Annotated in this window: 52 protein-coding genes and 1 riboswitch (2 of these 53 cut by a window edge); of the genes, 8 read left to right on the top strand and 44 right to left on the bottom strand. The window is 32.4% G+C overall.

Going from position 1 to position 57,671, the window contains the following annotated elements; all coding sequences use genetic code 11:
• The 3 genes in view from EDC18_RS03330 to EDC18_RS03320 are tightly spaced (at most 1 nt apart) and all read right to left on the bottom strand, a layout consistent with a single transcriptional unit that may run on beyond the window.
• A protein-coding gene (locus EDC18_RS03330; protein ID WP_165878461.1) for an ABC transporter permease crosses the window boundary here: on the bottom strand, window positions 1–575 show its 5' portion. Its footprint begins 115 nt before the window's first position; only the first 575 of its 690 coding nucleotides appear in the window; the start codon lies at window positions 573–575; its stop codon lies off the left edge, out of view.
• Complete coding sequence (locus EDC18_RS03325; protein ID WP_165878460.1) at window positions 572–1,336, bottom strand: ABC transporter permease; 765 nt, start codon at window positions 1,334–1,336, stop codon at window positions 572–574. The genes EDC18_RS03330 and EDC18_RS03325 overlap by 4 nt, the downstream gene beginning before the upstream one ends.
• Window position 1,337: 1 nt before the next feature.
• Window positions 1,338–2,279, bottom strand: coding sequence for an ABC transporter ATP-binding protein (locus EDC18_RS03320; protein WP_132250277.1), 942 nt, complete (start codon window positions 2,277–2,279; stop codon window positions 1,338–1,340).
• Window positions 2,280–2,532: 253 nt separating this feature from the next.
• On the opposite strand from EDC18_RS03320, the gene nhaC reads away from it, so the two are divergent.
• Window positions 2,533–3,927, top strand: coding sequence for a Na+/H+ antiporter NhaC (gene nhaC, locus EDC18_RS03315; protein WP_132250275.1), 1,395 nt, complete (start codon window positions 2,533–2,535; stop codon window positions 3,925–3,927).
• A gap of 37 nt (window positions 3,928–3,964) precedes the next feature.
• Here the strand turns inward: nhaC and EDC18_RS03310 are convergent, their stop codons facing one another.
• From EDC18_RS03310 to EDC18_RS03300, 3 genes are all read right to left on the bottom strand, one after another.
• Window positions 3,965–7,012 (bottom strand): EAL domain-containing protein, encoded by a 3,048-nt coding sequence (locus tag EDC18_RS03310; protein WP_132250273.1) that lies wholly within the window; start codon window positions 7,010–7,012, stop codon window positions 3,965–3,967.
• A 267-nt stretch (window positions 7,013–7,279) separates the two neighbouring features.
• Window positions 7,280–8,005 (bottom strand): PP2C family protein-serine/threonine phosphatase, encoded by a 726-nt coding sequence (locus tag EDC18_RS03305; protein ID WP_132250271.1) that lies wholly within the window; start codon window positions 8,003–8,005, stop codon window positions 7,280–7,282.
• Between the two features lie 12 nt (window positions 8,006–8,017).
• Window positions 8,018–8,866: a PP2C family protein-serine/threonine phosphatase gene (locus EDC18_RS03300; RefSeq protein ID WP_165878459.1), complete on the bottom strand. Its 849-nt coding sequence runs from the start codon at window positions 8,864–8,866 to the stop codon at window positions 8,018–8,020.
• A gap of 242 nt (window positions 8,867–9,108) precedes the next feature.
• On the opposite strand from EDC18_RS03300, the gene EDC18_RS14840 reads away from it, so the two are divergent.
• Complete coding sequence (locus EDC18_RS14840; protein WP_279230895.1) at window positions 9,109–9,243, top strand: hypothetical protein; 135 nt, start codon at window positions 9,109–9,111, stop codon at window positions 9,241–9,243.
• 86 nt (window positions 9,244–9,329) lie between these two features.
• Here EDC18_RS14840 and EDC18_RS03295 read toward each other — a convergent pair whose 3' ends face one another.
• The 12 genes from EDC18_RS03295 to ilvB all read right to left on the bottom strand — a co-directional run bounded on the left by EDC18_RS03295 (window position 9,330) and on the right by ilvB (window position 21,419).
• A complete protein-coding gene (locus EDC18_RS03295; protein ID WP_132250267.1) occupies window positions 9,330–10,250 on the bottom strand; it encodes a DMT family transporter in 921 nt (306 codons plus the stop codon).
• Between the two features lie 255 nt (window positions 10,251–10,505).
• Window positions 10,506–11,837, bottom strand: a complete 1,332-nt coding sequence (locus tag EDC18_RS03290; RefSeq protein ID WP_132250265.1) for a glycoside hydrolase family 28 protein — start codon at window positions 11,835–11,837, stop codon at window positions 10,506–10,508.
• A 15-nt stretch (window positions 11,838–11,852) separates the two neighbouring features.
• Window positions 11,853–12,341 (bottom strand): GNAT family N-acetyltransferase, encoded by a 489-nt coding sequence (locus EDC18_RS03285; protein WP_132250263.1) that lies wholly within the window; start codon window positions 12,339–12,341, stop codon window positions 11,853–11,855.
• A 290-nt stretch (window positions 12,342–12,631) separates the two neighbouring features.
• Window positions 12,632–13,270, bottom strand: a complete 639-nt coding sequence (locus EDC18_RS03280) for an RpiB/LacA/LacB family sugar-phosphate isomerase (RefSeq protein ID WP_132250262.1) — start codon at window positions 13,268–13,270, stop codon at window positions 12,632–12,634.
• Window positions 13,271–13,499: 229 nt separating this feature from the next.
• The gene (locus tag EDC18_RS03275; RefSeq protein WP_132250260.1) at window positions 13,500–14,402 is read right to left on the bottom strand and encodes a tetratricopeptide repeat protein; all 903 of its coding nucleotides are present in this window, start codon (window positions 14,400–14,402) and stop codon (window positions 13,500–13,502) included.
• Window positions 14,403–14,625: 223 nt separating this feature from the next.
• A complete protein-coding gene (locus EDC18_RS03270; protein WP_132250258.1) occupies window positions 14,626–16,164 on the bottom strand; it encodes a glycosyl hydrolase family 18 protein in 1,539 nt (512 codons plus the stop codon).
• Window positions 16,165–16,339: 175 nt separating this feature from the next.
• Window positions 16,340–16,753: a DUF2752 domain-containing protein gene (locus EDC18_RS03265; protein ID WP_207669153.1), complete on the bottom strand. Its 414-nt coding sequence runs from the start codon at window positions 16,751–16,753 to the stop codon at window positions 16,340–16,342.
• Window positions 16,750–17,085, bottom strand: coding sequence for a DUF4234 domain-containing protein (locus EDC18_RS03260; protein WP_132250256.1), 336 nt, complete (start codon window positions 17,083–17,085; stop codon window positions 16,750–16,752). Before EDC18_RS03260 ends, EDC18_RS03265 begins: the two co-directional genes overlap by 4 nt.
• 111 nt (window positions 17,086–17,196) lie before the next feature.
• Entirely contained in the window at window positions 17,197–18,807 is a 1,611-nt protein-coding gene (ppcA, locus tag EDC18_RS03255) for a phosphoenolpyruvate carboxylase (protein WP_132250254.1), read from the bottom strand.
• A 192-nt stretch (window positions 18,808–18,999) separates the two neighbouring features.
• Window positions 19,000–19,356, bottom strand: coding sequence for a Na-translocating system protein MpsC family protein (locus EDC18_RS03250; RefSeq protein ID WP_132250252.1), 357 nt, complete (start codon window positions 19,354–19,356; stop codon window positions 19,000–19,002).
• Between the two features lie 106 nt (window positions 19,357–19,462).
• Window positions 19,463–19,747: an acetolactate synthase small subunit gene (gene ilvN, locus EDC18_RS03245; RefSeq protein WP_132250250.1), complete on the bottom strand. Its 285-nt coding sequence runs from the start codon at window positions 19,745–19,747 to the stop codon at window positions 19,463–19,465.
• Window positions 19,740–21,419: a biosynthetic-type acetolactate synthase large subunit gene (gene ilvB, locus EDC18_RS03240; RefSeq protein ID WP_132250248.1), complete on the bottom strand. Its 1,680-nt coding sequence runs from the start codon at window positions 21,417–21,419 to the stop codon at window positions 19,740–19,742. The genes ilvN and ilvB overlap by 8 nt, the downstream gene beginning before the upstream one ends.
• Before the next feature lie 314 nt (window positions 21,420–21,733).
• Between ilvB and leuC the strand changes: the two genes are divergently transcribed.
• The 3 genes from leuC (at window position 21,734) to ilvD (ending at window position 25,898) form a co-directional block, all read left to right on the top strand.
• Window positions 21,734–23,152 carry a 3-isopropylmalate dehydratase large subunit gene (gene leuC, locus EDC18_RS03235; protein WP_132250246.1) on the top strand — a complete coding sequence of 473 codons (1,419 nt, stop codon included), beginning with the start codon at window positions 21,734–21,736 and terminating at the stop codon, window positions 23,150–23,152.
• Between the two features lie 14 nt (window positions 23,153–23,166).
• On the top strand, window positions 23,167–23,760 hold the full coding sequence (gene leuD, locus EDC18_RS03230; RefSeq protein WP_132250244.1) for a 3-isopropylmalate dehydratase small subunit: 594 nt from the start codon (window positions 23,167–23,169) through the stop codon (window positions 23,758–23,760).
• Window positions 23,761–24,212: 452 nt separating this feature from the next.
• Window positions 24,213–25,898 (top strand): dihydroxy-acid dehydratase, encoded by a 1,686-nt coding sequence (ilvD, locus tag EDC18_RS03225; RefSeq protein ID WP_132250242.1) that lies wholly within the window; start codon window positions 24,213–24,215, stop codon window positions 25,896–25,898.
• A 51-nt stretch (window positions 25,899–25,949) separates the two neighbouring features.
• On the opposite strand, the gene EDC18_RS03220 is transcribed toward ilvD, so the two are convergent.
• The 3 genes from EDC18_RS03220 to EDC18_RS03210 are packed head-to-tail and all read right to left on the bottom strand — an operon-like array spanning window position 25,950 to window position 28,609.
• On the bottom strand, window positions 25,950–26,147 hold the full coding sequence (locus EDC18_RS03220) for a YwbE family protein (protein ID WP_132250240.1): 198 nt from the start codon (window positions 26,145–26,147) through the stop codon (window positions 25,950–25,952).
• Window positions 26,148–26,188: 41 nt separating this feature from the next.
• Window positions 26,189–27,148, bottom strand: a complete 960-nt coding sequence (locus EDC18_RS03215) for a D-isomer specific 2-hydroxyacid dehydrogenase family protein (protein WP_132250238.1) — start codon at window positions 27,146–27,148, stop codon at window positions 26,189–26,191.
• Window positions 27,149–27,160: 12 nt separating this feature from the next.
• Window positions 27,161–28,609: a DEAD/DEAH box helicase gene (locus tag EDC18_RS03210; protein WP_132250236.1), complete on the bottom strand. Its 1,449-nt coding sequence runs from the start codon at window positions 28,607–28,609 to the stop codon at window positions 27,161–27,163.
• A gap of 250 nt (window positions 28,610–28,859) precedes the next feature.
• Window positions 28,860–28,961, top strand: a riboswitch (purine riboswitch).
• A gap of 108 nt (window positions 28,962–29,069) precedes the next feature.
• On the opposite strand from EDC18_RS03210, the gene EDC18_RS03205 reads away from it, so the two are divergent.
• Together EDC18_RS03205 and EDC18_RS03200 are read left to right on the top strand one after the other, a co-directional pair.
• Complete coding sequence (locus tag EDC18_RS03205) at window positions 29,070–29,642, top strand: xanthine phosphoribosyltransferase (protein WP_132250234.1); 573 nt, start codon at window positions 29,070–29,072, stop codon at window positions 29,640–29,642.
• 28 nt (window positions 29,643–29,670) lie between these two features.
• Window positions 29,671–31,170, top strand: coding sequence for an NCS2 family permease (locus EDC18_RS03200; protein WP_132250232.1), 1,500 nt, complete (start codon window positions 29,671–29,673; stop codon window positions 31,168–31,170).
• A 62-nt stretch (window positions 31,171–31,232) separates the two neighbouring features.
• On the opposite strand, the gene EDC18_RS03195 is transcribed toward EDC18_RS03200, so the two are convergent.
• The 8 genes from EDC18_RS03195 to EDC18_RS03160 all read right to left on the bottom strand — a co-directional run bounded on the left by EDC18_RS03195 (window position 31,233) and on the right by EDC18_RS03160 (window position 38,099).
• Window positions 31,233–31,739 (bottom strand): 4Fe-4S ferredoxin, encoded by a 507-nt coding sequence (locus EDC18_RS03195; protein WP_132250230.1) that lies wholly within the window; start codon window positions 31,737–31,739, stop codon window positions 31,233–31,235.
• Window positions 31,732–32,841 (bottom strand): NAD(P)/FAD-dependent oxidoreductase, encoded by a 1,110-nt coding sequence (locus tag EDC18_RS03190; RefSeq protein WP_132250228.1) that lies wholly within the window; start codon window positions 32,839–32,841, stop codon window positions 31,732–31,734. Before EDC18_RS03190 ends, EDC18_RS03195 begins: the two co-directional genes overlap by 8 nt.
• Window positions 32,838–33,197, bottom strand: coding sequence for a (2Fe-2S)-binding protein (locus EDC18_RS03185; RefSeq protein ID WP_132250226.1), 360 nt, complete (start codon window positions 33,195–33,197; stop codon window positions 32,838–32,840). The genes EDC18_RS03190 and EDC18_RS03185 overlap by 4 nt, the downstream gene beginning before the upstream one ends.
• Window positions 33,184–33,456 (bottom strand): (2Fe-2S)-binding protein, encoded by a 273-nt coding sequence (locus EDC18_RS03180; RefSeq protein ID WP_132250224.1) that lies wholly within the window; start codon window positions 33,454–33,456, stop codon window positions 33,184–33,186. Before EDC18_RS03180 ends, EDC18_RS03185 begins: the two co-directional genes overlap by 14 nt.
• Window positions 33,457–33,549: 93 nt before the next feature.
• Window positions 33,550–35,019: a sodium:solute symporter family protein gene (locus EDC18_RS03175; RefSeq protein ID WP_132250222.1), complete on the bottom strand. Its 1,470-nt coding sequence runs from the start codon at window positions 35,017–35,019 to the stop codon at window positions 33,550–33,552.
• 18 nt (window positions 35,020–35,037) lie between these two features.
• On the bottom strand, window positions 35,038–36,201 hold the full coding sequence (locus tag EDC18_RS03170; RefSeq protein ID WP_165878458.1) for an NAD(P)/FAD-dependent oxidoreductase: 1,164 nt from the start codon (window positions 36,199–36,201) through the stop codon (window positions 35,038–35,040).
• A 239-nt stretch (window positions 36,202–36,440) separates the two neighbouring features.
• Window positions 36,441–36,758, bottom strand: coding sequence for a pyrimidine/purine nucleoside phosphorylase (gene ppnP, locus EDC18_RS03165; RefSeq protein WP_132250218.1), 318 nt, complete (start codon window positions 36,756–36,758; stop codon window positions 36,441–36,443).
• A 21-nt stretch (window positions 36,759–36,779) separates the two neighbouring features.
• Window positions 36,780–38,099: a Na+/H+ antiporter family protein gene (locus EDC18_RS03160; protein ID WP_132250216.1), complete on the bottom strand. Its 1,320-nt coding sequence runs from the start codon at window positions 38,097–38,099 to the stop codon at window positions 36,780–36,782.
• Between the two features lie 378 nt (window positions 38,100–38,477).
• Here EDC18_RS03160 and EDC18_RS03155 point away from each other — a divergent pair, with 378 nt between their 5' ends.
• Window positions 38,478–39,836, top strand: a complete 1,359-nt coding sequence (locus EDC18_RS03155; RefSeq protein WP_243115049.1) for an MATE family efflux transporter — start codon at window positions 38,478–38,480, stop codon at window positions 39,834–39,836.
• A 56-nt stretch (window positions 39,837–39,892) separates the two neighbouring features.
• Here the strand turns inward: EDC18_RS03155 and EDC18_RS03150 are convergent, their stop codons facing one another.
• From EDC18_RS03150 to EDC18_RS03080, 15 genes are all read right to left on the bottom strand, one after another.
• Window positions 39,893–41,587: a BCCT family transporter gene (locus tag EDC18_RS03150; protein ID WP_132250214.1), complete on the bottom strand. Its 1,695-nt coding sequence runs from the start codon at window positions 41,585–41,587 to the stop codon at window positions 39,893–39,895.
• 99 nt (window positions 41,588–41,686) lie between these two features.
• Window positions 41,687–42,979, bottom strand: a complete 1,293-nt coding sequence (locus tag EDC18_RS03145) for an aminotransferase class V-fold PLP-dependent enzyme (RefSeq protein ID WP_132250212.1) — start codon at window positions 42,977–42,979, stop codon at window positions 41,687–41,689.
• On the bottom strand, window positions 42,913–44,304 hold the full coding sequence (locus tag EDC18_RS03140; protein ID WP_243115048.1) for a pyridoxal-phosphate dependent enzyme: 1,392 nt from the start codon (window positions 44,302–44,304) through the stop codon (window positions 42,913–42,915). Before EDC18_RS03140 ends, EDC18_RS03145 begins: the two co-directional genes overlap by 67 nt.
• Window positions 44,270–45,724 (bottom strand): Y4yA family PLP-dependent enzyme, encoded by a 1,455-nt coding sequence (locus EDC18_RS03135; RefSeq protein ID WP_132250210.1) that lies wholly within the window; start codon window positions 45,722–45,724, stop codon window positions 44,270–44,272. The genes EDC18_RS03140 and EDC18_RS03135 overlap by 35 nt, the downstream gene beginning before the upstream one ends.
• On the bottom strand, window positions 45,721–46,668 hold the full coding sequence (locus tag EDC18_RS03130; RefSeq protein ID WP_132250208.1) for a nucleotide-binding protein: 948 nt from the start codon (window positions 46,666–46,668) through the stop codon (window positions 45,721–45,723). Before EDC18_RS03130 ends, EDC18_RS03135 begins: the two co-directional genes overlap by 4 nt.
• A gap of 195 nt (window positions 46,669–46,863) precedes the next feature.
• Window positions 46,864–47,586: an ABC transporter permease gene (locus tag EDC18_RS03125; protein ID WP_132250206.1), complete on the bottom strand. Its 723-nt coding sequence runs from the start codon at window positions 47,584–47,586 to the stop codon at window positions 46,864–46,866.
• On the bottom strand, window positions 47,586–48,431 hold the full coding sequence (locus tag EDC18_RS03120) for an ABC transporter ATP-binding protein (protein WP_132250204.1): 846 nt from the start codon (window positions 48,429–48,431) through the stop codon (window positions 47,586–47,588). Before EDC18_RS03120 ends, EDC18_RS03125 begins: the two co-directional genes overlap by 1 nt.
• Before the next feature lie 172 nt (window positions 48,432–48,603).
• Window positions 48,604–49,647 carry a LytTR family transcriptional regulator DNA-binding domain-containing protein gene (locus EDC18_RS03115; RefSeq protein ID WP_132250202.1) on the bottom strand — a complete coding sequence of 348 codons (1,044 nt, stop codon included), beginning with the start codon at window positions 49,645–49,647 and terminating at the stop codon, window positions 48,604–48,606.
• Between the two features lie 272 nt (window positions 49,648–49,919).
• Window positions 49,920–50,852 (bottom strand): Gmad2 immunoglobulin-like domain-containing protein, encoded by a 933-nt coding sequence (locus EDC18_RS03110; protein WP_132250200.1) that lies wholly within the window; start codon window positions 50,850–50,852, stop codon window positions 49,920–49,922.
• 116 nt (window positions 50,853–50,968) lie between these two features.
• Window positions 50,969–52,339, bottom strand: a complete 1,371-nt coding sequence (locus EDC18_RS03105) for a sensor histidine kinase (RefSeq protein ID WP_132250198.1) — start codon at window positions 52,337–52,339, stop codon at window positions 50,969–50,971.
• Window positions 52,339–53,025: a response regulator transcription factor gene (locus tag EDC18_RS03100; protein ID WP_132250196.1), complete on the bottom strand. Its 687-nt coding sequence runs from the start codon at window positions 53,023–53,025 to the stop codon at window positions 52,339–52,341. The genes EDC18_RS03105 and EDC18_RS03100 overlap by 1 nt, the downstream gene beginning before the upstream one ends.
• Window positions 53,026–53,077: 52 nt before the next feature.
• Entirely contained in the window at window positions 53,078–53,335 is a 258-nt protein-coding gene (locus tag EDC18_RS03095) for a YkgJ family cysteine cluster protein (protein ID WP_132250194.1), read from the bottom strand.
• Window positions 53,336–54,166: 831 nt separating this feature from the next.
• The gene (locus tag EDC18_RS03090) at window positions 54,167–55,222 is read right to left on the bottom strand and encodes a calcium/sodium antiporter (RefSeq protein ID WP_132250192.1); all 1,056 of its coding nucleotides are present in this window, start codon (window positions 55,220–55,222) and stop codon (window positions 54,167–54,169) included.
• A gap of 258 nt (window positions 55,223–55,480) precedes the next feature.
• The gene (locus EDC18_RS03085; protein ID WP_132250190.1) at window positions 55,481–57,184 is read right to left on the bottom strand and encodes a GMC family oxidoreductase N-terminal domain-containing protein; all 1,704 of its coding nucleotides are present in this window, start codon (window positions 57,182–57,184) and stop codon (window positions 55,481–55,483) included.
• A 10-nt stretch (window positions 57,185–57,194) separates the two neighbouring features.
• Window positions 57,195–57,671 carry the 3' portion of a hypothetical protein gene (locus EDC18_RS03080; protein ID WP_132250188.1) on the bottom strand. It continues 144 nt past the right edge of the window, so only the last 477 of its 621 coding nucleotides appear in the window; its start codon lies off the right edge, out of view; the stop codon is at window positions 57,195–57,197.

The following is a 57,671-nucleotide window of genomic DNA, read 5'->3' as shown; positions in this document are numbered from 1 at the left end:
ATTGATACCCAATACGTTGGAAAAACCATCCCAATCTTAGCTAAAACATCAGGCAACGCCTCAATAGGAACAAAAATCCCACCTAACAATGCCATCATTGTGACTATTATACTAAATACTGCATCAGAGGATTCTTTATTTTTAAATAAAGAATTCCAAGCCAAAGTAAGCCCAATAGAAGCTGATCCAAAAATAGTATAACATAAAAAATACTGTACTGACAAAATTGTATTCCACTGATATAAAAATGAACCTATAAGAATCACTATAGCTATTTGAGCTGTCAATATAAGTTGATAGGCAAGTAAATTCTCCACTAAATAATTATACTCCTTTATAGGGGCTGCATATATCCGTCTTATGGTCCCTGAAACTCTATCTGTCATAACCCCTTGCACCAATAGAAAGGCTGTTGACATGATAACCAATGATAAAAATCCAAATCCAAACCCGGCAGGATTTTCCCCAACCCATAAAGGACGTATTAAGATTAATCCAATAGGAAGTAATGAAACAGATAACACCGTTCTTTTACTTCGATAAGCCCTAAGAAGGGCAAACTTGAAAACTGTCAAGCCAATTTCCTCCTTCCTAATAAAGCAACTAATAGGCCAAATAATACCACAATTAAAAATAATCCTATCAAGCCGATCCACACATTTGTATAAGAAGGTTCTATAAAGCCTGATGACATAATAGCCTTATGGCCTAGTGCATAAGGGGTGCCATACTCTCTCATAAATGTGAAAAAAGCATTATTAGGCAAGTCAAACATAAGTCCACCGAACACGCCCATTCCCCACGCAATCCCCCAAGCAAATGTTTCTGCTATTCGTAAATTCTTTACATAGAAAAATAATATAATATTAAGAAACATAGAAAAAATTGACATCAATATAACAACAGATAAAGTAACACCAATGTTTCCCCAATAAGCATCAAGAAAAAAAGTGGTAATACCAACAACTAATACGCCTTGTATAATCATAAAAACTGTACAAGCTACAGTAGCTGCAAAAACTAAAATATGGGTTGAGCATGGTAAGGATCTAAGACGCCATTTCATATTTTTATTGAAATCAAAATCCAAATAGTTAAGCAAATAAATACCACTCATTGAAAGAAACATCAATAACATCCCAGTACCAATATAAGTATTCGCCATATTATATCCATTGTGATAAATTTCCTCTGTTGCATTTTGAGTATAGACCATGCCTAATATTACAACAAGAAGGACTGGTAAACCAGTAAAAATTGCCAGACCAAAAGGGTCTCTTGTTAATCTTGTAAAATACTGTTTAAATGCTACTAAAAACAAACTAGAACTATTCATATTACTTTTCCCCCTCATCTCTAAGATTTTTACCTGTTAGAGTTAAGAACACATCTTCAAGGGTTGGTTTATCAGCAGAAATATTGGAAACCCCACCTTTTTCTTGGGCCACAGAAAGGACTCTATTTAAATTCCCATACCCTGCTCCTGAGATAATAATATAATCCGATCCATCTCTAATGACATTTTTAACACCTTGGATGCTTTTGAATTTTTCTGTTAGACCTTCAGATGGATTTTCAACGGTTATATTGATTTTTTCTTCATGTTGTATGCGTTTTATTAACTCTTTTAAAGTTCCTCCTGCTATGATATGACCTTGATCCATAATCAATATCCTTGTAGAAATAGCTTGAACTTCCTCCATATAATGAGAAGTATATAAAACTGTTGTACCATTCTCTGCGAGACGCTTTACAGATTCTAATATATAATTTCTTGATTGTGGATCTATCCCTACAGTCGGTTCATCCATAATGATAAATTCTGGTTGATGGACTAAAGCACACGCAATATTGAGCCTTCTTGACATACCACCTGAGAATTTTTTAGGGAATTTTTTAGCATGCTCTGTTAATCCAACAAACTCAAGGGCCTCACTTACCCTCTTTTTTAACTCTGTTCCTTTTAATCCATATAACCCACCGAAGAATTTAAGATTCTCTTCTGCTGTTAATTCATCAAAAACTGTAACTTCTTGAGTAACCAATCCCATTCTTTTTTTCACATTTAGATTATTAACATGTTGTTTATCATTAAAAATCAAAATATCTCCAGCGTCAATACCAATAAGACCTGCAAGTGCTCTTATGGTGGTTGTTTTTCCAGCCCCATTAGGTCCTAATAATCCTAAAACTTCTCCTTTGTTTATCTCAAAGCTTACATTATCTAATACTACTGTATCACCATATCTTTTCACTATGTTTTTTATACTTGCTAGCATATGAATACCTCCAAAATTATTGTTAATTATGGCTTTATTATATAATCACTTTTTCTTTTCTAATAGTGACAAATGTCATTATAAAGTAATTTTAGGTTTTCTTCCCTTTTTCTTATCAAGCATTGTAGAATTTAAAATCAAGCCTGAAACCAATCAGTAGACTATTCTTTAAATTCACACATTTTACATCTTTTCCAATATATGTTAGGGTCATATTATAACAAATATAGTTCATTTAAAAGGGGTGATAAATATGTCTTCCAAAAAAGAAATACTTACACCATCTGCAAAAATAGCACTTATCCCTATTGTTGTCGTCATCGTTACACTAACCCTTTCTGTTTTTATATATGATGCTCAGCCTCATATTGCACTTTTTCTTGGCGCAGCAACTGCTGGCTTAACTGCATTTTTATATGGCTTCTCTTGGGATACCATTCAATCCGGCTTTACAGAAAGCATACATAGAGCAATCCCTTCATTAATAATACTCCTTATTATCGGTATGATCATTGGCGTATGGATTGCTAGTGGTATTGTCCCAGCACTTATTTATTATGGTTTTAATATCTTATTGCCCAACTGGTTTTTACCCTCAATACTTATTTTATGTAGCATTATGTCTGTTATTACAGGCAGCTCTTGGACGACAGTAGGAACGATTGGAGTGGCAGCCATTGGCGTTGGACAAGGTTTAGGCATTCCAGCCCCAGCTATTGCAGGAACAGTTGTCTCTGGTGCATTCTTTGGTGACAAGCTATCTCCAATGTCAGATTCTACTAACCTAACTCCTTCCGTATTAGATGTGGACCTTTATGTTCATATAAAACACATGCTATATAGCACAGTTCCTAGTTTTATAATCGCCCTTATATTGTATACCCTTTTAGGGATTTTTCTTACTGAAGGAAGTATCGATACTGACTTTATCGCAAACTATCAAACCATCATTAGAGATAATTTCACCTTATCCCCTTGGCTATTACTTCCACCTACTGCAGTTATTGGTCTTATTCTTTTTAAAATCCCTGCTATACCGAGTTTAATTGTTGGTGTTGTATTAGGTGGTTTTATTCAAGTTGCCATCCAAGGACAAAGTGTAAATGAGTTTTTCCATATATTATATGATGGATTTACTATATCTACTGGTGAAGAAGAGATAGATGCCCTATTATCAAGAGGTGGTATGGCCAGTATGTACAATGTTGTTTCATTAGCCCTTATAGCATTAGCTTTTGGTGGCATTATGAATAAGTGTAAGATGTTAGAGTCCATAGTATTAAAAATGTCAAAATTTGTTAAAAGCACAGGTAATTTAGTAGCCACTACATTAGGGACCTCTATATTATTAAATATCTTTAGTGCCAATCAATATTTAGCTGTTATTCTACCTGGTCAGATGTTTGAGGATTGTTATAAAGGTCAAGGTCTAAAACTTAAAAATCTTACAAGAGCCTTAGAAGGTGGTGGCACCTTAACAGCCCCTTTAATACCTTGGAATAGCAGTGGTGTTTTTGTCTATTCAGTTTTAAGTATTAATCCCCTTGTTTATGCGCCCTATGCCATTATCTGTTGGCTTACTTGTATTATCGTTGGTCTCTTTGGATATAGAGATATAACTATGGAAAAAAGCTACAAAAAAGAATAGTAGCTGATTGTCTAATTCAATCAGCTACTATTCTTTATCACTTCAATTTACCACTCACTTTATAAACATCTTCTTCCTTAAGAGGCTTTGAAAAAAGATATCCTTGTATTTTATGGCACTGATTTCTTTTTAGATATTCTAATTGTTTCTCCGTTTCAACACCTTCTGCAACAGTATTTAACCCCATTTTCTTAGCTAAGTAAATAATAGACTCTGTAAGATTGTCTACATCATCCATTATTTCTATATTGTCTATAAAGGATTTATCAATCTTTAATGTTGTAATTGGAAGTTGTCTTAAATAGCTTAAAGAAGAATATCCTTTCCCAAAATCATCTAAGGCAATGTGAATTCCCTTTTCCTTTATCTGTTCCAGTTTCACAACTATGGTATCAAAAGATTTTATCAACATGGTTTCGGTAATCTCAATTTCTAGTAAAGAGGGTTTTAAATTTACTTCTTCCAAAACATCTCCCAGCATGTCTACAAAATCATCTTGTAACAATTGTAAAATTGAAATATTAACTGATATTATATGTTCCTTTTCCATATAAGCATTGTATTTTTTTATAAAATTACAGGCCTCTTTTAACACCCATATCCCTATTGGAATAATCATATAATTTTCTTCCGCAACGGAAATAAATTCCACTGGCGACACAAAGCCTAATTCTGGACTATTCCATCGAATTAGAGCTTCAAAGCCTGTAATCTCATTCTCTTCTTCTATACTATACTGAGGTTGATAGTGTAGAACAAACTCATTGTTTTTCAACGCATTTACTAAATAATTCTTTATGGTCATTTTCTGCACTGCTTCTTCATTCATTTTCTTTTCATAAAATACAAAGCGATTTCTACCATTTTCTTTAGCTTTATACATAGCTAAATCTGAATGCTTTAATAACGCCTCAAAACTTAGACCATCTTCAGGAAACCTTGCAATCCCCATACTTCCTGTAATATGTAGTTTTGTATTATTGATTTGATAACTTTTATTCAGTAGTCTTAATAATGAAGTACAGTAATCATTAATTGTTGATTTTTCTTCTGAGTCTAATAATAGGATCACGAACTCATCCCCACTTAATCTTGAAACTACAAATTTATAATCTTTAACTGAATTTAATCTTTTGGACACTTCTATAATTAATAAATCTCCAAAATTATGGCCAAATGTATCATTTACCAACTTAATATTATCCAAATCCAAAAAGATAAGCGCCGCTTTACGTTGTTGAATAACAACCTCCCTAAAATGTTGAATTAAGTTTATTCTATTTGGCAAATTGGTTAAAGGATCATAATAAGCAAGTTTTGAAATTTTTTCTTCGCTCTCTTTTTGTTCTGTTATGTCTAAAAATGCAGCCACTAGTCTATACGGTTCATTACAATGCCAAATAACTTTTCCAAACAAACGTATCCAACGCTTGTTTTCTCCTAATAAAATACGAAACTCACAATTAAAATCTTCTTTCTTGTATGTAAGCTGCCTCTCAATAAGGCTTGTTACATATTCACAGTCTTCTTCTAAAATTAAATGGTACCAAATATCAATCATCTTACCTATTCCACATATATCATACCAATTCTCTGAGTAATAGTGAGAGCCTTCTTCAATATTCCAATCCCATATACCTATTTGGGCAGCTTTTACAACCAATTCATAGCGTTCTTCACTATCTTTAAGTTGATCTCTATGAAATGCAAGTTGATCAAACTGACTTTTTAATTCCTCTTCAGAAGCTGCAAGTTCTTCATAAACTGCTGTTAACTCTTCATGTTGATTTTGAAGGTTTTTCTGGGCAAGTATCATTTCAGAAATATCCATACCAATAAGTTCTATCTTTTCCCTTGAATCTTCTAAACTATTTTGGCTCCATATCCCATAAATACTTTGACCATTCTTCCCAATTATTTCTAATTCAAACTTAGAATGGTCTTTTTCTTTGTTTAAAATGTTCCTAATTTTAATTTGTTCATTTTCTTGAACAATATCATAAATTCCTTTTTTACCAACGACTTCATCTTTACTATAGCCTGTTTTATTAACTGCGTGCTGATTGAATTCATAAATTTTACCATTCAAATCAAAACCAATGACAAGTAAACTGGCTGTATCAATTGCATTTTTTGAAATGATCTGTTGTTTATTAAGCTTTGATTTTAAATATCTTAAATAGTAATTTAAAACAATTAAAACAAGTAATGTACTTATAATACTACCAAGAATAATTAATAACAATTGTCCGATGCTACCGAACACATCTTTTTTAGCTGATGTTATTACTAATATCCAATGTGTGTCTTGAATATGGGCATACCCCATAAACCGATTATTCTTCTCATAATGATAGTTTTTTGCACCAGCTCTTCCTTCTTCTATTGCCTGTGTTATCATTTTGCTTTTTTCATTTTCCCCAAAAACACTTAGATAATTTATGCCTTGGTGTACATATTCTCTCTCTCTGTGGGCAAGAATTGTTCCTTCTTTATTCAAAATCATGGTGTCACTATTTTCACCAATTTTTATACTATCTGTAATAAGACTTAATGCTTCAATGGCATACGTCCCATATAAGACATATTCTATTTTATTTTGATAGTAAACAGGAACTGCAATTGTAATGACATTACTTCCATCAACACGACTAATCATAGTCTCCGATACATATGATACGCCTCTTAGTGCATGTTGAAAGTAATCCCGGTCTCCAATATAAAGAGAGGCCTCATCTGTTGTTCTAGAATAACCTTCTGTATCTGCAATACTTATTCTTAAATAGGAATCTGTTATAAAATATTCATTAAGTAATCTTACTTTTTCGTTTATAGGTACATTGGGATTTTTTATTTCTTCAACTTTTGCTAGGGTTTCAAGAGTACTCAACTTAGTACGGATTTCTCGAGAAACAATTTCTGATCCTTGTATAGCTAATTCTGTCAACGAAGATGCTACATAATTAGATAATCTACTTGATGCAGAATAATAAATAATACCACTTATAACCAAAGAAGAAATTACAATTATCAATAAACTTATAATTCTTTGCTTTATTTTACTTTTGTTTTTCATTTGTTTCATACCGACTCCCCCATACTATCTGTATATATAAATTATCAAGCATCACCTTATAGTACTATAGTACTAATTATTTTCTAACAAAAGCAATTATATAATAATTATAATCGTAAATACCTTAATTTTCAATTATATTTTTTGAATTTCGACAAAATTGTCTTTTCTCTTATTATTAGAATTAGTAGTTAGAAAATCATAAATGCGCCCTTTTAAGGAAACAATTATTTCACGTGTTTCCTTAAAAGGGCGCATAACATTTTTCTAGATAATCTAATCTTTGATAAAAATTGTAATTGCCGTTATGTTATCCATATATAAAGTTGCATTACAAAATGCTCTTTTAACAAGTAAATCCAACCATTCCTTAGGGGTTTGTGATTTAAACAAATCTACTTCTATTTCTCCTTCTATTACATGTTCCCATAGTCCATCTGTACATAATAAAAAAGCACTAGGGATCTTTTTTAAATATCCACTATTCATATAGGTGATTTCTGCCTTATTCCCAAGAACACTATATAGTTTATTTCTGTCAGAATTATGTCTTATATCCTTATAGTCTAGTTCATCTATATCTACTAACCGTTGACATAGACTATGATCTTTGGATTGAAAGACGATATGTTTATTAGATAACTGATAAAGTCTTGTATCCCCTACACTCACATACATAAATACTTCCTCTGTTAAAAGAAGGGTTAAAATGGTTGTTTTAATGTCCTCCCTTAGATCCATTTGTATTTGATACTCAACTAAAGCTCTATTTGCTAATTTTGTTAATGCTTCTAATGACTCGATTTTATTGTCTTCCATTTTGCTAATATTCTTACGAATAAAATCACAAACAAACCTAGATGCTTCTTCTCCCTTTTTATGTCCTCCTAACCCATCTGCTAATACAAATAGATGTCTCCCCTCTTCTTCTAAATATGTAAAGGCATCCTGGTTTTTTTCACGATCTCCCCTATGGGTTAAATACGCCCAATCAACTTTCATTATTTCCTCCCTTTATTCCCCCAAATATTCAATTAGTACAGTTGACATATTGTCTTGATCAGGCAAGTTATAATTGATAACCTTCTCAATAATACTTCCTACAACATTATTAGATTCAGTATTATTTAACACCGATTTAATATCTTCTTTTGATAAACTCTTGGTAATCCCATCTGTGCAAATAAATAATTTGTCATACTTTTTAAGTTTATATGGCTGTAAATTGTAGTCTATTTGATTTAGTACCTTTTGTCCCATATAACTGGTTATATTTTGACATTGAGCATCAAAAACTGCTTCAGCTTTAGTGGTTTCTTCTGCCATAACCTTTTCTAGAAGGAAATTAAAATAGTCATGGGTTTCATTTAATTGGATTAATTCATTATTTCTTAACATAAAAATTCTGCTATCCCCTACAGATAACCAATATAGATACCCTTTCTTTATTAAACAAATAATCAAAGTTGCTCCCATAGGCCCCTTTTGTAATGACTCTTGGAAAAGATTATATGAAATGCTATAAACCTCTTTTTTTAATGCTTCTATATCTTTACAGATATCTTTCATTTCTAATAGTTTCTTACTCATTTGAGAAACAACGTATCTACTTGCATATTCACCGTAATTTAATCTACTCATTCCATCTGATAGTAATGCAATACAGTCTACTTTATTGCCATCCAAAGGTTCAAGAATAGATATACTGTCTTGTTGGATAGCTCTTTTACCAATATGTGTACCAATCAAATACCTTACCTTTTTATTTCTTGTCTTAATAATGGAAAAAGCAAAACCACCAACAATAACCCCAAATAATAATAAAGACAAAATGAACAAAAAAATCCCTGCATAGGAGTTCACCTTTTTTCCCCCTCTATATATGCCATAATGGATTATAATGTATATGTACTAATCACTATATTATATTTATGCTTTTGTGGTACTAAAAAGTATGTATTTTAAATATTTACTAGTAACTCTTTTATAAATTTATGTGTGTTTTATATCATAGTAAATTTGTCAGATTATTAATTTCTCTTAACAGTTTTAATTCTTGGAGCTTGTAATACTTCTATAAACCAGTGATAGGTAATCGTACTATTATGATGGATGATGGTGAAATTATTATAGATATAAAAGGAAAAGAGCGAAGTAATATGACAGTAGAAAAATTACTTGCTTTCTACTCTAAGGAAAGAAATAAATCATTAGCAAATGATAGAATGTTATTATCGTAGAAAACAAAGGGACTTCTCATATGAAGTCCCTTTGTTTTTTCTGAAACAGCCTTGAATAATAATTTTCTAATAATTAATTTTTTTTATTACACTACCTTATTTTCAACATTATTTAGTTCTTCCACGTTTTCCTCTTCCGCTACTTTATTCGCAAATGTTCTTCCATATTTATATATGATATAACCAGCTAAAATAATAAGCAAATAGCCTACAAAACTAAAAACATCTGGCATTTCAGAGAAGAAAATCAATCCAAGTATACTTGCAAATATAATATTGGCATAAACATATATAGAAACTTCTCCTGCCGGGGCATATTTGTATGCATAAGTTAATGTGAATTGCCCAACTGATGCAAATACACCTGCCCCTACAAGTAATATAAACTCAAGTAAAGTTGGCATTATAAAAATTGGAATGGTCATAATAGCTGTAACGATTGTAGAAATTAAAGAAAAATAAAACACAACTATAAAAGCATTTTCTTTTTTGCCCAGATAACTAACAAAAATATAGGCTGCACCAGCTGAAACCCCTGACAATAGCCCTATAAAAGTATTAAAATAATTCCCAAAATTAAAACCAGGTTTGATAATTAAAAGCACACCTATAAAAGCCACAACTACAGATAATACTTGATACCTCTTTATTTTTTCTTTTAAAAATATGGCCGCAAAAATAATGACAAAAAACGGACTCAATCTATTGAACATACTAGCATCAGCAAGTAACAAATGATCTATACTATAAAAGTAAGTTACTAAACCTATAGTCCCAAAAATACTTCTACCAATTAAATACCTTCTATTTTCTTTTTGACCCCATGGACTTTCTTTTCTATAATACAGTACCATTATCACTACTATTAAACTAATGAGATTTCTAAATAATGCTTTTTCAAAACTTGGAATATCTGTTACAACTTTTACTAAAGCACCCATAAAAGCAAAACTCAGAGAAGATATTAACATTAGCACAACTGCCTTTGTTTTATTATTTTTAATCATCTCGTCACCTTTCTCTACTGTATTAATTTTTAGTGTAATTTAATTTTATGTTGCCTTCCCTATCTTTACCACAATGAACCTAACCCTTTATCACGTCATTGGTCTATAATACCACAATTTATGCTTTATTTACAGTTTGAAGAGCCTTTTCCCTTAATTTACATCCAAAAATATTGATATATTATGGTATTAAAAATCCCTTATATAACACTTATACAAGGGATACATATGATTTATTCACTATATTTTCTAATGTTAAAAGGTACTATCTGTTATATTTATATGACTAACTTTCGATAAAACACCTTCTTCTTCTGTTGTTGTTCTAATAAATACATTGGACATAGTCAGACCTTTTACATTATGGCACTCTATACTTTTTTTTGCAGATACATCTATATTTTGTAATGTTATATTCTCTAATGCATTTTCTGGTAATCCATAAACTCTTATAGCAATTTTAGCATTTTCGCCAGTCAAATTACTAATATTTATGTTCTTAAAATCTGGTGGTGTGTCCGTATTTGGAATAACTGTACTTGACCCATAAAACATATTAATTTGAATCATTTCATCTTCCATATCGGTTATATGTATATGATCAAACCATATATTCTCCACAAATCCACCTCTTCCACGCATGGATTTAAGTCTTATACCTCTCTCACCACCTGTGAACTTACAATGATGGGCATAAATATTACGCACGCCACCTGACATACCACTACCAATCACTACACCACCATGACCTTCATTCATATGACAATTCCTTATAACAATATTCTCACATGGTTTGTTAACTCTCCAGCCATCTTCATTCATCCCCGAATTAATAGCAATACAATCATCCCCTGTTTCAAAATAACATTCTTCTATGAGTACATTTTTACAGGAGTCTGGATTTATGCCATCTGTATTTGGCCCATTGCTTTCAAGCTTTAGTTTTCTAATAATTAGATTTTCGCAGTAAACAGGATGTATGGTCCACATAGGGCCATTAATAACTGTAATCCCTTCTATAAGGATATTCTTACTGTTTATAGGTTGTATAAATGCTGGTCTGAGTGCGTCTTCTTTTGTACCAAAAATTCTTTCTTCTACAGGTATATTATTGTATTCTGCTCCTACAAGTTTCTTAGCTGCTTTTTTTTGAAGCTTTTTCCATTTCCACCATCTTTTCCCATTCCCCACAAGAGATCCCTGGCCTGTAATAGCAATGTTTTCACACCCATTAGCGTATATTAGTGGGGAATAATTATAGCACTCCACACCTTCCCATCTTGTAAACACAACAGGTAAATACTCTTCGAATTGATCACTAAACTTAATTATAGCATTTTTTTCTATGCGCAGATGCACATTGCTTTTTAAGTGAATTGGACCAGTAAACCATTCTCCTTCTGGAACAATTACAGTACCACCACCATTTTTTTCACAAGCTTCGATAGCTTGTTTGAATGCTTCTGTATTGCTGTCCTTTCCATTTCCCTTTCCTCCAAAGTCTTCAATATTAAACCTATCACTTGGAAATAAAGGTACTTTAATTTCTTCCATATCAAATTCTGTTCCGTAAAATCTTTTATCCATTCTACTCACTCCCCATTATTTAATATTTTTATAATATAAAATGATATCTTCATAACTTCCATCTTTAAGCAAAAACCCTTGAGGTATTGTTCCAAGCCTAGAAAAACCTAGTTTCTTATATAAGCAAATTGCAGCTTTATTATTTTTTACTACTGCATTAAATTGCATTATCTTAAATCCCAATTCTTTAGCTTTTGCTAAGCTATGTACCACTAATTTTTCACCAATATTTTTTCCTCGACAACCTTTTTTCACGCCATAAGATGAATTACCAATATGGCCACATCTGCCAATATTATTTGGGTGTAATATATACAGACCAACTATTTCATCCCCTTCAACTGCTACCCCTGTAAAAGATTGAGATGGGAAAATTTCTCTAGCAGTTTTTATATCTATTACATCCATTTGTGGAAAGGCATTTCCTTCAATTACTATATCATTCCATATTTCTATCATAAAAGGCAAGTCTTCATCCATATATTTTCGTACTATAATATTCATAGCTTCACTCCAAGGTAATATATTTTAAGTCCATCTTAGTCTTGTATATAATTATACTATGTTTTGAAAGATAAACTCAATCTAAAATCTTATTAACCTTGTAACATGCCTTTCCCTACGCTACAGACACAAGGTTTCAATAAAAGTCTAATCTCCAAATCCTTGCAAGCAAGTTTGCGAATACTACTTATCATGTATAAAGGCACTCTAAGAAAGAGTGCCTTTATATATCATCAATTGTATTTATTTTTAAGTACTATGTACTGTCATAAAAAAATATTATCCTATAACTATTCTACAATACTTTTTATATACTCCGTAATTTCACTTTCTTCACAATTAGCAAAGAAATATTCTTTAAACTTAGCACCACTAACGGCTGTTTTTAAGAATTCTTGATCAATGTTTTTTAAGATAGTTAATAAGTCAACATGTGTTACTTTCTTAACTTCATCTAAGATTTTTTTATTTCTTTGTTGTGGCTCAACTCTATCTACTGGATATCCTTGACCTTTTTCACCTTGGAATAATTTCTCAAAAATGTATTGAAGATTTAATTCAGCTCCCCAACCAAATCCTTTTGCAAAAGGTAATGATACTGAGTTACCATCGTTAATTTGAGCAAATAAGAAAGCATCAGCAGGATCTACTATGTGTCCGCATAATACTCCTGGGAATGCGTTAGCTGCTAACATAGCACCTTCACCAGTACCACATCCTGTAACAACAAAATCCGCTGCTTTTGTTTCTAATAATATTGATGATAATAAACCACACATTACATATGTTAACTGAGTTTCATCATCAGCTGTATACATACCATAATTAAAGACCTCATGACCCATAGGCTCTACAACTTTTTGTAAAGTAGTATAGATAATTTCATTTTTTGCTGCTTGGCTATTTTCATTTATTAAAGCTATTTTCATTTAAAACCCTCCTTTTTTTATTGCACAATATTATTATATAATAGATACTCGCTTTTTTCCATCCTAAACCAAGATGCCAGTTTAGGGTTTTCTTGTGCATTATTGATAACTTATTTTTGAATCACTTTATCTTATCTAAATTTACATTCTTTTGAACTGATTTTAAGTGACATTTGCACAAAGTTTTATTTATATATGGGAAAAAAATACAAATCACGTAGTGATATACTTATAATATATTTTCTAAATCAAGATCCATTTTTGACCTTTCTTTAAATAAAGGGTTTAACTCAATGGCTTTTTCTAAATCTTTCTTGGCCATTTCTTTTTCACCCAATTTTGCATAGGAGCAAGCCCTATTATAATATAAGAAACCTGTTTCCGGGTTGTTTTTTATACCTACACTTAATGTCTTTATGGCATTTTTGTAGTCTTTCCTTTCTATATAGATAACAGATTTATTAAGATAAGAGAAAGGGTAATTAGGGTCCACCTCTATAGACTTATCATAATATTCAATAGCTTCTTCTCTTCTATTTAGCCCTTTTAGTATTACACCTTTATTAAACAAAGATCTAAAATAACCAGAATGAATTGATATACTTTCATTTACCATTTCAAGAGCCATGTCATATTCTTTTAATTCTTCGTATATGGCAGCCATATTATTAAATGCAATATAATCATCTGCTTTTATTCTTACAACTTTTTTATAATATTCAATGGCTTTATTTTTTTCTTCTATCTCATCATAAATATTGGCAATATAAAAATAGGCTCTATCATATTCAGGATCATACTCTACAGCTTTAAAATAATTTTCTAATGCTTTATCTTTATTGCCTAATTCATCGTAAACAATTGCTTTTCCATAATAAGCACCTGCATATTTAGGTTTATATGCTATAATTTCATTGTAAATTTTTAAGGCTTCATCTTTGTTTTCTAATTCATCGTTTATTAAAGCTATATTAAATAATAAGTCTATTTTTTCCTCAATATCATCATTTATAAAACCCAATGACTTTTTATAAAAAACAAGAGCTTTTTCTAGTTGTCCTTCTATATAAAAATTTTCTGCTATAATTAGGTAGTTTCTACTTCTATTATCATCTTTAAGTCCTTTTACCATATCTAAAAAACTCCTCAAAACTTTGTATAATAAATTGAAAAATGCAATCTACAAACTTGTTTGGATTTGGAAACTACATTTTCAGCGAAACTTGTGTCTCTAAAATTAGTAAGAGGCATAAGTTGAGTTATATAAATATCTTACCACATTTTTTTGTATTTACCAAAGGTATAAAGGAAAAATGCAACTGCTTTTAAAAAAGAGCAATTGCATTTTAAAATTATTATTTATGCAAACCGTTGTATAAAGCATTAAGCAATACTCTATTTGGGTCATGGCTTAATTCCCAAATCATTGCACCACCTAATCCTTGTTGTTGAATGTATTTGGCTTTTAATCCTATAGATACTTCATCTTCATAACTGATAAAAGTTGATCCATTAAACAACCAGGGCACCATTGATTCAGCATGGTAATAACGTGTAAAGTCGGGATTATTCAAATAATTTGCCTCAACATTTCTGTAAGTAATAGATGACCCGCTAGAATAGGTTTGATATAAACCATTATTTATATTAGGAACATTGTTATAGATATATCCATAAAACGGAACACCCATTACAAGTTTTTCTTTAGGGAATCCTGCATTTACCCAAGCATTAATACTTGAATCCACACTCCATTTATATTGTGGAGAGGCATCTTTATTGTTGTATAAAGGGGCATTAAAATCTGTATATTTATCCCATGTACCGTGGATATCATAAGTCATTATGTTTGCAAAATCAACGTATTGATGAATATTATGTAATTCCGTATTGTTTACATACCAACTGCCTGCTGCTCCTGCAAATGTTAGGATATAGTCTTTACCATCCATTGCGCTTCTTGCATCTAGTTTTTCACGTAATGTTTTTAATAGTAAAGTAAAGTTTTGTTTGTCTTCAGGTCTTCTAACATTAGTAGATAATCCGCCACTTACTGGATATTCCCAGTCAATATCCACACCGTCAAAGCCGTGTTTAACTATAAAATCTACAACACTATCTGCAAAAATATTTCTTGAAGTTTCAGTTAGTGCTGCATCAGAGAATCTCCCTGACCAAGACCATCCACCTACTGCAATGATGGTTTTTAGATGTGGATTTTCTTGTTTTAATTCATTTAACATAGCGAAATTTGATGGATCCCTGTCAGGATAACCCATTGTAATTCTTAGGTCACTACCAATGTTAGCAAATGCATAATTAATATGGGTCAGTTTCCTTGCATCTATTTTATCTGGCGTGAACCCTGAATAGGCAGCCCAAGCGGCGTAGTAACCAACGACACGTGTTGTACTATCTGGTGTTGGGTTTTCTACTATCGGTTCTTCTATTACTGGTTCTTCTACTACTGGTTCTTCTACTACTGGTCCTTCTACTATTGGCTCTGGTTCTTGTGAAGTTTCTTTTGTTTTTACTGATAAAACATTACTGTGGGCAGATATGCTTCCTGATGAATCAATTGCTCTCAAAGTAATATGATATGTTGTTTCTGATGTTAAACCATTTAAAGTATATGTAGTAGATGTTGTATTATCTGTAAATATATTGTTAACATAAATATCATAAGATCTTACAGGCGGCCTATCATTGGGAGCCGTCCACGTAAATGAAATGGATGTGTCTGTTACACCAGTTACCAATAGATGAGTCGGTGCTGATGGCCCCTTATTATTGGGTTTTGCAAAGATGTTATAACTGAATACACTAGTAAACACCATTACAAAGGCAAGTATTAGAGCAACTGTTTTTTTGTTAGTATATAGCCCTTTTGTCATACAAACAACTCCTTAAATTTATATTTATCAATCAGTAACTTATTTTTAAATGTTAACAATAATTCTATATTATGTCAACCATTTTGCCTTAGGTATTAATCACTATTAGTGCCTATTTGCGCGTTTAGCTTGCTTTTGAATTGAAAAAAACGCCTACATAAGTAAGCGCTTAACTTTAGTTAAATATAAAATCATATATTCTCGGGATTAATGCATTCGGGTTAAATAAAAAAGGTTCTCTATTAGGAAATAATAAAACCAACCTAATAACCCAAGTAACCAATAGTACGATTATGCCTATTGCAATTAATGTATTAAGACATTTTTTATTATCTCTTATGGGTTTTATATACAACAAAGGTAATAATAATGGTAATACAAATAAAGGATGATACCAAAAAGCATCTGCTATATTGCCTTTAAATAGACTTATAAAAGCCCTTGTCATACCGCAGCTAGGGCTTGGTATTCCAGTCGTGTTATAAAACATACAAATGCTAATATTTAATAAAAAGCCTGTAACAATACTTATTACACCAATAATACCAAGGATGAGTACTAACTTTAGCGGATTCGGTAAAGTTCTCAAATTTGATTAATTTTAGATTGAATAATAGCATTAGAAATAATACCCAATCTAAAGATGGCTAAAATTAAATATAAGATTGAATCATCGCTTGCATGTTTATTGGCTTTAAGTTCGGCTTTGTATATTCTTTTTCCCATTTTATAATACCAGTAAAAAAAGTATAAACCACAAGTTACTATACCTAATAAAATTTCTACTCCCGCACCTTCTCCATCAGCATCATCTGTAAATTTTATCAAATCATCTGCCATTGAATACATCCATATTAAATTATAGATCCCACAAGTAATAATTGATAGAAGAATTGATACACCTATACTTCTTTTTTCCATATGCATACCCCCATTTTTTTATCTTGCTATTATTTTACCATTTTATACAAATGTATATCAAGTAGAAATAATTTATACTAAAAAAAATCCCCTTTTCTCAGGGGATTTCTTTTATCCTAAACTACCTCTAATTTTACCCATTTTTACTATCCATTCGTTTAGAATTTTCTTTTCTTCTTCTATGTCATTAAATATATCTTGGTCTTTACCAATTAAGTGTAAGATGATTGGTCTAGTAGATTTTAGTAATGTATGATAGAAATCATTGTCTTCATCAATCTCATTATTAATCTTCAATATGTCACAAGCTAAGTTATAATCTTCTTCATACTCTAATCTAGCTTCCTCTGATACAACTCTTTTTGACACATTTATGTTGACATACTGTGAAGCAAACACTAAATCATTTTTCAACGAAGGATAAAATTCTATAAGTTTATCAATGCCTTCTTGACCAAATTTTTCCTTTAGCTCTTTTAATCCTCTTCCAACGCCTATAAATTCTGGTGGTATACCCATTGTATACATAGACGCAGTGAATGAAATTGCTCTTGGAACAGCACAATGTATATCTGTATTAATATTAAGAAGTTCTTCTTTTAGTTGGGGGTCTTTTACCATACTAGCAATTTCGTTCATATCTGCAACTTCTCTAACATAATCTAATCCTGTTTTTATTGCAGCTAGTCTATCACGGTTTTTAGGCATAAATATAGCAATTTTTTCTATTGTTTCAATTACTTTGATAAATGTACCAATATAATATTTAGTGAAGATGCCTATAAACTCTTGCATTAATAACATATCTTCTTCTGTGAAATTTCTTTCCTCAGATTTGGATATATTTTCTTTTAAATTGTTTACTGCCAATTTTGTTTTATCTTCACCGTGGTCATATCTTAACCCAGATTGAATTGTAAATGTTTTAATGCCTGAATATGTTTTATACATATTCTCAATATTTTCATTTGTAAAATGTCCTCTGAAAGGTAGTGACCCACATCCTAATATAGGTCCCACATTGACATTGTTCTTTCTACCCCATTGATGGGTTTTCTTTATAGCAATTAAAAGAGATAAAACGGCTGAAACCATTCCATACGACATAGCAGAGTCAGATCTTGCAAACATCATTCTCATATCTTCAACTTTATGCCCTTGATCCAAACTACCTTTAAAATACTCATCTAAAATAGCCTCTACATTTACTAGCGCTGGAACAGTTTCAATAAGTGGTATTACTTTGATACTGTTTAGCGGGAATTTTATATCATAGTTTTTGTTACCTAATTCTATAACCGAATTAATTCTTTCTTGAAGTTGAACAATTTCTTCCCCTGTTTCAACCATTGGTACAATGGTTTCTACAATAGGTTGTACAGAAGTATGTTTATAGGCTAATACATTTGTTTCTATTAATGACATAATACTCATTAACTGTCTAAAAACAGGTTCTTTCTTTGCATTTGGAATTCTTGGTGTTATACACACGTCTTTTCCTGGTATTATACCTTTGTTAATTAATCCTAAAGTTATTTGTGATGTTTGATGGTATGGCGTCAGTTTCCCTTCAAAATCAATCATGATTTCTTCAATCCCTAATCCACCATCATTTTGTGTTATTAGTCCCTGTATTGCTTCTTCTGGTTCTTGCTGTATTGGTATATATTTATCAGCATTATCAGGATGCTGAGTTACCATCGAACTTGGAAATTTTCTCATTTTTTTACCCTCCATTTTTTATTTAAATATATATAAAACCATTTTATTGGTATTGTCCTTTTACTAATTCTAAATATTTTAACCATATTACACGAAAAAATCCAATATCAACTAAACCTATTTTCAGGTTAATTAGATATTGGATTACTCTACGCTTAGCTTTTACTCTTCGTTTTGTCTTCCTATATGAAATTAGAATTTATTTTCTAGATGCTCTTCCATGGTTAATACGATTATTTTCTCACCTGTTTTTGTGCTTATATCTGAATGCACACTTACAATATTCATATCTATTATTTCTTTAATGATGGATTCTAAATAATCTCTTGCACTTTCAAAAAGAGTTACTCTCATTTTTTTAATTAATTCTACACCTTGATTGCTCTCTGCCAATTTATGTTCCGATTGACTTAGGAAACCCTGGAGTCTAATAATAATTAAATCTTGTATAATGAGTGTTTTTATTTGCTTGGGTCCTCTACCCATAAATTCAATTTCAAATTTACTTATTGCTTCGCTAATTTTAGCTTCAGCTTGACCCTTAGTCATTTTATCACCCTTTTTACTGTATTCACAGAATTATAACATGACTTAATATAAATTTCAATATGTTTTTATGCTTTTTGCAAGAATTTTTCTTCCATCTTGCAGATTTCTATTCAAAAAATCTATTTAGATTTTTAAATATTTGATAATCTGCATCTTCATAGACTTTTACTTCATCTACATCATAAAGCTTATTTAACTGTTTTACGATTTGCTCTAAAAAGTCATCGTTTTTTACCAATAAATAAATATGACTTTTCTTTTCATTTTCCTCTACTCTTCCGCATAGAATCCCTTCAACATTAAATGATCTTCTAGCAAAAAGTCCAGTAATATGAGACATTACACCTGGATGGTTTTTTACCAACAAACCTATTACAACATAATTATTCATCTGCTTCCCCTCCAACCATCTCTGTATTTCCTTTTCCAACTGGTACTATTGGAAGTACATTTTCATCTGATTTGATAGGGATATCTACTAGCCATGGCCCAGAACTATTAATTACTTTTTCTAATGCTTTTATTGGGTCCTCTTCTTTTGATAAGTTACAAGAGTTGATGCCAAATCCTTTTGCTATTAATGCATAATCAGGGTTTGTTGCAAACTTTGCAGCCATGTAGTTTTCTTCGAAAAACATTTGTTGTTGTTGTCTCACCAATCCTAAATGACCATTATTTAATATGAAGATCTTAACATTTAAATTCAAATCCGCTAATGTTGCTAACTCTTGAATATTAATTAAAATAGATCCATCCCCACTAAAACATATGACTTGATTATCTTGTTTTGCCAGTGCAGCACCTATAGCTGCTGGGAGTCCAAATCCCATTGTACCAAGTCCTCCAGATGTAAGAAATGTTCGTGGTTTTTTGAAAGGGAACACTTGGGCTGCCCACATTTGATGTTGACCTACATCTGTTGTAATAATTGCATCCTCATGAAGAATCTTTCCGATGTACTGAATAATATTCAAAGGATGAAGATGCTCTTTTTCTTTAGGAAGTACAAAAGGATGTCTTTTTTTAATTTCTTCAACTTGTTCAAGCCAATCTTCTCTGGTTTTTTTAGTGATTGCCTTCGTTAGCTCAGGTAATACATCTTTTAAATTGCCTATAATTGAAACATCTGCTTTTCTAATTTTATTAATTTCTGATTGATCTATGTCAATATGAATGATTTTTGCATTTGGACAAAATTTGGTTATATTACCTACAGCTCTGTCATCAAATCGTACCCCAAAAGCAAGAACCAAATCCGATTCATGCAAAACTAAGTTGGTATAGCGAGCACCATGCATCCCTAACATCCCCAAGTAAAGAGGTTCATTTGTAGGTATTACACCTAATCCCATTAAGGTAGATGCTGTTGGTATAGACCCTTTTCTAACAAATTCTAATACTTCTTTATGGGCATCTGAATGAATAATCCCACCACCCATATATAATACAGGGCGCGTAGCCTTATCAATTAAATCAGCAGCTTCTTTTATGGTATCTGAAGGAAAGTAATATTCTTCTTTTTTCTTATCTAAGTGGTTTTTGGGGAATTCCTGGAACTCAAACAATTCATTTTGAATGTTCTTAGGTATATCTACAAGAACTGGCCCTGGACGACCAGTTTCAGCTATTTCAAAGGCTAATGGTATGACTTCAAATAACTCTTCAATTGATCGGATCAAAAAATTATGTTTTGTCACTGGTATTGAGAGACCATAAGTATCTACTTCTTGAAATGCGTCTGTTCCAATCAAATTGTATGGCACTTGCCCTGTTATTGCTACTAAAGGGATCGAATCTAATTTCGCATCTGCTAATGCTGTTATTAAATTCGTTGCCCCTGGACCTGATGTGGCAAAGCATACTGCAGCTTTTCCAGTAACTCTAGATATCCCCTGGGCAATAAAAGCAGCGCCTTGTTCATGTCTTGCAAGTATATGATTAATATTACTCTTGTATAAAGCGTTATATAAAGGAAGGTTGGCTCCTCCTGGCATACCGATAATTGTGTTTACGCCACAATTCTCTAATAATTTTATGGTAATTTCTGCCCCAATCATTTTCATAAGATTCTCCACCTTTTAATATAATTTCTTATATAGATATTAGTCAAAGTCTAATCAGTAAATAAATATATCTTTTTATTATTTCTTCAACTTCTTATAATTATGTGAATTAGTGTTGGTTTATTATTATTTTAGCAATAATTGTTAATAATATTATACTACCATTTTTATCTTGAAATGACAATAATTCTTTATTAAGAAAAACTCTTAACAATCTGAAGTTTATTTGGTATAATTCATAGAATACCTATTTCAAAATTTCGGTATGGATTGACCTTTTGACTGTATCTAATATTAAAGGAAGGTGACTTAACATGGCAGGTAAAACGCTATATGAAAAAATTTGGGATAAACATTTGGTTCATTCTGAGGGTGAAGGCCAAAGCATTATCTACATCGATCTTCATTTATTACATGAAGTAACTTCTCCCCAAGCTTTCGAAGGTTTAAGATTAGCCAATCGACAAGTTCGAAGACCAGAGTTGTCTTTTGCTACAATGGACCATAATGTACCTACAAAAGATAGATATAATGTAACAGATCCTATTTCTAAGCAACAAATGGATACTTTATCACAAAACTGTAAAGACTTTGGCATTACTTTATTTGATCTAAATAGTGAAAATCAAGGTATTGTACATGTTATTGGTCCAGAATTAGGTTTAACTTTACCAGGAAAGACCATTGTATGTGGCGATAGTCATACAGCTACTCACGGTGCTTTTGGTGCATTAGCTTTTGGTATCGGTACTAGTGAAGTAGAACATGTTTTAGCAACTCAATGTCTTCCACAAAGAAAATCTAAAACAATGAATGTTGCTGTTAAAGGTTCTTTGGGATACGGTGTTACCGCTAAAGATATTATTCTTGGGATAATCAGTCAATATGGTACTGATTTTGCAACTGGATATGTTATTGAATTTACTGGTGAAACCATAAAGAATTTAACAATGGAAGAAAGAATGACTATTTGTAATATGGCTATTGAAGCTGGTGCAAGAGCTGGTTTAATAGCGCCAGATGAAACAACATTTAATTACTTAAAAGGTAGGGAACATGCCCCTAAAGGCGCATATTTTGATGCAGCTGTTAAAGATTGGAGTCAGCTTTATACAGATAAAGATGCTGTTTATGATACCACTTTAGACTTTGATTTAAATACACTTGAGCCTCAAGTAACTTGGGGCACTAGCCCAGGAATGGGATCTGGCATTAATGGTTTCGTTCCTTCTCCAGAAGATTTTCTAGATAAAGATGATCGAAATTCTTGTGAAAAAGCTTTAGAATATATGGGGCTTACTCCAAAAACACCAATGAAAGAGATTAACATCGATTATGTGTTTATTGGTTCTTGTACAAATGGAAGAATTCAAGATTTACGAGCTGCTGCTGCAGTTGCTAAAGGGAGAACTATTGCTACTAATGTAACTGCAATTGTAGTACCTGGTTCACAAAAAGTAAAACTACAAGCTGAAGCTGAAGGTCTTCATAAGATTTTTGAAGAAGCAGGTTTTGAGTGGAGAGAATCTGGATGTAGTATGTGTCTTGCAATGAATCCAGATATCCTACAACCTGGTCAAAGATGTGCTTCAACTTCGAATAGAAATTTTGAAGGGCGTCAAGGACGTGGTGGTAGAACACATCTTGTTTCTCCTGCTATGGCTGCTGCCGCTGCAATTGCTGGTCATTTTGTAGATGTAAGAAATCTTGATGATTTAGATAGTAAACAATAAGGAGGTAGGAATATATGAATGCTTTTGTTAAACATACAGGCCTTGTTGCTCCTTTAGATCGAACGAATATAGATACGGATGCAATAATTCCAAAACAGTTTTTAAAAAGAATTGAAAGAAGTGGTTTTGGACAATTCTTGTTTTATGAATTTAGATATGATGAAGCTGGTAATGTTATTAAGGATTTTATGCTTAATACAGATCGTTATAAGGATGCTTCTGTTTTACTAGCTAGAGCAAATTTTGGTTGTGGTTCTTCTAGAGAGCATGCCCCTTGGGCATTAGAGGACTATGGTTTTAGAGTGATTATTGCACCTAGTTTTGCAGATATTTTTTATAATAATTGTTTTAATAATGGGATTCTTCCTATTACCCTTTCTAGTGAGCAAATGGATGAGTTGTTTGCTAGGGCTTATGATAATGAAGGGTATGCCTTAGAGGTTGATCTTGAGGATTTGACTGTTAAGGATAATCTTGGGTTGGAATTTGGGTTTGAGGTTAATGAATTTTATAGACATAAGCTTTTGAATGGGTTGGATAATATTGGGCTTACGTTGGTTCATGAGGGTAAGATTAGTGAATATGAGAAGAAACATCAGATTATTTAACTAGGTTATTATTAAGTGCTCCTGTTGTTGTGACAGGGGTGCTTTTTTTGATTTTTTTATTATTTGGTTTTTATTTTTGTCCGTTTTGGGATTTTTGACATATATGAGTTTCAAAAACCCACAACCATCCTTGGTTGTTAGGGTTTTGCTACGCCATCCTTGGCTCCGCTATTACACTCATATATGTCAAAAATCCCTTTGCTTTAGTTTCCATTATTTTAAAACCTTTAAAACCTTTTATCCTTTAACACTTTTAACCTTTTGTATCTTTAAGTTCTATTTTAAACCTCTAAGCCTTAAAGACCTTTAGAGGTTTAACACTTCTTCTATAAACCTAATTTTGCCTCTCTCTCCCCTTCTTGAATAAAATGCTACTAATTGGTAAAATTATTTAATAAAATGATATAAGTGCTAAGGGATTAGCTTAATATTTTTCATGAAAGGATTTTGTTATGAGTGATAAGGATTTGAGGATTCGTAGTATTGTTATTAGTGAAGGTGAGAATCGGTCGCCTAATCGAGCTATGCTTCGTGCTGTTGGGTTTACGGATGAGGATTTTAAGAAGCCTATGATTGGGATTGCTAGTACTTGGAGTCAGGTGACCCCTTGTAATATGCATATTGATAAGTTGGCTGTTGCAGCAAAGGATGGGGCTCGTGATGGTGGGGGTGCGCCTCTTATTTTTAATACCATTACAGTTTCTGATGGAATTGCTATGGGGCACGAGGGTATGCGTTTTTCTCTTCCTAGTCGTGAGGTGATTGCTGATTCTATTGAGACAGTTATGGGTGCTGAACGCTTTGATGGTATCGTTGCCATTGGTGGGTGTGATAAGAATATGCCTGGGTGTATGATTGCCATTGGGCGGATGAATTTGCCTGCTGTTTTTGTTTATGGTGGAACCATTCAGCCGGGTAAACTTGATGATAAGGATATTGATATTGTTTCTGCTTTTGAGGCCGTTGGTCAATTTAATAAAGGTCAGATCGATGGGGAAAGGTTACATGATATAGAGTGTAAAGCTTGTCCTGGTCCAGGGTCTTGTGGTGGTATGTATACGGCTAATACAATGGCTGCTGCAATCGAGGCTATGGGAATGTCCATACCAGGGAATTCCTCTAATCCTGCTATTGCTAAGATTAAATTAGCAGAATGTGAAGCAGCTGGTAAGGCTGTTGTGAATCTTTTGAGAAAAGAAATTTATCCTAGAGATATTATGACTAAAAGGGCTTTTGAGAATGCCATTACCCTAACTATGGCTCTTGGTGGTTCTACAAATTCATTTTTACATTTAATCGCTATTGCTCATTCTGTGGGGGTTGATTTAACTTTAGATGATTTTGAAAGGATCAGAGGAAAAGTACCACATATAGCTGATTTGAAACCTAGTGGTAAATATGTTATGCAAGATCTTAGTAATGTGGGTGGTGTGCCTGGTGTTATGAAATTACTTCTAAAACACGGCTTACTACATGGGGACTGTATGACCATTACTGGCAAAACACTTGCCGAGAATCTTTTAGATTTTCCTCCTCTTTCAGAGGATCAAAAGATTATTACACCCCTTACCAATCCATTAAAACCAACAGGCCCTTTATATGTTCTTAAAGGGAATTTGGCCCCTGAAGGTTCTGTTTGTAAGATGTCAGGCCTTCAGATTAAAAAAATGACCGGCCCTGCAAGAGTGTTTAATTCTGAAGAAGAAGCGACGGAAGCCCTTTTACAAGATAAGATAAACGCCGGAGATGTTATAGTTATTCGTTATGTTGGTCCAAAGGGTGGCCCTGGTATGCCTGAGATGCTTTCTATTAGTGCCATTGTTATTGGAAAAGATTTAGGCGGAAAAGTTTCTCTTATTACCGACGGTCGTTTTTCTGGAGGTACTCATGGTTTTGTTGTAGGTCATATTTCTCCTGAGGCTCAAGTTGGTGGACCCATTGCTTTATTAGAAGAAGGGGATCTTATTACCATTGATAGCGAAACCCAAGAACTGTCCGTTAATGTATCTGAAGAAGAACTAGAAGCTAGAAGAAAAAAATGGACTGCACCACCTCTTCGTTATACAAGAGGTGTTCTTGGTAAATATGCAAAACAAGTAACCTCTGCATCAAGAGGTGCTGTTACAGACGACTTTTAATCAACATAGAGAAAGGCTCTTAAGGTAACCTTAAAAGCCTTTCTCTTTTTCTTACTTAGGTGGTATTTCTTTTACCCTACCAACGATTCCATTTTCTAACATAACTTTGATGCCATGGTGGTGATTTGGTGAGTTTGTAAGTATTTTCATAACCACACCTTCTGTTAGCTTACCACTACTTTGATCTTGTTTTTGTACAACCATTACTTTATCACCAATATTTATGTTACTTCTTTTTGTGCCATCCATATTTATTACCTCTTTGCTTTATCAATTAATTTATTTAAATCTTATATTTTCTTCATATATTCAACACAACTCTTAATAGAGTTCTCAACCATATCACTAACTGCTTGGTCTGTATAAAATGCTGTATGGGGTGTGAGTATAACATTAGGATAGGATTTTAACAAAGCATATTCTCTATGATTTATAACCTCACACTTTTTGTCTTTAAAGAAAATAGGCGCCTCATTTTCGATGACATCTAATGCTGCCCCTCCCACTTTCTTTCCTTCAATACCATCTATCAAATCACTGGTTTTGACTAATGTCCCTCTTGAAGTGTTAATGATGATAACACCATCTTTCATACTTGATATAGACCTTTTATTAATCATATGATGGTTATCCTCATTAGCAGGGATATGAAGAGTTATAATGTCACTTTCCTTATACAGTGTATCCAGAGATACATATTCAGCATATTTTTTAATATCTCCATTTTCATTATGGTCATAAACTAAGATTTCACAACCAAATCCACTTAAATTCCTTATGACTTGCTCACCTATTCTTCCTGCTCCAATAACACCAACCCTTAAGTTATGCAACTCCCTTCCTTTTAGTCCTTTTATGGTAAAGTCTTGAATGTTACTTCTTTCAATAATATTGTTGACTTTACGAATAGACATAAGAATTAACATAATGGTATACTCTGAGACACTGCTAGGAGAATAAGTGATATTGCCTACTTCAATGCCTAATTTCTCTGCACTTATAATGTCAATATGGTCATACCCAATGGTTCTAGTGGATATAAACTTAACACCTATTTCTTTGAATTTATTTAATAGGGCTTCGTCAACTTTCGTTGTAACGATACTAATACATTCGCATCCCTTGGCCAAGTGGGCATTGTCTAAACTTGGTGGCTCTTTACAAAGAATCAATTCAGAGCCATACTTTTTACTAAATCTATTAAAGTTTTCTTCTTCGTCAGGTCTATAGCTGTATACAACAATTTTCATAACCCTAACCTCCTAACGCCTAATCTTTTTACTTACTGTTCTAAGTCTTCCTTTTATTGGTTTGTCTTGCAGGGCATCGTAAACCAATTCACCTTTATTGTTTAATATTTCTACAAAAGTTGATCGATCTTCTATATTAATTATCCCTATATCTTCAGCCGTTACACCATCGATATTGGAAATGGTTCCAACGATATCAACGGGTCTCATTTTTGTTTTCTTACCTGCATTAATGTGAATCTTGGTAATTTCTTTGTTTAAGGCTTTACCTTTTAATTCTTTCACTTGTGGCCTTTTACTGATCTTTTCTTCAAATGCCTCCATATACTCATTCACTGTTTCACTATCAGGTATTTCTTTTTTAATAAGCTTTTTCCCCATGTAGGCCTCTATATCATTTAAGTATCTTTTTTCTCTTTCTGTTACAAAGGTAATGGCTTTTCCTTCTTTATTTATACGCCCTGTTCTTCCTATTCTATGAATATAATTCTCTTTATCTCTCGGTATATCATAGTTAATGACCAATGAAATACTATCTATATCTATGCCTCTAGCTGCTACATCTGTAGCAATTAAATATCTAAAATAGCCTTGTCTAAAGTCATTCATAACTCTTATTCGATCTTGTTGCTCCATTCCACCATGTATTTTTTCACAAGTATAATGCCCTTTTTTTAAGCCATTATGAACTTCATCTACATCTATTTTCATATTACAAAATACAATACAACTGTCTGGATTTTCTATGATGATAATGTCTTTTAACCTTTGAAGCTTTTCATCTTGATTTATTTCATATACTTCTTGAACAATTCTATCTACAGAAGGATTCACATCTTCTACTTCTGTATAAATTGGGTTATTTAAGTAATTATTACATAAGACCTCAATTTCCTTTGGCATTGTGGCTGATAGTAACATTGTAACACGTTCTTTTGATAGATGATTAATAATGGTCTCTAACTGCTCAACAAAACCCATTTCAAGCATTTTATCTGCTTCATCTATTACAAGATATTTTATCTGAGATAAATCAATGGTGCCTCTTTCTATGTGGTCAATAATACGTCCTGGCGTGCCTACTACAACATGTGTTTTTTGCTTTAAGGCTTTTTCTTGTATATGAAAAGGTGATTTTCCATAAATGGCATTGACCTTAATTCTCTTAAATCTACCAATGTTAAATACATCTTCTTTGATCTGTTCTGCCAACTCTCTTGTTGGGGCAATCACTAACCCTTGTGGTTTGTTTTCTTCCCAGTCTATTAATTCACATATAGGAATGGCAAATGCTGCTGTCTTGCCACTTCCTGTATGGGATTTGACTACAATATCCTTTTTCTCTAATATTGTTGGTATTACTTCTTCTTGAACTTTAGTAGGGTCTTTAAAATTTAATATATCAATGGATTTTAATATTTCATCACTTAAATTATACTCTTGAAAACTGTTTTTTTTCATCTTTTCCACACTTTCTCTATATGTTTTTTCCTGTTTTTAATTGAACTATTTTTATGGCTTATTATTCTACTAATTTATAGTTATTATAACATTAAAATCCATGTCCGTCAGTTTTTCTATTAATAGGGCATACCCCTTTTACAATGGTGAACTAAGTCAAATTAAAATTGGATATATTTTTTAATAAAATACCATAAAAAGTTCTTGATTTTTATAAGTATATGAGTTACAATTATCGACATATATTAGCAAAACTTAATAAAAATTTACTCGTATAATTTTAGAGATATGGTCTAAGCGTTTCTACCGAATCACCGTAAAAGATTCGACTACGGGTGTTAATATAGTTTTTTGGGTACCAAAATAATGATTTATGACATTATTTAATTTACCTAAAAACACTACTCATTAACTCCCAATATGGGAGTTTTTTTATTTTAAGTTATTGAGAGGAGATCCAATGAAATTATTAGAAGAACGCATAATAAAAGATGGCAGAGTTGAAGGTACAGATATATTAAAGGTGGACAGTTTTTTAAATCATCAAATAGATGTTGAACTCTTTAATGAAATTGGTAAAGAATTTAAAAGGTTGTACGCAGATAAGGGTATTACAAAAATTCTTACAATAGAAGCTTCAGGTATAGGCATTGCTTGTATAGCAGCTCAGTATTTTAATGTGCCAGTTGTATTTGCAAAAAAAACAGAATCTCGTAATTTAGATCAAGAAACATACGAAAGTGAAGTATACTCTTTTACAAAACAAAAAAGTTACATAATAAGAGTCTCTAAAAGATACATTCAAGAAAATGATAAAATACTTGTAATAGATGATTTTTTAGCCAATGGTAAAGCAGCTTTAGGATTAAAAGACATCATTGACCAAGCAGGTGCAACCCTTGAAGGCATTGGCATTGTTATTGAAAAAACATTTCAAAAAGGTGGTCAATTGTTACGTCAAGATGGCATAAGAGTTGATTCTCTTGCAAGAGTTAAAGCAATGGAAAATGGACAAGTAATCTTTGAAAACTAAAAATTAATATAAAAAGGAGATACAAAAAATGGAAAAAGTAAATTATCCATGGTTTAAAAAAGAAGATATTGATGGTTTTTTTGCATTATTTCAAAACAATCTAGCTAACTTTGTATTAATTGCCGTTCTTATGCTTTCAATGGGATTCCCAACCAGTATCGTATTTGGTAAAGTTATTCCTGGTGCAGCAGTAGCCGTATTATTTGGTAATCTGTATTATGCCCGTATGGCTAGAAAATTAGCAGAAAAAGAAAATCGTACAGATGTTACTGCTCTTTCTTATGGTATTAGTACACCAGTTATGTTCATTTATTTATTTGGTGTTTTAGGACCTGCCTTAGTACATACAGGAGATCCTGAATTGGCTTGGAAAATTGGTCTGGCTGCTTGTTTTTTAGGTGGTTTAATTGAAAGTTTAGGTAGTGTGGCTGGTAACTTTATGCGTAAAATCTTACCAAGAGCTGCTATGCTTGGTTCATTAGCAGGGGTTGCCTTTGCTTTCATTGGTGCTGAATTATTCTTTAAAACTTACGAAATGCCTATGCCAGGTATGGTTGTTCTAGGTATTATTCTTATTGGACTAGTTGGTAAGAAAAAAATGCCATTTAAAATTCCAGCATCATTATTTGCAATTATTATTGGTACAGCATTGGCTTATATTTTAGGTGATGCTGAGGTAAGTTCCATTTCTGATGGGTTGTCTAATTTAGGTTTTTACCCAGTATTACCTACTTTTGGTGTATTCCAAGGTATGTCATTATTATTTAGAGATATGCTTCATTTATTAGCAATTTTATTACCTATCTCTATTTATAACTTTATTGAAACTATGAATAATGTTGAATCTATGGCAGCAGCTGGAGACGATTACAATGTTGGTGAAGCTCAATTAGCTGATGGTGTAGGAACTATGATTGGTTCAGTGTTTGGAGGGGTTTTCCCTACAACTGTTTACATTGCTTCAACAGGTGCAAAATGGATGAATGCAGGTAGAGGTTATTCCATTATAAATGGTATTGTATTCTTGTTGGCTTCTGTATTTGGTGTTATAGCAGCAATATCAGCTATTATTCCAGTACCAGTTATTGCGCCAATTCTAGTTTTTGTTGGTATTTCAATGGTTTCTCAAACGTTTAGATCTGTAGAACAGAAACATTATCCAGCAGTTGTTATTGCTATGTTCCCATATTTTAGTAATTACTTAATGACAAGATTCCGTGCCCCATCTGAAGTTCTTTCATCTGGAATAATTCCTTTAGGTCACGGTGCTATGTTTACAGGATTGGTATGGGGTACTATGTTGGTATTTATTATTGACAATCAGTATAAAAAAGCAACTATTGCTGCTCTTGTAGGTGCTGGTTTATCTGCAATAGGACTTATGCATGCACCTGAAATTGCTTGGATGTTTGATTATAAATTTGTTGTTGGTTATGCTTTAATGGCTCTTCTATTCGTATATTTCGGTTATACTAATGAAAAGACGTCTACACAAGATTTAAGCAACCCTACAAAAGCTTCTGCATAAAATAAAATTTAAATAAATTAAGGCTATAGTATTCTCTTCACAATACTATAGCCTTTTACCGTTTATAACCTTTTCATAGCGACAATATCATGGAAATATTCTTTTGAATAAACCATTGATATAAGAACCGTGTTATCATTGGCCTTGTTATTATTAACTTTTATAACGCTTCCTTTACATATCGACTGACCTTCTCTATCCACTGCTATTACCTCTTCATTAACTTTTGGCAATGGTAAAAACTCATATGGAAATATTATAAGAGCCTCCTTTTCAGAATAAGTATAATCTTTGATATAAATAGCCAACCCTGGACAGCTAGAGATACAAAAACTACATCCTGAACACTTTGTTGTATTAAGCCTTGGCAAATTTGTTATTGGCTTACCTATTTTTATAGCACCTTTTATGCAGGTTTCTTCACAAGGATTACATGGAATTTCTTCAATACACTCTATCACTGCAATTGGCCCCTTCATAAATGCTTCATCAGAAGGGTAAGTGCCTAATCTTTTAAGCTCTTCTAATGTAGGAAATCCTTTCGTTTTAAGGTTAGAATCATCAATCATTTATACACCCCTCATTATACTTTAGAAACATTAATTCTTTTCCATTTTTTCTTTTTATATCCATAGGACCACTTCTTAGGTCATTAAGTCTTTCCCATATTTTATTTCTTTCTACTTTCTCTTTTTCTTTTGATAGATACCCTAATGAATGGGCGGCGTGTACCCCTGCAAGTTTCCCCTCTTCCATTGCAGTACTTGCTTCTTCTATGCCACTTATATCTCCTGCTATGTAAATGCCCTTAACAGTTGTTTCCAGTCGATCATTATGCGTTGGCACTTGTCCCCCTAACTCTGGAATATAAGTAAATTGGCACCCACTCATCCAAGCCAACTCTGTTAAAGGATTAAAACCCGTTGCCATACATATTAAATCAACTTCTAGAATAACTTCTGTCCCTTCAACGGGTTGCCATTGACTGTCTATTTGTACAATTTCTGCCCCTTCTACACAGTCCTCTCCTATGGCCCTTTTAATGGTATAGGGTCTGTAAAAAGGTACGCCAGCCCTAGTCACCTTAGCTGTATGGACCCCATATCCCCCTAATGTAGAAGAGGCCTCTAGAATACCAACAACTTCTGCGCCCCCTTGAATCATTTGATAGGATATAATAACGCCTACATTTCCTGATCCAATCATTAAGACTTTTTTCCCTGGTAGGATTCTATGAACATTCATCATTGTTTGAGCTGCCCCTGCCCCCATAACCCCTGGCAAATCCCACCCTGGAAAATAAATGGATTTTTCAATTGCTCCTGTTGCTAGTATAATTTTTTCGGCTTTAATTTCTACAACCCCTTGATCTTTTGGAACAACTAAAAGTTCTTTTTCTTTGTTAATACCAATGACTTCTGAATTAAGCCATAGCTCAATATTTTCACTTTTATTAATCTCTTCTAATAAGTCTCTACCAATGCTAAACCCTCTCATACCCGCTTTATGTTCTCTAGAACCAAAAAACTTATGAATTTGCTTAAAAAGTTGACCACCTACAAGGTGATTTTCATCTATGATTAATACTTCTGCCCCATACTTTGCAGCTTCTATTCCAGCTGACAATCCTGCTGGACCACCACCAACAATTACAATTTCTTTATGGATCATAAACCTTCACTTCTTTCCCATTGTCCTAACCCTTCTTGGGTTTCAATAATCATACCGTCTTCTACTGGTGTGATGCAAGTTCTTATATTTGGAACCCCATTTACTGTCATAATACAATCTGTACATTTTCCAATAGCACAAAAGAGTCCTCTTGGCTTATGAAATTTCTTTGTATATCTAAAAACTCTTTTACCATTAGCATACATAGCCGAAGCAATCATATCACCTTCATAAGCCTTACAAACTTCACCATCAATCATTAAAGTTACTTCTTTATTTATATCTAACTCGCCTAATATAGGATGAGAATCAATTCGAGACAATAAAATCAACCTTTCTAAATTAGTTTTGTTCATTTTTTAATCCTAATTGACCTATTTTAATAGGTCTTACAGGTTGTCTATACCCAGAAGGCACAATATTTTGAGGTTCTATGCCAGTTTTTTCTTTAATTAATCTCTCAACTAACCCTCTACAAGTTCTCCCTTGACATAATCCCATGCCCGCCCTTGTAAAACGCTTTATTTCATTTGCTGTCTGTGCCCCATCTTCAATAACTTTTTCAATTTCTTCCTTAGTTATTTCTTCACATCTACAGATTATTTCATTGCACATATTCCATCACACCTTTGTATGCTATAATTACTAAATACTTTTAAGTTAAAAGGTATGGCTATTAACCCATACCTTTTATTTGTTTTCTACTTCCTAACCTTCAACGCTCAAGTTTTCCATGATTTCTTCTTCTTGAACTTGTGGTGGTGGTATTTTTGTAAATAATGATATCACTACAATAAGCAGTGCTGAAACAGCAAGGGCTATTAAAACTCTATTTGGCCCTAAGGCTGGAATCTGTGTTAAAACAGCACCTGTAACAATACCAACTCTAGCAGCCCATGGGGTAACTTTACTGTTTTTTGTACCCATTTCAAAAGCTTCAGATTTTCTTTCTTTCCATAATAAACCTACAACAAGTAATGGTACTAAACCTCCACCTGCCATGGCATAAGCCCTTGAAAATAAGCTTAAAATTGACTGGGCATAAATAGCAGACACACAAGCAAATATACCAATTACAATTGTTAATGCTTTTGAACATTTAACCAATTGAGCATCTGTCATGTCTTTCCTGAAAGGTTTTACAAGATCATTGGTTACTAACACTGAAGCCGAGTTAAGGTTAGAATCTGCAGAAGACATACCAGCTGCTAAAACTAAGGCAAAGATCATAGCTGCCATTCCTGTAGGTACATAATTTAACATAAACCAAGGCATTGCATCATCTGGTTTTAAACCACTATTAAGGGTTAAAATGACCATTCCAACTAATGCTGTTAAAATAACAAAAATAATGGCTACAATACCACTCCATAATAGCCCATTTCTTGCTGTTTTCTTATCTTTTGCAGCAAAACATCTTTGCCAATAAATTTGTGCAACTAAAATACCAATACATCCTGTAACAAATTTTGTAAGTAGTTCTACACCATTGGTACCGCTAAATGTCCATAACTCAGCTCTTCCTACCTCTGTTAATCTTGCGCCTAGTTCTACAAAACTCCAATTAACTGGTGAGAAAGCATAAATATAAAAAGCAGTTCCAAAAATAAGTACTAATATCCCTTGGAACAAGTCAGTCCATACAACGGAATAAACCCCACCTAAGGTTGTATAGACAATAAAGGCAACTGTAAATAATATAATAATTGGTATGGGTTCAACACCTGTAACAATATTAAAGATATGGCCAAAAGCTCTCCCTTGACCACCTACCCAAGCAATCATAATCATAGAAGCTAAAATTCCACCTAAAGCTCTACTGATTTTATCTCTTGCAATAATGTCATCAATCATTTCTGGGAATGTACTATAAGTAAATTTACCTGCTAAACCTGCAAAAAATAGTGCAAAAATAATCTTTGAACCTTGCTCCCCTAAGATAAATGCTAACCATGGCAAACCAACTTCATAGCCTTTTCCAGCGTGACCAATAAAATTTCCTACACCCATTATAGTTGCAAATTGAGTAAATAAAATAAGATGAATTGGAAATGATTTGCCACCTATTGCATAATTTAAAAAACTAGATTGAGCTTGTTTTTTTACCTTTAGCGAGATGACTAGAAACACAGAACACATTGCAATAGTAATAATCCACAGCCATGCGCCTAAACTCATATAATACCCCCTTAAACTCTAATATTTAAACCTTTTCAGGTTCAATTCCTCAATATTGTACCTTACTCTTTTACCATTAATTAAATCTGCAACAACTTTACCTGTAATTGGCGCCAATGCAATACCATCCCCCTCATGGCCTGCTGCAATATAAAAACCTTTTTTGCCTTCAACCTCACCAACAATTGGTTTTCCATCTTCTGAAGCAGGTCGTAATCCAGCAAAGGTTCTGATCACATTTACTTTTGAGAAAATAGGAAATAGTGCCATAGCTTCCTTAAGAATCAACTGAATGCCTTCATATGTTGTTTTTTTGTTAAACCCTACATATTCTCGGGTACTACCAATAATATAGTTCCCTGTTGATGCTTGACTGAGGGCAAATCCAATCCCTAATCTTTTATAGACCTCATTTTGATTCCTATCTAGTTCTGGTGCTATTTTTGTAACAATATACTGAGCACTCCACGCATTGGTTTCCCCTAAACTAGGTATGGCTTCACTGATTGCAATTTGCCCTCGCTTAGGAACAATTGGAATATCAATTCCTATCATTTTGCCTATCTCTGACGCCCAAGCCCCTGTTGCATTGACTACAAATTCTGATTCTACTGTTTTTTTATCTTCTAATAGGACTTTCCAGCCGTCTTTTTTTTCTTTAATCTCTATAATGTTATTCTTTATAATCTCCAAACCCATTTTTTTACTCTTACTTATAAACCCTCTCATAACCCTTAAAGGATTCACTTGAGAATCTTCCTTACAATATGTAGAAGCAAGAATATCTTTTCTAATATGGGGCTGCTTTTTTATAACATCTCTTCTATCTAATATATCTACTTTTAATCCAAATTTTTTTTGTTTTTTCACAAAATCTTCCATTACCTTTAGGTGATCTTCTTTTTCAATAAGGACCATGCCACCTTTATTTTCCAGCTCTAAATCTATTCCTAGTTCATCTGATAAGGATTTATACAATTCAATGCTATCTATCGTTAATTCTAAATTAATACCTGGTTTTTTAGATTGAAAAAAAATTGCATCATCACAGGCACAAGAAGCCCCTGAACCAAATTCATTTTTCTCAATAAGTGCAACTTTTTTTCCTGATTTCAATAAATAATAGGAGGTAGCTAATCCTATAATACCGCCACCAATAACAATTACATCAAATTTGTTCAACTTAATACCTCCTCAGGAACTTTGAGAATCAAATTTTTCCTTCTATAAAATATATGAGTTAAGACTTAATAAAATTACTAGAACAAGCTTTTTCTCTCTTGTTATAAACATAGCGCTTTTAATCAGCTTTCTTTATATGTTAGGAATAGCAGCTTCCTAGCATATAAAAAAAGGCTATAAATTAGAAACTCTAATTTATAACCTTTTTAATGTCGTTTTTACTTATATATATAGTTTTTTTATTCAGATAAATAAGAACAGCAATAATCTACAAGTTCAGTTACTTTTAATTTAAAGCTTGAATTCCTAGGCACTTCAAAAGATTGACCTCCAGTGATTGTCATCCAATCTTCACTTCCTAAAAGCTGTACTTCCATATTACCTGCTAATATTTCCATTAATTCTTTTTTATCTGTTCCAAATTCATACTCTCCTGGCATCATAATCCCTAGTGTTTTTGTTTCTCCACTGTTAAAAACAATGGTTCTACTGGTTACTTTACCATCAAAGTATGTATTTGCTTTTTTTAAGATAGTTACATTGTTAAATTGTTCCATTGTATCACACCTCTTTAACGATTATAAAATCATTGCCCCAAGTATACCAAAGATGATCAGTGGTATATTGTAATGTAAAAATGTTGGCACACAAGTATCCCAAATATGATCATGTTGACCGTCAATATTTAATCCTGCTGTTGGTCCCAATGTACTGTCTGAAGCTGGTGAACCTGCATCTCCTAATGCTGCTGCTGTACCGATTAGTAGTACAGTTGCTAAAGGGCTAAATCCCATTACGCTTGCTAACGGCACATATATAGCTGCAATAATTGGAATTGTACCAAATGAAGTACCGATCCCCATAGTAATGATAAGGCCTACCATGATCATCACACTAGCTGCAATAAACTGATTTCCACCCATTAAATCAGCAGCTGAATCAACTAGTGTCCCAACACCTCCAGTTTCACGAATAACTGAAGCGTATCCTGAGGCAACTAACATAACAAAGGCAACAAAGCCCATCATACCTATTCCACTATTGATCATCTCATCAATATCTTTCCATTTAATTGCCCCACCAATAACCATAATGGCAAGACCAACTAAAGCACCAATATGTAAAGATTTTAACGGGGATAATTGTATTGCTAAAGCAGAAAATGCACCTACAATAGCAACAAAATGTCTAACTTCGAATTTTACATTCATTGAAGTCGCTGCTATCTCTGCTTGTGTTGTTTCTAATGCTTCACTTACTTCATAGTTTCTTTCTTTTCTATAAGAGATAAAAACAGCTATAAACAAACCAATAACCATAGCAATCCCTGGAATCCACATTGCTCTCCAAACATCAGACTGAGCAATGACCATACCATTTTCGGCCATATTATCACTAATGATACCATGGAATATCCAACCATAACCAATAGGTAATACAACATAAGGTGCTTTCAAACCAAATGTTAAAGCTGATGCTACAGCTCTTCTATCGATTTTTAATTTATTCATTACCCCTACTAACGGTGGAATTAAAATAGGAATAAAAGCGATATGTACTGGTATTGCATTTTGAGACAAACTACTTACAAAAGCAAGTATTAATACCAATATAATTCCTTTACTTTTAATACCTCTTACAATAAATTTTGATAGAATTTCAGTTATACCTGTTTTATGTAATGCTGCAGCCAATGCACCTAATAAAATATAACTCAGTGCAGTACTAGAATTACCTCCCATACCTCCAATTAAAGTGCTCATTGTGTCACCAATAGGCATACCTGCTAAAACACCACCTGCAAGTGCGGCGATAATTAAAGAAAGTATTACATTTAATTTCAGTAGACACAATACTATCATTATAAGAACTGATAATACTACTGGATTTGTTAACATAAAGCATCCTCCTCACATTTTCTTTTTATGTTAAGTCTATTATACTACAGCCTATGCACTTTTGTGTAGTATTAAATTAGCATAATAAAGTACTTCTTTTAAAGGGTTTCACAAGGACTTTGCAATTTTTGATTCAGTTTTTATCCTATTTTTAAACTTTATAAATTTTACTTGTCATTAATTTATTAATTCTAAATCTTTTAATTTTGTACCAAACTTGTGCTTGTATGATAGGGGAATGCACGATGATTTAAGGTTGATGTAAGGGTACATTATTTTTAAAAATAAACATATACTTTATAACAAAATAGTATTATAATATATCCATAAAGAGTAATAATAGATTATTTTTGACATTATATAGAAAGAAGTGAATTTATGGAACGGATGTTTTCCAACAGGGACTTAAAAAGACTCATTATCCCCTTAATCATTGAACAAATCTTAGCTGTAGCCGTTGGAATGGCAGATATAATTATGATCGGTAGAGCAGGTGAAAGTGCCATATCAGGTGTTTCACTTGTTAATACCATTAATGCATTGCTTATTAATATATTTGCAGCTTTAGCCACTGGTGGCGCTGTGATTGCTGCTCAATACATAGGTAAAAAAGATAGTGAACAAGCTCGTGTATCTGCTAATCAACTTTTATTAATTTCAGGCATTCTATCCCTTTCTATCATGGGAATTGTCTTAATTGGTAATAGTGTAATTTTAAGAACAATATTTGGAAATGTTGAGTCTTCTATTTTAGAAAATGCACAGATATACTTCTTACTTTCTGCTTTATCTTATCCTTTTTTAGGTTTGTACAACAGTTGTGCCGGTTTATTTAGAGCCATGGGCAATTCAAGAGTCTCTATGCTAACATCTTTATGTATGAATATTATTAATGTGATTTTGAATGCTGTATTTGTTTTTGGATTTGGTATGGGCGTTGCAGGTGTAGGTTTAGCCACATTAATCTCTCGTATTTTTGCATCTGTAATTATGGTTGTTCTTATTAGAATACCAAGACAAGAAATATACATAGAGAAAAAATTCTCCTTTAAGTTTAATCCAGATATGATTAAGAAGATTTTACGTATTGGTATACCCAGCGGTTTAGAAAATAGTTCTTTTCAAATAGGTAAAATTTTAGTATTAAGTTTAGTTGCTAGTTTTGGAACATCTTCCATTGCAGCCAATGCTGTTTCAGGGACAGTTGCCTCTTTTGCTGTACTTCCTGGTGTTGCAACAGGTCTTGCCTTATTAACTATTGTTGGCCAATGTGTAGGCGCCGGTAATTATGAACAAGCCATATACTATACAAAAAAAGTGATGTTATATGCCTTTTTAGGCCTTGCCATTGTTAATGCTTTTATTATTATATTTGCACCAGCTATATTAAGTATTTATAGTCTAACAGAAGAAACTGCAAGTATTGCTCAAAAGATTATAGTTTACCACAGCATTTGTTGTATTATCATTTGGCCTTTATCATTCTCCTTGCCTAATGCTTTAAGAGCTGCCAGTGATGTAAAATACACTATGATTGTTTCTACTATCTCTATGTGGACTTTTAGAATTGGTTTTAGTTATGTCCTAGGTCGCTACATGGGTATTGGTGTCTTTGGTATTTGGGTTGCTATGACAATAGATTGGCTATTTAGATCAACATGTTTTACCATAAGATTCTTAAATGGTAAGTGGAAAGAAAAAACAGAAATGCCTCTACCACATAAAACGACTGCATAGTAAAAAGTAATGCATCACAATTAAAAGCAGCCCATCATTTAAATGGGCTGCTAATATTATTTTAATTCATTTTTTTTAGCTTTATTTTTATCAAATACTTTTAAATGATCTGCAATTCTTTTAAACTTGCTGATATCTTTAATTCTCTTTTGTCTTGTATAGGATACTTGAAGTGCTTTGATTAATGAAAAAGTCATCAGCACTAGTACAAGTGCAAAAGGTAATCCTGTTGTAATAACAGCTGTTTGTAAAGCTTGTAGTGCTCGTTCACCACCAATAATCAATAATATGGCTGCTACAAGACCTTCTAAACACGCCCAAAATACTTTTTGTCTTACTGGAGAAGTTTCTTTTCCACCTGATGTAATCTTAGAAACTACTAAAGATCCCGAGTCTGACGACGTGATAAAGTAAGTAATGATCAGCACCGTGGCTACAATGGATAATACAACACGAATAACACCAACAAACATATCTGCTGCAAATATTTGAGATAGACCAGAAAGCATTTCAAATAAGGCAACTGGTAGATTATTTTCTACCACACTGAATAAACCACCTTGCATTTCTCGATTAACAAATATTGCTGTACCACCGAAAACAGATAACCAAATAAAAGATAGTAGAGATGGTATAATAAGCACACCAAGTACAACTTCCCTAATGGTTCTTCCTTTAGAAATTCTAGCAATAAACATACCTACAAATGGAGACCAAGAAATCCACCACGCTAAATAGAACACAGACCATCCCCCTTGCCAACTTTTATCTCCCATTGAGATAAAAAATGAAGAGCTAACAAAGTCATTAAGGTACAGTCCTAAAGAATTGGAAAATGTTCTTAAAATATAGCCTGTAGGCCCAAGTAAAAATACTGCAACCATAAAAACTCCAGCTATTTTCATATTGGTTTCTGAAAGGAATTTTACCCCTTTATCAATACCAGATACTACAGATAATGTTGCTATAAATGTAATAACAACGATAAGAATAACTTGCATTGTTACATTAAAAGGGATTCCAATTAAGAAATTCAAACCACTATTAATCTGTTGAACACCTAATCCTAGAGATGTGGCCAAACCAAATAATGTGGCTAAAACTGCAATTGTATCTATAACATCGCCAAGACGACCAAACACCTTGTCTTTAAAAAGAGGGTAAAAAACTGATCTAAATGACAGAGGTAATTTTCTATTATAAGTAAAGAAGGCCAACGCCAAAGAAATAAGAGCATATATTCCCCAAGGGTGTAAACCCCAATGAAAAAATGTTGTTGCCATAGCAGCATGTGTAGCATTGCTTGAAGCAAATATGGGTGGCGTTTGAGAAGCATGGTATAGTGGTTCCCCAACAGACCAGAACATTAAACCAATTCCCATCCCTGCTGAAATTAACATAGAATACCAACCGAAATTTGAAAACTCTGTTTCACTATCTGTTCCACCTAATCGAACTGTTCCTAGTTTGGAAAATGCTAAAAAGATACACACGATAATAAAGAAATTACTAGATAAGATAAACACCCAATCAAAATTAGTAATAATGGTGTCTTGTACAAGGAAAAACATTTCATTGGCATGCTCTAGATTGAATAATGCATATAAAGAAAAAATTAAGATTAACAATCCTGCTCCTAGAGATACATTTAGATTCATATCTAAACCAAATTTTGTAAAGTTTCTTTTGTAAAGTTTTTCCTCTTGTTCTGCTTGGATTCTCTGTTCTTCCAAGAGTTGTTTTTCATCCATATGTTTCCTCTCCTATTCTGTTAAGTAAATTTTTGGATATAAACTTCTGTAATATTGTAACAAAAAATCCATGTTTTGTCACATGACCTGCTTTTATGATTAAAAATCATCAACTTCAGCTATGATTTTTATAATAGAAATAAATTTATCAATCTCTTCAACTGTATTGTAAATCTGTAAACTAACTCTTACGGAATGATCTATTGAACCTTCATTACTTATACAATGTTGTCCTGTTCTTACAAAAATCCCATAATCGTTTAAAATATATCCAATATCTTGAGAGCTCACACCATCTATTTTAAAGGAAATAATCCCATATCCTATTACACAACTACATAACGGAGGTCCAGATACAAATTGAACTTTACTTATCTTTTTTAATTCTTTTATTAAGTACTGGGTCAACTCTAATAAATACCCTTCAATGACTTCAATGCCTATTTCATTTATCAATTGAATTGCTGGTTCTAATGTTAATATGCTAGGGATATTCATTGTCCCAGCTTCTAACATTTCATATCCTTTATTATAATCCCTTATAATTTCATCATTAAAAAACCGACTATTGCCTCCTACAAAAAAGGGCTTAATTTGGTGATGCAATCTACTATTTATCCATAAAACACCTACACCATTCCCCGCAAACATTTTATGTCCTGAAAAATATAGAAAATCTATGCCTAACGCTTCTGTATCTATTTTTATATGTCCTATGCTTTGACTAACATCTAATACGAATACAGTGTCCTCTTTAATGGTTTTAATTTTTTTTACAATTTCTTGAACCCCCATTTCCATGCCATAAGCATTATGAATATGGGTTAGAACAACAACTTGGGTTTTATCATTTATTTTACTATATAAATCGATCTCATTATAATCGCCTTGACTATTATTAATGATTGGAACTAAATTAATAGTTACACCAGATTTATATAATAACTCTTTTATATTAATCCAAGGTAGTACAGTAGATTTATGATCTGTATAGCATAGTAGCACTTCATCCCCATCTTTTAGGTTGTGTAAGGCCCAAGAATACACAATAAGATTAGAGCTTTCAGTTGCACCTGAAGTAAATACAATTTCATTTATACTTTTTCCATTTATGAAAGAAGCAACCTTTTTTCTAACGTCGTTAATTGCCATATGGTTTTTATTAGCCCATTCATAACTCCCTCTTCCTATGTTTGCACAAGAATTCATATAAAAATCACTTAAAGTTTGAATAACACTGTAAGGCTTTTGTGTCGTTGAAGCATTGTCAAAATATATTGTATCTGGATTGTTTATAATTATTGGAAAGTTATTTCTTATGTTTTCTAAATGACAGCTTGTTCTTTCTTCTTGAGATTCAAGGGTTTCATAGGATATCCTGCATCCCTCCATGAAACAATCCCTCCTTCTAAGCTATAGGCGTCAAAACCTTTTTTCTTCATTAGGGCGACAAATTTATTTGATTTCTCACCAACTGGACAAACCAACATAACAAGGATATTATTAGAAAAAGGAATCCCTGCATCAATTAACTCCTCAAAATAATTATCTGTAATATTGATTGAATTGGGTATATGACTTGTTCTAAATGCCATATTACCTCTTAAATCTATTATTAAAGGATTATTCTCTTCTACCCACTCTAGGGCTTCGCCAATACTGATGGTATTTACATTAGCTAGTTCTTCATTGGATAAGTTTCTTATGGTGTCCTTATGGGTTTCTACCTCAAAAAAGTCCGGTCTTCTTTTCTGTATATATGAGATATACGGCTCTACTCTATCACATACAACAAAGACTGCTGTTTTCTTTTCAGATAAACTTTTATCTACTTCTTCTAAGTATTTTAAAGTCCCCCAAAATGCACCGCCACTAGTAGGACCTCCAAGAACGCCACTTTGACGTATAAGGGTTTCCATTCCATTGATGGCTTCTAAAGAATTCACTGTAATAATGTCATCATAAAGAGTTTTTTCATATATGCCTACTTCATGCATTTCATCTACATTTCTTATACCAGGGATGGTATCCCCTTTATCCGCTATAATACCTACTTTAACCAAATGAGGATTTTTTTCTGTTAAGTACTCTATTATTCCTCTACTTGAGCCTGTTGTCCCTAGTGTGCCTAAGAAATAATCTACAGTACCAATATCCTCATAAATTTCTCTTCCTGTTGTTTTATAATGGGTATCTCTATTTTTCATATTAGAGTACTGTGCCGTATGATAATATTTATGAGGCTCTTGGGACACCATATTCTCAATAAATCTAATAGGGTCATTTGGATCTGTTGGATCAGGACATTCTGAAAGACCTGGCAATTCCTCAATATCAGTTCCTAGAATTCTTAATATATTTTTAACTTCTGGTATTTTTATTCTATTGGTAACTGTTTTGAATGTAATGCCATTGATATGCGCTAAGATTTGAAGTGCCTTGGCAGTATTCCCACTAGATGATTCTATAATTGTCTTTCCATTTTCTTTTATATCCTTTAGATCTTCTTTTATCATGCCATAAGCAATTCTGTCTTTAACAGAACCAAAGGGATTATAAAATTCTAATTTTGCATAAAGCTCAATGTTTTTTAATTTATGAACTTCTGGAGATATCCTTAGTATCGGCGTATTACCAATAAGTTCAGTTATGTTGTTATATAACATCTCATCATCCTTTGCATCAATTAATAACATTAACTGGATTGTATATTTCATCAGAATACCATTGAAACCCATTCTGACTATTAGTAACAGCCACTTTTTTAGCGATAGGTTGCATAATAGACTCTGTTGCATTAAAATCCATAAAATAGCCAGCAGTATTAGGGAATATAATCATATCCCCTATACTAGGTATTTCTTGTAAATAGACTTTATGTTTATAAATCAAATCCGATTCTAAACAGAGATTACCAATGAAGTAGACTCCTATATCTTTATCCTTGGTAGTGGTAATTTTATTTTTGTATATCACTATAGGATCAATGAATAACTCTTGGTCTGCCATTACCACATCTGTCCTTTTAGCATCTAATCCTATTAGTGTTTCACCTTTTGAAGATTCCTTTATAAAATTGACTTTTGCAACGGTTATACCTAATTGGTTTACTAGTGCTTTGCCTGGTTCAATATATAATTCAATCATATTTTCACTAAGAATGGTCCCAATTGTTCTATTTTCAAAACTTGGTAACCTTGTCTCAAGCAAGGCATCAAGATAGTTAGGACCCGTTAAGTTATCATAGTAATTGTAAATATTCAATGACCCTTTTAAAACGCCTTTATCTTTTTGTACACCATAAGACAATCCATTCCAAGTGACACTTTCTTTATACCCTAGTATAGACTCTTTTAAATAACTAATGCTTTTATGCCACTCTGACTCTTTTTCAATATAGCTTACTTTAAATCCTCCACCTATATCTAAAACCTTTGGATCAAATCCATAATCTCTAGCTATATTAAAAAATATGATTGAATTTTCTATTGCTATAACCTTTTCTTTTATTTCAATAGTATCTAAATGAAAAGCAAACCCTAGTAATTCAAAATCTTTAATATGGTCATTTAAAAAATCCAATACATCATAAAGTTGACTCACTGGTATTCCAAATCGACTGTCCTTTGACAATATTTTGTGACTCTCAGATTGAAAACCACTAAATCTTAATAATACCTTTACTTTTTTAGTTGTATGAAAATACCTAGTTTTTTTAAGTTCTATCATTTGTTCTAGTTCTTGTAAATTGTCTATATTAAAAAGAATATTATGTTTCAATCCCAGTGCTATAAAATTTTTATTTTTAGGTCCTGTTCCTTCTATTCTTTCTCCTGTAAACCCGTTATTTAAAGCACTTTTTAATTCCTTTTCAGATGCCACATCAATATTCACATCTTCAAAGGATGCTTGCTTTACAATAGCATTAGATTTATTGGTTTTATGGGCATAAAATATCTTTCCACTCACATAATGTTTTTGAAAAACTTGTTTGAATCCCTCAATATTTTTTTCTATTTCTTCAGGGAAAAGAATGTTTAAGGGTGACCCTAGTCCATCTACTAAACTTATAAGGGTTTCTTTTTCATCTAGGAATTTTTTAATCCTTTCATTCACATAGGGTGTAAATTGCATCATGCCTTCATCACCACTTTTTCATAACTAAACTCTGGCTCAATATACTTCTCTAAATCTTGTCCATAATAGCCGTTATACCATTCTTTACAGCTGGCTTTGTATACATCTAGGAGCATACTGTAGTACTTATCCCAATTTTTTTCTGTATTTCTCATAACCCTACTAATCTTTTCAAAAACTTCTTCATTGTTTTTAGTAAAGACATCAAAAGCATTTATATTCCCTTGTTCAAACCTCCTTAGGTGGTTTGAATTGTTTATAATTCCTATTAATTTATCTTTTGGTATATACTTCTCTAAAAAAGCCAAGTCTTCTTCATCATTTATCTTATTGCCAATAACATAAGTATTTAGTTTATAATTCTCAGTAATTTTTAGAAAATCAAGATAGACACTTAAACTTCTTTGAGTTGGCTCAACTACAAAAATATTAATATCATATACTAAAAACATGGAAGTCCCTACACTGTCAACACCTGCTGTTGAGTCTGCGATAACAATATCTTTCTCGTCATCTAGCAAATGATTATAAGCCAACTCTAATACCCCTAATTTTCCATGATAACAAGAATGTCCCACTTCTTCATTACTATATGATCCAACTGTAATCAAAGAGATATTACCTTTTTGAGTTGCATATTTTTTTATAAATGGATCATCCTTTTTGGGTCGAATAAATCTTGAATTTTGGGAAGGTGGTGTCGTCCCAATAAAAACTGGTTTTTCTTCTGACTTACTAATTCTATCTTCTTCTAAGTAATGAATAAAATCTTCAAATGAATTGCAAATTGGATTAGCCTCCATTTGTAAGGTTCTTCCTAAATGTACATTCATATCTGCATCTATTGCTAAAATATGTTGATGTTGATTTTTCATATAATTTATAAATCCTGCCGCAACTGTTGTCTTTCCGCTACCGCCTTTTCCAAAAAAACCTACTCTCATTCCTTATCTCCTTTGATTTAGTTTTATATATCAGTGGGATTATTGACATTAATTAAAAATAATATTCTTTATTTTTTTAGCTTCTTAAGGGCAAACACTTTGTTTTTACAAAATCTTTAGAATATATATTAAATATTGAAAAAGTCTCCCAAATAATCATCTGGGAGACTTGCCATCATTTTTATATTTACTAGGTTACTTATCTAAACCTTTTTTCTTATATACATAAACAAATATTGCTATGGATCCAATGATCCATCCAATAATCACCGTTAAATTTTTTGAAAATATGTTTACTGAATCTTCATTAAAAACTCTTTCTAGTATAATCTCTAAATTATAGTTGGGAAGCCATTCTGCTATTGTCATAGCCACTTCATTAACTTCTCCTAACATTGGTATCATTAAAAATCCTAATGCAATTGGCATTACCATTACACCAGTAGCCATTTGATTCTGAACCATTAAACCGATGATTGCACCTATAGTAATCATGGTGATAACAACTAAAGTTGAAAGTATAATATACATTCCCATATGTCTTGAGTCTAAGCCTAAAATCATATAAATAAAAATATTATTTAAAATAGTAATGACCAACATAACCAATGTTTTACCAGTCAAAAATTCTACAGGTGAAACAGATGATAACATTAATGTTCTAAGTGTATTTTTTTCTTTTTCCTCAGAAATTAAAATAGCCATAATACTACAGCCAACAATCACTAAGTTCATCGTCATAACCAAAAGCAACGTCTGGCTTTTTTCCATATGCTCTCCTGGCATAGAACCTAGAAAAGAATATATAAATGCAAATAATATAGGCAGTAAGCACATAAAGAACACGTTAAGATTTTTTGTAAAGTCTTTTATTTCCTTTTTAAACAGCGCATTAACTCTTTTAATTGAAAAATCCATTACAGTTCCCTCCCTGTTAATCTTAAAAATATTTGTTCTAAATTAGGCTCCATAGAATGTATTGAGAGGAGTTGACCCTTCTTCATCCAAGCATTTATTTGAGCCCCTCCTTCTTCATCATTTTTAATAATAACATTCTGTGGATTGTTTTTAAGAATAACTTTTATCTCTTCTGTTCTATATTTTAATTTAATATCTGACGGCTTTCCTATTTCAACAATTTCTCCCTCATTAAGAAATGCAACCCGATTACAAAGCTTATCCGCCTCTTCCATGTTATGTGTTGTGAGAAAGATTGTAGTCCCTTCCTTATTCAACTTTCTTAATAGTTTATGAATCTCAACCATTGTAGATGGGTCTAATGAAGATGTTGGTTCATCTAAAAATAATAATCTTGGTTTGTTGAGAACTGCCCTAGCAAGATTTAATCTTTGTTTCATCCCTTTTGATAACTTTTTAACCTCTTTTTTCTTGCTCTCTAACAATCCTACTTGCTCTAATATCTCATCTGAATTTTTTTTATTTACCCCATTTATTTCTGCATAGAATAATAAATTATCTTGAACCGTTAATCGTTCGTACAAAGCACTATTATCAGATAAGACACCTATTTCTTTAAATACTTCTTTACTAGGAATGTGAATATCCTTTCCTAAAACCTTTACCTGACCACTTGTAGCAATAAGTTGAGCTGTCAAGATTTTTATTGTTGTGGTTTTACCAGCACCACTTGGTCCTAGAAAACCAAAAATTTCACCTTCTTTAATATCAAAGGTCATATTTTTTATCGCTGTTTTGTCTTTGAATTTTTTACAAACATTTTTCATAGAAATAATACTATCCATAACTAACCCTCTTTTCTTTGATTTATGGATTCATTATTTCATATTCTAAAAAGTCAAACTATAAAAATACGCCCAAAGGAGTATTATCAGGGTTAAATGGCTTCATTTTTAAAGTTAATGGCCCAAAGAAATCTCCATTAGGAGTATATAACACCTCCAATGGTGTATTAATTTATAGATTTAATATGCTTTTAAGTTCATCTAATCTTCCCTTTGATAAAGGAATAGATGTTTTTTTCTTATTATCTAAACTTAGACTAAAACTATTTCTAGTCCAAGTAACAATTTCTCTTACCCTTTGAAGATTTACTAAATAAGATCTATGACATCTAAAAAAACCAAAATATTTCAATCTGTCTTCTAATTCTCCAAGAGAAAATGAAGAAGGAAATTTTTCCCCACGTATATTTAAATGACTTATGCTATTTTCACTTTCTATATAATCTATTTCAGTAGGATCAAAAAGTAAGATTTTATCCTCTACTTTTGCAGGTATTTTTTCTACTTTATAAATTGGTTTTTCTAACGCTTTATCATTTCCTTCCTCTACTACATCTTCCTTAATGTTCTCAACTTCAACTTTTTCAGGATCAGTAATGATTTCTACAAAACCTTTATCATCTAATGTAAAGACCCTTCCACCTATAAACAAGGCATCTTTATAGGATATAGATGTGCAAATCACTGTCACACCCGCATCACTTAGCTCCTGAATATTTTCTAAAACAATTTTAACGCTATCTTTATCCATATTCATTATTGGCTCTTGAACAAGTAGAATCTTAAGATCCTTTAATCGTTCTCTTGCTATACTTAAGCGCTTCTTTTGTTGGTAAGTTAATTTTTTCACTTTTATTGAACCTACATCAAGTAATCCGAGTCTCATCAATATATCTTTACAATCTACTTTAGAGCCTAATAATTCTTGGAAAAATTTTAAATAACCTTCAACAGTTAGTCCATCATAAAATCCTTCCTCTCGTAGTACAATCCCTAAATTATTAAAACCTTTTTTAATATAATCTGTATTTTTAATTTGATCTATATGAATTTCACCTTTGGCAGGTAACTCTCTTCCTATAATTAGGTTAATTAGCATATCGCTTATCTCATTAGAACATTCTATACTCCCAATATCACCCTTGGATAATTCAAAAGTTACACCGTTTATACTGTTGCTTATTAAATCTTTGTATAAGTTTTTTATTTCTAACACGCTACTCCCCCTGATGAATTTGTATTTTTTTCTAGTACTTATTTTCAACTATACCATTCTAATACTACGTACGACAACATGATTTCTTATAAAAATATGATTAAAGTAATAAAGAATTGTTTTGTTACACTTCTAAAAATCACATTTCTAATTTATTACAACAAATACAATCTAAAAGCAAATAAAAATGTTATGGTATATACTTGTATTAGTATATACCATAACATTTACCTATTCTCAAACCCACTAATTATATAACAGTTCTTCGTATATTATTTTGCTTGTATCACTGGAATTACCAATTCGTGAAGTCTTGAGCCATCTTTTGCACTCTCTTCATATAATATAATGCTACCTGAATTGAAGTCAATTTCATCCAAATCGATGATTATTTCAAATTCTCCCCAACCTGGAGCCCCTTCTGAAGCCGTTGTAAATCCTTTATCGAATAAAAAGTGTCCGTCTTCAAATTCATATTGGATTGTTGCTTCAAAAACACGCGCTAATCCTCTTACAACAATTTGATCTTTTACTTCACTACCTGGAATTGGTTCAAAGATTCTAAAAGCTACATTTTGCAACACGATTTCTCTTGATTCTTTCTCGTCAATCCACCTATAAGAATCAGGGTCGTTTGCCAATATTGGTTCAGCTGTATAAAAATGTCCTATTAAAGACTCTCCAATAATCCCTTCTACTAAAATCTGTGTGCTATTATAACCAAATTGTTCCATAATCATGGTGATCTGTTCAACTAACATTAATTCTCCAGTTGAGCCTAGATTACTGTCTTGAATCTCTTTAGAAAAACTAACATGAGCAACTCCATTGACATCTTCAACATATTCTACAATAACATTTGTATGAACTAATGCACCCAGTTCTTCATGGTCTGGTCCGTTAATCCAAGCTTCTAAAGCAGCTTTTGGAACGCTTTCATCTTTTCCTACAACAATTTCAGTCTTTATACGGTATGTTTCCATTAAGTCATTATCCGTAAAATATAATACAACTTCATGTGTTTGTTTTTCTTCTTCTACTGGTTTTGGTGATAAATTTGATTCATCATAAGTTTCATCTTCTTTTGTATCTTCTTGTTTCTCACCAGTGGATGGGTCAGGTGTGACTATTTCTTTCTTATTACAGCCTATTAAAATTCCTAAACTTACTAATATTATCATTATAATTGTTAATATTTTTTTCATAATAAAAACCTCCTATTAAATTTCCCTTTGAATGATACAGTAACTTGATTTGATTGGTATATTTACAGTATAGTCACCTTTTGTATCATAGCAATTTTAGAAATGTAACAATTTTGTTACTTAGGTTTTTTTAGAAACAAGTGCACAGTGGTTCCCTTGTTTTTTTCAGTATCTATTTCAACCCTTCCTTTATGCATCTCAACCATTTGTTTAACAATGTGTAGTCCTAATCCACTACCTTCTTGATTCCAAATGGTTGCATCGTTAGAACGATAAAAAGGTTCAAAAATATGTTGCACATCTTCCCTTGCTATACCAATGCCTTTATCAATAATACTGATCTGAGTTTCTTCTTTAAGGTTTTTAGCCCTTATTTTTACCAATTGATTGTTAGTAGAATATCTTATGGCATTGGAAACGATATTATCTAGACCTCTTAAAAACATTGTTTTATCTACATATAGTTTTATGGTATCTAATTCATATTCTATAACTATATTTTTTGACTCTGCAATGTATTGGAAGGATTGTTGTATGTGTTTTTTTAAATCTTGGTCCGTTACTAGTTCTATTTCCAATGGTTTGTCCCATATTCTATTTATCTCTATTAATTGCTCAACCATTTTTTTCATCTTATTAACTTCAAAAAATAAATCTTGTACAAATTCAGTATGCATTCCTTCTTCTTCCCTTACATAAGGAAGGTTTTCCAGAATGAGTTGCATAGTTGCCAACGGTGTCTTTAATTCGTGAGAAGAAGTACTTAGAAAACGTCGTTGTCTTTCATCGTATAAATTCATTTCTTCTACCATGTTTTTTATTGCATCAATTAATTTTTTAATTTCATCTTTTCTTTTGTATTTTAATGTGAAGCTTCTTTTTTGAGGGGTTATTTTTTTTAACTGCAATATAATCTTACGAATTGGCGTAGAAAACCAATTTGAAATAAAATAAGAAACAATAAAGAAAATAGTTACTGCAATGATTAGCATCTGTATAATCCAATACTGAAAAGAATTTATTTCATTATATAACTGGTCTGCTTCTCCAATCATTAATAAATACCCTTCCATACCTAATTCCGTTACAAAAGGTACTAAAGTATATTGTACGTATCCATACTGCTGGGTATTATAGAACTCTGAAATAAATTCTTTTTCTCTTTGTAGAATTGATATATTTAATGATGCTTCTTGGCTTAATTGGCCAAAGCTGTCAGCATAAACCCTTTTTTCTTGGTCTAATATAATCAAACGTGTGTTAAGTTGATTACTAAAAGTTCTAAGATAACCCATACTCCGGTTCGGTGTATAGGGATATGTATCTTTTAATCTATCTAGCATTGTAACACCTTGTGTAATGGTTAATTGTTCATATCCTGTTTGCAAATGTTTTTCATACCGATTAGAAATAACCACAAACACTGAAATACTAACAATGATAAATAAAGTAGAGTAGATTAACCATAATTGATATTGAATCTTCATTAATTTCCTCCTAAACGGTACCCCAATCCTCTTACTGCATGAAAGAATTTTTTACCTGAAAGTTCCATTAACTTTTTTCGCAATCTACTAATGGTTACATCAACAGTTCTTTCATTGTATCCTAATAATCCGCCCCAAACTTCTTCATACAAAAACTCTCTTGAGTATACATTTTGAGGTTTTTTCATTAATATTTCCATTAATTTATACTCATTGGCTGTGAGTTCTATATTTTGATGATTATATAGTATTAATAGCTTTTCTCGATCTAATTTAAGGCCTTCATACTCAAGCCACTGATCATTGCTTTTTTCATTGTTACCATTTTCATTTCTTCTTAGTAATGCATGTATTCTAGCAAGCATTTCTCTTTGGTCAAAGGGTTTAACAATATAATCATCTGCACCTAGCTCTAAACCAATAATCTTATCGTATATTTCACCTTTTGCAGTAATCATTATGATAGGGATATTAGACTCTTTTCTAATGGTTTTACATACTTCTAAACCATCTTTTTTAGGCAATGTCCAATCAAGTAAAATTAAGTCATAAGCATGTGTATTATAAGCAATTAACCCTGCTTCACCATCATATTCTATATCCACTTTGTATCCTTCACGTTCTAGAAAAAATGCAATATTTTTAGCAAGAATTTTCTCATCTTCAACAAGTAAGAAATGCTTCATCTTATTCCTCCTTTACTTATGGGACTGATGACCTTTTCTTATATACTTTATTTTATTCTATTGCAGTAGCCTTTTCAAGGTCTTCTAGATATAAGTATGCCTCTTTGTTACTTTCCCCACACATTTCACGAGAAGGTTTCAAATTGCCACATACTTTAGGTCTTTCTTTTTCACCAAATATTTTACAGTTATTATCCTTTGTTAATTGAATACACCTAACCCCTGCAGGTTTCCCATTAGGCATACCTGGTATCGGTGAAGATATTGATGGTGCAATACAACAGGCCCCACAACCTAATCTACATTCCATAATTGCCTCCTATTAAAAATTCCTTCAAGCTATTTGCCTGAAGGAATACTCTATTATTTCTTTAAATCACTTAACATTACTTCATAAAATTCTACTCTTATTAATTATAATGCATTAATACAACTTAATCAATCTCTTGTCAACTGTTGTTCAGCTAATTTTCTATAAAGTGGATGACAATTCATTAACTCTAGATGTGTCCCTCTACCAGTAATTTTTCCTTTTCAAGAACAATAATTTGGTCTATATTTATAACCGTTGATAACTGATATACGATTCAGTATTTTTATGCACCTTCTCTAACAATAGTTAATTCTCAATTTAATCGTAATATTATAATATATTGTTTTTTCAGTAATTTTTGTCATTAATTTGTTTTCGTATATTTTGTTTATTATTTTAAAAGAAACTATTAAAAAAATAAAATTTATACTTTCTTTTATTAATATTATATGCTATAATACAGTTAAGGAAGAAAGACTCCATTCTTCCTACATACCCTATTCACTTATTACAGTTTTATCAAATGTTTTGGTATTCAGTAGTTGGTTTAGAAGTTGGGTTTTTTTATTTTTATGATTTGTTCTATAGTTTCTTTGTTTTAAACATGTATTAAACCTTTTTCAGTTTTAATGATAGTTTAGTTTTAACCATCAATAAAAATTTATATGTTTGTAAGTTTATTGCTATTATAACAAGTATAATGCTTTATGGTTTACAATTGAAAGGAATGTACTATTTATTATTTTATGTACAATTTATATTTGAATAGGGTATGGTAAGTAGTCGATTTGTATTAAGCAAAATCGACTACTTATTTTTTGTTCCCTTTTAGATTTGTATATAATTCAATATTATATATGCCAAATAAATAACTAGGAGAAGGCTCCCTTTCTTCTTATCTATTTCTTCCTTCTTCCTTAACAGTAATATTTGAAAAACCACTAATATAAAAACCATGATTGGGATCTGAAGTCTAAAAAAGTTAAATGGTACATCTAGACCTCCCGACGTTACAGCTGCTGCTCCCCCAACTACAAAGAGTATATTTAAAATATTCGCACCAATAATATTACCAATTGCAATTTCACCATGACCTTTTTTTACAGATTTAATCCCTGTAACCACTTCTGGTAAACTTGTTCCAAAGGCAATTAATGTGGCTGCAATAACACTTTGAGGTATGCCAATGCGAATGGCTGAAATTTCAACAGCTGGTATTAAGATCTGGGATGCTCCAATTACTAAAGCCATTCCTCCTATTAGCTTTAACAATTTTAATCCAACAAAACTTTTAGATACACTAATCACCTCTTCAGCAACAGCACTTTCTTCCATAGTAGAAGCTAATTGAGTAAATTTAGCTATATCCTTTTTTGATGGCTCTTTCGCCCATTTAATAGAAATATGTATGTACACTATTAGTAGTATTAAAAACACCCAACCAATCCATTGTCCTATATTCCCACTGCTGAAAAACAATGCCAAAACACTTACTACAGTAAGTAAAATCCCTGTTAAAACTTGAATATTACCTTGTCTTCTAACCAATACGCGGTTCACTGGTAGCCTACCCACAAAAGAAGCCAACCCGATAATTAACCCTGTATTGGTTATAATAGATCCAATGGCATTACCTAGTGCCATATCTGGATTCCCTTTAATAGCTGATAAAACAGATACTGTAACTTCTGGTAAAGTAGTCCCTAGAGATATAATTGTAGCTCCTATAATTATTTTAGGTATCCCCCAATACAACGAAAGATTAACTGCTTGATCTACTAACAAATCAGCACCTTTACTCAGAAGATATAAAGATATAGCAATGATGAATACTAGTACTAAAGTTGGAACAGCACTTAAATATGTAAAAATAATTTGATCCAAAATAAACCCTCCTATGATATATAATAATAAACAAAAAGAGACCCCACAAAGAATACAATCTAACTAAAATTAGATTATACTTTTTGTAGAGTCTCACAAGACATATTGTCATTAAAGCCGGGAAAACTTTCCGAAATGACGACTTTAATTCCTTAATGAAGGCAGTTACTCCCTCTAACACTTTTATTATAATTTATTTTTTTGGGGTTTGTCAATTTAAATTTGCATCAACACCAATTTATATTATCCCTGTTATACTTAACTAAAATACTTCATTATTATCTTTTCCGAGGTGCGTGTTGCCAAAGCTTGAGTTGTAAGGGTGGGATTTGGTCCACCTAATCCATTATATTGGATACTATTATCTGCAATATACAATCCTTTCACTTGATGGGCTTCACAGTCTGTATCTGTCACCAAACCAATACGCATTGTACTTTGAATATGTATAAAGATTTCAGGTGGCCAGTTAGAGCGGATAATTTTTTTTGCCCCTGCTTTCCTTAAAATATCTGCAGCAATAACAGCTAATCTATCTCTATTTTCTATATCTTTTTTACTAGGTCGATAACTGATTACTGGTATAAAACCATTTTCATCTCTACGATTGCTTAATGATATGCCATTGTTTTGATTAACTTCATCATCAGTGAAGATTAAAAGGCTTAATGTTCTTGGATAATCTTCCATAAATTCTTTAAGTTGTTGCCCTACCACTAATCCTTCAATATCCCATGGGGCATCATCCCTAGGGGTATTTAAAAAATTATAACCACTATCACTTGTGGAATATACCATTGAAGAAAATAATCCAGGCGTTAAACCAAAAGGTTGAATAACCCCTAATCCAGGATGGTCAAACCTGGCAGCTGAATTTTGACCAATAAATGGATCAATACTAGGGACACCTAGTATATCTATTAAGGTCTTTTCATCAAATATACCTGATACACAATCAAACAAATGGTTTACCAAACCTTTTCCTACCCAAGGATTCTGTGGTAATTCAGAGTTTAACCATAATCGTGGTGTTTCTATTGCCCCTGCTGCCATTACTACAACTTGAGCCCTTAATTCTCCTGTTTCTCCTGTCCACGTATCTCTATACAAAACGCCAGTCGCTCTTAATCCTTCATTAGAGCCTTTTTCAGTTAGTACTTTTGTTACAAATGTATTTGGCCTTACTTCAACATTACCTGTTTGTAATGCACTTGGAATGTAACTTGCAAATGTGGACCTTTTAGCCATAGACTCTATGGTTGGTCCTATATGACACCCGTTAACACAATGCCCCCGTAGTGTACAGCCTATAGATTCTTGTAATGCAAAATCAAAGTTTGGATCATTTAAGCGAGGATCTGGTCGTAGTATTGCGTTAGGTTGTGGTCTAAAACCAGGACGTGTGACATTAAATGTATTAATTGCTTCCCAACCTGCTTTTTCAGCACCATAATAAAACAAATCTTCTTTTGCCGTTGCTGGAGCTGGGTAAACAGGTAATATTGTTTCCACCTTTTGATAGTAAGGTATTAGTTCATCATAGGATATTGGCCAAATATTATCTACAGCAGAGGGATAGGCTCTAGGGGAATTTGCAAAGTAATGAAGGGTTGACCCTCCTACACCAGAATTTTGCCAAATTAATCCTTTGTTTAAAGTTTCCCTAGACCAAGGCGGCAAATCCCTATTAGCTGGACCCCATCTGAATTTTCCTGTAACAAAATTATTCATATCGTCTTCTAAATCTGTAAAATTCCTATCCAATATCTCGCTACTTAAATCCTCATAATCTGAACTGCTTATACCACCTGGATCAGTATTTGGGCTAGGCCATTTTCTATTGCCATACCATGGCCCAGCTTCAAGCAATAGTACTTTTATGCCTTGCTCTCCAAGTTCTTTAGCTACTACAGGGCCACCTGCACCTGCACCAATTATAATAACATCTGCATCCCTATTCATAGTTTCTCTCCTATTCTGTAAATTCCTCATATAGATACCTTCTAAATGCTCTATAACCCAATGAAGGCCTTGGATACCCAACTTGTTCCCAAGATAAAGGTAAATATTCTAATACACGATCATCAGGCTCTTCTAAACGTGTTGTACCATATCCCCACCATTCAGAATAATACCCCATTGTTGTTATTCGATTTAGCGAATTTGTAACCGATAAAACAAGCGCTGGATTGTTTTGATAAGGAAAAGGTAAGTTTTCTAAATTAATTCTAAGTTCTTCTAATAAAATAATAGCCCTAAAACGATCACTTGGTGCAAGGGCAGCAAAAGCCCCTCCTCCTTCGTAAACTGAAAAATTCAAAAAATGATCATTACCTTCATTTGCAACTAACTCTTCAGCAGCCATATCTAACATTATTGCAGTCGGGATGGCTAAGGGTATTACATCAACTCTGTTTAGCAAATAAATCATAAACTGATCAATATCAAA

It is taken from the genome of Natranaerovirga pectinivora (assembly GCF_004342165.1).
Classification (GTDB): Bacteria; Bacillota; Clostridia; order Lachnospirales; family DSM-24629; genus Natranaerovirga; species Natranaerovirga pectinivora.
This window is presented reverse-complemented; position numbering and strand designations above follow the sequence as displayed.

Coding starts and splice junctions, on each gene's coding strand:
- EDC18_RS03095 (WP_132250194.1), bottom strand. CDS start 53,335: ATGGAATGTAGATTAGGTTGTGGGGCCTGTTGTATTGCACCATCAATA.
- EDC18_RS03120 (WP_132250204.1), bottom strand. CDS start 48,431: ATGGATAGTATTATTTCTATGAAAAATGTTTGTAAAAAATTCAAAGAC.
- EDC18_RS03135 (WP_132250210.1), bottom strand. CDS start 45,724: ATGATGCAATTTACACCCTATGTGAATGAAAGGATTAAAAAATTCCTA.
- EDC18_RS03180 (WP_132250224.1), bottom strand. CDS start 33,456: ATGTGCAATGAAATAATCTGTAGATGTGAAGAAATAACTAAGGAAGAA.
- EDC18_RS03150 (WP_132250214.1), bottom strand. CDS start 41,587: ATGGATGAAAAACAACTCTTGGAAGAACAGAGAATCCAAGCAGAACAA.
- EDC18_RS03250 (WP_132250252.1), bottom strand. CDS start 19,356: ATGACTAAGGGTCAAGCTGAAGCTAAAATTAGCGAAGCAATAAGTAAA.
- leuD (WP_132250244.1), top strand. CDS start 23,167: ATGAATGCTTTTGTTAAACATACAGGCCTTGTTGCTCCTTTAGATCGA.
- nhaC (WP_132250275.1), top strand. CDS start 2,533: ATGTCTTCCAAAAAAGAAATACTTACACCATCTGCAAAAATAGCACTT.
- EDC18_RS03190 (WP_132250228.1), bottom strand. CDS start 32,841: ATGATCCATAAAGAAATTGTAATTGTTGGTGGTGGTCCAGCAGGATTG.
- EDC18_RS03280 (WP_132250262.1), bottom strand. CDS start 13,270: ATGAAAATAGCTTTAATAAATGAAAATAGCCAAGCAGCAAAAAATGAA.
- EDC18_RS03295 (WP_132250267.1), bottom strand. CDS start 10,250: ATGATTAAAAATAATAAAACAAAGGCAGTTGTGCTAATGTTAATATCT.
- EDC18_RS03195 (WP_132250230.1), bottom strand. CDS start 31,739: ATGATTGATGATTCTAACCTTAAAACGAAAGGATTTCCTACATTAGAA.
- EDC18_RS03125 (WP_132250206.1), bottom strand. CDS start 47,586: ATGGATTTTTCAATTAAAAGAGTTAATGCGCTGTTTAAAAAGGAAATA.
- EDC18_RS03130 (WP_132250208.1), bottom strand. CDS start 46,668: ATGAGAGTAGGTTTTTTTGGAAAAGGCGGTAGCGGAAAGACAACAGTT.
- EDC18_RS03200 (WP_132250232.1), top strand. CDS start 29,671: ATGGAAAAAGTAAATTATCCATGGTTTAAAAAAGAAGATATTGATGGT.
- ilvB (WP_132250248.1), bottom strand. CDS start 21,419: ATGAAAATGATTGGGGCAGAAATTACCATAAAATTATTAGAGAATTGT.
- leuC (WP_132250246.1), top strand. CDS start 21,734: ATGGCAGGTAAAACGCTATATGAAAAAATTTGGGATAAACATTTGGTT.
- EDC18_RS03285 (WP_132250263.1), bottom strand. CDS start 12,341: ATGAATATTATAGTACGAAAATATATGGATGAAGACTTGCCTTTTATG.
- EDC18_RS03140 (WP_243115048.1), bottom strand. CDS start 44,304: ATGAAATATACAATCCAGTTAATGTTATTAATTGATGCAAAGGATGAT.
- ilvD (WP_132250242.1), top strand. CDS start 24,213: ATGAGTGATAAGGATTTGAGGATTCGTAGTATTGTTATTAGTGAAGGT.
- EDC18_RS03085 (WP_132250190.1), bottom strand. CDS start 57,184: ATGAATAGGGATGCAGATGTTATTATAATTGGTGCAGGTGCAGGTGGC.
- EDC18_RS03145 (WP_132250212.1), bottom strand. CDS start 42,979: ATGGAGGGATGCAGGATATCCTATGAAACCCTTGAATCTCAAGAAGAA.
- EDC18_RS14840 (WP_279230895.1), top strand. CDS start 9,109: ATGATGGATGATGGTGAAATTATTATAGATATAAAAGGAAAAGAGCGA.
- EDC18_RS03270 (WP_132250258.1), bottom strand. CDS start 16,164: ATGACAAAAGGGCTATATACTAACAAAAAAACAGTTGCTCTAATACTT.
- EDC18_RS03110 (WP_132250200.1), bottom strand. CDS start 50,852: ATGAAAAAAATATTAACAATTATAATGATAATATTAGTAAGTTTAGGA.
- EDC18_RS03215 (WP_132250238.1), bottom strand. CDS start 27,148: ATGAAAATTGTTGTATACAGCTATAGACCTGACGAAGAAGAAAACTTT.
- ppcA (WP_132250254.1), bottom strand. CDS start 18,807: ATGAGAAAATTTCCAAGTTCGATGGTAACTCAGCATCCTGATAATGCT.
- EDC18_RS03185 (WP_132250226.1), bottom strand. CDS start 33,197: ATGAACAAAACTAATTTAGAAAGGTTGATTTTATTGTCTCGAATTGAT.
- EDC18_RS03100 (WP_132250196.1), bottom strand. CDS start 53,025: ATGAAGCATTTCTTACTTGTTGAAGATGAGAAAATTCTTGCTAAAAAT.
- EDC18_RS03305 (WP_132250271.1), bottom strand. CDS start 8,005: ATGAAAGTTGATTGGGCGTATTTAACCCATAGGGGAGATCGTGAAAAA.
- ppnP (WP_132250218.1), bottom strand. CDS start 36,758: ATGGAACAATTTAACAATGTAACTATCTTAAAAAAAGCAAATACATAC.
- EDC18_RS03175 (WP_132250222.1), bottom strand. CDS start 35,019: ATGAGTTTAGGCGCATGGCTGTGGATTATTACTATTGCAATGTGTTCT.
- EDC18_RS03220 (WP_132250240.1), bottom strand. CDS start 26,147: ATGGATGGCACAAAAAGAAGTAACATAAATATTGGTGATAAAGTAATG.
- EDC18_RS03320 (WP_132250277.1), bottom strand. CDS start 2,279: ATGCTAGCAAGTATAAAAAACATAGTGAAAAGATATGGTGATACAGTA.
- EDC18_RS03290 (WP_132250265.1), bottom strand. CDS start 11,837: ATGGATAAAAGATTTTACGGAACAGAATTTGATATGGAAGAAATTAAA.
- ilvN (WP_132250250.1), bottom strand. CDS start 19,747: ATGAATAATTATGTTGTAATAGGTTTGTTGGTAAAAAACCATCCAGGT.
- EDC18_RS03205 (WP_132250234.1), top strand. CDS start 29,070: ATGAAATTATTAGAAGAACGCATAATAAAAGATGGCAGAGTTGAAGGT.
- EDC18_RS03155 (WP_243115049.1), top strand. CDS start 38,478: ATGGAACGGATGTTTTCCAACAGGGACTTAAAAAGACTCATTATCCCC.
- EDC18_RS03105 (WP_132250198.1), bottom strand. CDS start 52,339: ATGAAGATTCAATATCAATTATGGTTAATCTACTCTACTTTATTTATC.
- EDC18_RS03325 (WP_165878460.1), bottom strand. CDS start 1,336: ATGAATAGTTCTAGTTTGTTTTTAGTAGCATTTAAACAGTATTTTACA.
- EDC18_RS03210 (WP_132250236.1), bottom strand. CDS start 28,609: ATGAAAAAAAACAGTTTTCAAGAGTATAATTTAAGTGATGAAATATTA.
- EDC18_RS03160 (WP_132250216.1), bottom strand. CDS start 38,099: ATGTTAACAAATCCAGTAGTATTATCAGTTCTTATAATGATAGTATTG.
- EDC18_RS03310 (WP_132250273.1), bottom strand. CDS start 7,012: ATGAAACAAATGAAAAACAAAAGTAAAATAAAGCAAAGAATTATAAGT.
- EDC18_RS03275 (WP_132250260.1), bottom strand. CDS start 14,402: ATGGTAAAAGGACTTAAAGATGATAATAGAAGTAGAAACTACCTAATT.
- EDC18_RS03260 (WP_132250256.1), bottom strand. CDS start 17,085: ATGGAAAAAAGAAGTATAGGTGTATCAATTCTTCTATCAATTATTACT.